Raw genomic sequence first — 57,671 nt, 5'->3', positions numbered from 1 at the left:
AGGTGCTGTATATTCAACGGGGATAGCATCTGACAATTCAAAGCAAAAAAGCGTCTGTCACGGTTGCTGAGACAGACGCTTTTTTCACATAGGCTGGGAGGGTTTATCGGAGATGAAGATTGCCTTGCATCATATTGCGTATAAAATCGGAATTCACCCGACCGAATTGGGACAAGCCGTGCGGGACGGGGAATTGACGGGGGAGCTGCCAGATAATAATCCGCAGTCGAAGGATGCGTGGGTCGATATTTTGTCCCTGCGTAATTATGTGGAGTGGCTGAGGGAAAAAGGGAAAATGGAGGAGTCGCGGTTTTTGAAGGCAGTGCGGCATATCGATAACGAGACGAGGAGGTTGAAGGGGAGAGCGTGAGGATGATCTGTTTTCCAGTCGCCTTTCCCTCACTTCGTTCAGCCGGTCTCCTTACAAACAGATCATCCTCACGCTCTCTATTCAGGGATGGGAAAAGGATAGGAAAGATAAAAGAAAAAAAGCCAACGGCTTTTGGGCGTCGGCTAGGGGGAGGAGCCTTGACATTACATCAAGGCTTCTTTTTCTTTTCAGCGAGCAATATGATAAACACAATCACCAGCGGATAGAGCGCTGACCATCCGAGGAACGGGTAGAGTGCTACGGTTACGACGAGGGAAACCCATGCGAAGGCTTTCCCAAGCTTGCTGTCCTTGAGTAATTTGATTCCGGCAAAGCAACCGCCGATGTAGGTGGCGAAGAAGGTTGCATTGGGGAGGGTGATTAGCTCAGCGAGACTTAGCACGCCGCTGTAGAGAACGGACAGGACGGCGATGAAGCAGAGCGTCAGGAAGAGCAGGCCGCCTGTGGGGGTGTTGTATTTGGGATGAAGCTTGCCGAACCAGCGTGGGGCATTGCCTTGCTTGGCGAGGGCATAGGCGGTGCGGGCGGCTGCGCCGACATAGGCGTTGGCGGTGGCGATACAGATGAACAGGGCGGTTCCGGCGACGATCCAGCCGCCGACAGGGCCTAAGGTGAGCTGGACCATGAGGCTTAGGGATGCTTCGGATTTGCCTGCGCCATAGCTATGGGTGGCGACGGTCATGAAGGCGACGCCGAAATAGAGCAGGGCAACGACCCCGGCGCTCCATAAGACACCACGGATCGCATTTTTGCGGGGGTCAACGAATTCTTCGGACAGATGGGTGACCGCCTCCCAGCCGATAAAGCACCAGAAGAGCAGACCAGCCGCCTGCAAGACAGAAACCCAACCGTGCGGGGCAAATGGGGTAAAGTTGGCGGCAGAGACATGTGGAACAGATGCACCGATCGATAAGAGCAAGATCGTGACGATCAGGGCGACGACGATGGTTTGGATATTACCCGCGATATGCATGCCGAATATGTTCATGATCAGTACGGTAAGTAAAATGACCGCTGCGGTGGCAAAGACCTGTGCATCGTTCCAGTTCAAAATAGCTTTGACGTAATTGGCTCCGGTGATCGCGAGGATCGGAGCACCGATTGGCGGGGAGAGCAGGAAGAACCAGCCGACCATGTTGGCAAGCCGATCGCCATAAGCGAGCCGGACAAAATGGGAGACTCCGCCTGCATCTGGAAAGCGTGCGGATAACAGCCCCATCGTGATCGCCATAGGGATGACGAGGATCGACATGGCGAGCCAGGCTAGGATAGAAGCAGGCCCTGCCATCTCAGCGGCGAGACCGGGGATCAAAAGAACCCCTGAACCGATCACGGCACCGATATATAGAGCGACAATCTGTGGGAGCGACAGGGTCTTTTGCAGGCCTGAGGCTGTTGTTTGTGGTTGTGACTGTGACATCGAACATTCCCTCTTTTCCGAATAGCGAATCTTGACATCAGTGTACCATCATTTTAGTATCGGTATTATCTATAGTTTTTGATGATAAGATTCGGTTTTTCCGATAGAAAAGGGGGCAGGCGGGTGGATACACGTTATTTACATACGTTGCGCGAGGTGGCGAAGTGGCAGAGCTTCACCAAGGCGGCGGAAGAGTTGGGTTATGCTCAATCAAGTGTGACGACCCAGATTCAGAATGTGGAGGAATGGTTCGGTGCTCCGCTGTTTGAGCGATGGGGGCGCAAGGTGAGGTTGACCCAGGCGGGCGAACTGGTGCTTCGGTATGCCGAGCAGGTGCTGATGCTGTTGGATGAGGCGAAGCTGTCGGTCAATGAAGAGGCCCAGCAGGCGGGAACGCTGACGATTGGGACGGTGGAGTCGCTTGCGGCGTTTTATTTGCCGCCGTTTTTGCAGAAGTATCGGCGGGAGCTGCCGAAGATGAAGCTGCTGCTGCATCCGGGGATATGCAGTGATTTGCGTCAGGGTGTGCGGGACGGGACGTATGACATCGCGGTGATTCTAGATTGGCCGCAGACGCATCCTGACATCGAATGTATGGATCTGGGAGAGGAAGAGATGGTGGTTGTGGCGGCACCTGATCATCGGCTGACACAGCTTGCGGTCGTATGTGCAGAGGATTTTGCCGGAGAGACATTGATTGTCACCGAGCAGGGCTGTAGCTACCGCAAAATGATGGAAGGCGTGCTGCGCGAAGCCGGGATCGTTCCCGAGACGTCGCTCGAGTTCGGCAGTCTCGAGGCGATCAAGCAATGTGCTGCCTATGGTCTGGGGATTGCACTCTTGCCTAAGATCGTGGTGAAGGAAGAGGTGCAGAGCGGGAAGCTTAGCATTGTGAACTTTTCTCATCAGGATATCCGGGTCTGCAAGCAGCTCCTCTATCATAAAAAGAAATGGATGCCGCAGGCGTTTCGCAGGTTGATCGAGTTGTTGCGAGAGGCGAAGGTGGAGACGGGTAATAATTAACTTTGAGCGAATGAGAACCTCCCTACTATAATAGAAATCATAGAATAGAAAGGAGGTCAGAGCATGACCGCATTTTCCCTCACTGCGCTGGTCATCGCCCTTTTGCTTGTAGGTACGACCTATTATCTGACACGCCGCAGCCGTTATAGCGAAGCGATTCTCTACAGTGTAACGGCAATCCTTTTCGCGGGGATCTGCTTCGGAATGATTCTGTCGACACAGATTCTTCCTCTATCATATATGCTCCTTTTGGCCTATCCGATTGTGATTCTGTTCTGTCTGATCAAAGCAGGCCTCGCATTCCGCCAAGTCCGGAAAAAACAGCCTCGCCGCGCTCAATCAGTCCAATCAGGCATATAATAAAAGGCATCAACCAAGAGCCGGTTCGTTTTCGCGGATTGGCTTTTGGTTCATACATAAAAAAATTCCTCTTTTCTATACAATGTGATCCATAAACAATCTATCGGAGAAAGCGACACAACGGCACAGAGTTATGTAAGATAATGCTTATATTGTAAATATTTAAGATAAACGTTATGAAAAAAGAATGATCTTACAAAAATTCGCGACTGTTCCTCCTGAGATCCTTGAAAATCCACATATCATTTTGCGGGAATTAGGGGAATGCTAGAAAATAAAGTTGTTTATTCTTGAACCGTTTTTGGTTGGGAAATGGTGAAAAATGGTGAGTTGAACACCAATTTGGTAAATCTCGACAAAATAATAGATGATGTGTTCACTTACCTATGTTAAGATTAAGTTGATTATACATATAAGGAGGATTCTTCTGTATGACGGTCGTTACAGATAGCATCGTAGCAGATATGTCCCTTGCACCTAACGGACATCTTAAAATTGATTGGGTTCGCGAACACATGCCGGTTCTGAACCGGATTCGTGAACGCTTCGAAAAAGAGAAACCATTCGCAGGACTGAAAGTTGCAATCTGCTTGCACTTGGAAGCAAAAACGGCTTACCTTGGAAAAGTGATCCAAGCTGGTGGCGCTGAAGTTACCATGACTGGTTCCAATCCACTCTCCACACAAGATGACGTGTGTGCGGCTCTGGTGGAAGATGGTATCCGCGTATTCGCGAAATACAATCCAAGCCCGGAAGAATATAAATCCCACCTGATCAAGACCCTTGAGACCCGCCCAGACCTCATCATCGATGACGGTGGCGACCTGATCACCATCCTTCACAGCGAGCGTCAAGATCTCATCTCTCAAGTACGCGGTGGCGCAGAAGAAACCACAACCGGTATCCTTCGCCTCAAAGCTCTTGAGAAAGAAGCGAAGCTCAACTTCCCAATGGTGGCAGTTAACGACGCATTCTGTAAATATCTCTTTGACAACCGCTATGGTACAGGTCAATCCGTATGGGATGGCATCGATCGTACAACCAACCTCGTAGTAGCTGGTAAAACCGTGGTTGTTGCTGGTTACGGCTGGTGCGGTAAAGGTGTGGCTCTGCGTGCAAAAGGTCTTGGTGCGAAAGTCATCGTAACCGAAATCGATGCAATCAAAGCAGTTGAAGCTTACATGGACGGCTTCGAAGTCATGTCTATGGAAGAAGCGGCAAAACACGGTGACTACTTCGTAACCGTAACCGGTAACCGCGACATCATCCGCAAAGAACACTACGAAGTGATGAAAGACGGCGCAATCCTCTCCAACGCTGGTCACTTCGATGTCGAGATCAACAAGGTTGACCTCAATGCAATGTCGAAATCTGTGCGTACCGTACGCAAAGACATCGAAGAGTTCGTACTCAACGATGGCCGCAAAGTATACCTTCTGGCTGAAGGCCGTCTCGTAAACCTGGCAGCAGGTGACGGTCACCCGGCAGAAATCATGGACATGACTTTTGCCCTGCAAGCGGTTGGTCTTGAGTATGTAAGCAAAAACTACGAGCAAATTGGTAAAAAAGTCCTGAACGTACCATACGAGCTGGATGCTATGGTTGCTCAATACAAACTCGAAGCGCTCGGTATCAAAATCGACACGCTGACTCCAGAACAAAAAGCATACCTCGAAAGCTGGGTCGAACACTAAGCGAATTTGCTGTTAAATCGGCTCGTAACATGAAGAAAAAATCCTGCTGACAATCAGCAGGGTTTTTTTTATAATGAATAGCAGATACCAAGTGGGAGAAAGTGGTTACCCGCGGACACACCCTGTTCTGCTTTTTGTGTGCTGCCGAATGCGAGTGGGACAAGCAGGGAAGGGTAAGCATACTGATTTTAACCTATAACCTCGGGAGTGACGACTTTTGTTTCACCATATTACGGTTTTGTTGAATGAAGCTGTTGACGGACTCAATATCCGTCCGGATGGAATTTATGTAGATTGTACCTTGGGCGGTGCGGGGCACAGTTCATTGATCGCCTCCAAGCTAGGCGAAGGCGGACGGTTGATCGCCATCGACCAGGACGACACCGCACTGGCGAATGCCAAAGAAAAGCTGGCTACCTATGGAGATAAAGTAACACTGGTAAAAAGCAACTTCCGCCATCTCAAATCGGTGATCGAGGATTTGGGTCTTACCGGGGTGGATGGAGTGTTGTTTGACCTTGGTGTGTCTTCGCCACAGTTGGACGAGGGAGAGCGCGGGTTTAGCTATCATGTTGATGCCAGATTGGACATGCGGATGGATCAGCAGGGAGACCTGAGTGCGTACGACGTCATCAACGAGTGGGAAGAAGCTGAGCTGTCGAAGATTTTCTGGGAGTATGGCGAAGAGAAATTTTCCCGGAAAATTGCCCGGCAAATCATCGTACATAGAGAAAACGCTCCGATCGAGACGACGGGGCAACTGGTAGAAATCATCAAAGAAGCAATCCCTGCTGCGGCCCGCCGTACAGGTGGACATCCGGCGAAGCGTACGTTTCAGGCGATCCGCATCGCAGTCAATGACGAGCTGAATGTATTTAAAGAGGCGGTCACAGATGCGATGGATATCTGTAATCCGGGTGGCCGTGTGAGTGTCATCACGTTCCATTCGTTAGAGGACCGTATCTGTAAAGTGGCGTTTGCCGATTATGCACAGGGCTGTATCTGTCCGCCGAGCTTCCCGATGTGTGCCTGCGGGAACAAGCCAAAAGTCAAAGTGATTACCCGCAAACCGATCCTGCCAAGCGAAGAAGAGCTTGAGCACAATAACCGCGCGCGTTCGGCCAAGCTGCGCATCGCAATGAAGCTGTAGACCACAACAATGGACAAGCAACCAAAGACCAATACAAGAAATGGGGGGAGTACCTTGAGCTATTATTCCCGAGGAAATTTAGCGGTGGATTTGAAGCAACAACCATTACCACCCGCACAACGAAAGAGAAAACGCGTCGTCAAGACGACACAGGGCGTACCAACAGGCGAAAAGCTGATGTACCTCGGACTGATTTTGCTGCTGGTAGCGATGGCCGGATTCGTCGGGCTGAGATACCTGCAGATTTCCCAGTACAACTACCAAATCCAAAGCTTGAATAAGCAGATCACCAAGATGCAGGGACAAAATGAGGCTCTTCAATTAAAAATTGACCAAATGAGCACCCGTGACCGGATCGTAGCGGAAGCAACCCGCCAAGGTATGCTCCCCTCAGAAAACGTAAAGGTGATTGGGAGCAGCAAAGATACCGTAAAAGCCGCATCGACCAGCAACTAATTCACATGTTACCTGTTGTTTTGAGGTAACATTTTTTTCTTTTTATCCGAATGTTAGGAGGGGAATACACATGGACACCAAAAAAAGGGTCAATTGGCGTATCCTGATGCTGAGTCTGCTCTTTATCTTATCTTTTATGGGATTAACGATGCGACTGTGGTGGCTGCAATCCGTAGATGCGGCCTTTATTATCGAGAAAGCGAAAAAGCAGTGGGAAGAGGACAAGACGATTAAGCAGAAGCGCGGCTCCATCCTCGATCGGAACGGGGAAGTGCTTGCTTTTGAAGGCAATGCTTATAAAGTAGAAGCGAAGCTCAAGCCTGATCTGGACAAGGACGGCAAGCCGATGGATGATGACTATATCAAAGACCCGTTCGGCACGGCCAGTCGTCTCGCTCCGATCCTGGGCGTCTCCCCGGAGCGTCTGTTTAAGCGACTCACCCCATCCAATCCAGGTATCAAATGGGTGGAGCTGGGCCGGGAAGCAAGCAAGATTACGGAAGAGCAGCGCAATAAGATCTTGGACATGCAGTATCCAAAGGATTTTCAGGGGATTCGCACGGAAGTGAATCAGATGCCGGGCATCCAGATGACCGAGACGACCCGCCGCTATTATCCGCATAACACCTTTGCACCACATGTGCTCGGGTATCTGCGCTATGACGGTGATGAGGCCAAGATGGGTGTTGAGATGAAATACGATAAAGAGCTGCGCGGTAAAGAAGGGGAGCTTTCTGTGATCACCGACGCGGCGGGCTATCAGCTGCCAGAGGGGCAGATGCAGTTCCAGCCGGCACAGGACGGGCAGAATGTCGTCTTGACCATCGACCGCCAGATTCAGGACTATGTAGAGCAGGCACTGGATAAGACAGAAGCCGCCTACAAGCCAAAAAAAATGACGGTCCTCGTAACCGACCCCAATACAGGTGAAGTGCTTGCAATGGGGAACCGTCCGCATTTTAACCCCAATCAGTATTGGAACATTGAGAACTTCACGAATCATGCGGTTAGCAGTATGTTTGAGCCGGGCTCGACTTTTAAGATTATTACGCTGGCTGCGGCAATCCAGGAAGGCGTATTTAATCAGAATGACTATTATGACTCTGGTTCGTATTCGAAGATCCCCGGAAAGCGCATCAATGACCATAACAACGGGCGTGGGTGGGGACGTATTACCTATCTGGAAGGCGTACAGCGTTCCAGTAACGTAGCCTTCGTCAAGATGGGGTACGAACGGTTGAAGCAGGAGAAGCTGCAAAAATATTTTAAGGAATTCGGTTTTGGTTCCTTAACCGGAATTGAACTGCCGAGTGAAGGCAAGGGGCAGATTGAGAACATCCTGAATCCTCGCTCCCCACGCGACATCGCGGTTACCACATTTGGACAAGGGGTGGCCGTGACCGCCATCCAGCAGGTGGCAGCCGTCGGGGCGATTGCCAATGGCGGGGAGATGCTCAAACCGCATATCATTAAAGAGCTACGCGATCCACACACAGGTGCCGTCAGCAAGCGAAGCAGCCGGGAAGTCGTACGCCGGGTTGTCAGTGAGAAGACAGCCAAAGAGGTGCGGGACATCTTAGAGACCGTTGTGACGGGTGAGCACGGGACGGGTAAAGCGTTTGAAGTGCCGGGCTATCATGTCGCAGGTAAGACGGGTACAGCACAGAAATACGATGATAATAATGGAAAGATTTTGGAAGGGCGCTATATCGTATCCTTCATTGGTTTTGCGCCAAAGGATAATCCGAAACTACTGGTTTATGTCGTCGTCGATGACCCGAGCACTGATTTGCCGTCCAGTGTCTTGGGTGGCAAGGTAGTCGCACCGATCTTTACATCGGTCATGGAGCAGAGTCTCAAATATCTGCAACAGACTCCAGACCCAAAACAGCTCAAGGACCCGAAGGCCAAGACAGAGGTAGTCGAAGCCGCACCAGTCAAAGAAATCACCATGCCGGAGCTGACAGGTGTCGCCGCATCGGTCGCCGCAGACCGGGCCAAAAAAGCAGGGCTGACGGTAGAGTTGGTCGGTACCGGCACGAAGATCAAACAGCAAGTGCCTGCCGCTTTTGAAAAGGTATCTCCAAGCACCAAGGTCTATCTGATCACCGACAAGCTTACCAATGTCAAGATGCCGGATTTCAAAGGCAAGTCATTGCGTGAGGTAATGGAGTTCGCCTCCCTGATCAATATGAAGGTGACGGCGGATGGCTATGGTTTTGTCTCGCAACAGAATATTGCACCGGGTACGAAGGTGACAGGCAAGGAAACGCTGAATGTTAAACTTGTCTCGCCAACTGGCCCGTAAAAGTTCTAACACTCCTCTTGGACGAATAGGGTATGAAAGACAAACCTTATACGTTAGGAGGAGTGTATTTTGCGGGTCTCCAATGTTACCGTCCGCAGAAGGATATTTCTCGCGCTTCTTGTCGGGATCTTACTCTACGGGGCATTGATCACACGGCTCGGTTATATACAACTGGTGATGGGTCAATGGCTGCAAGATGAAGCGAAGTCACTGTGGACCCGAAATGTCCCATTCGAGGCGAAGCGCGGCCTGATCAAAGACCGCAATGGAGAAGACTTGGTACAGAACCAGAGCGTACCGTCCGTCATGGCCATCCCTGCTCAAATCAAGGACAAAGAGGGAACAGCACGTAAGCTCGCACCCATACTCGGTCAAAAAGAGGAGGACATCCTCAAAGCGATCAGCAAACGCCAACTGATCAACCGGGTCCCTGGTGGACGTAAGCTCTCGCCGCAGAAAGCCCAGCAGATCCAAGCAATGGGATTACCGGGGATCAAAGTGGCGGAGGATTCCGAGCGGTTCTATCCAGAAGGCACGATGTTAGCACACGTCCTGGGCTTTACCGGGATCGACAACCAAGGTCTGCACGGCTTAGAGAAAATCTATGACAAGTTCCTCAAAGGTACGCCAGGCTATGTCTCGTTCCCAGCAGATGCCGGGGGGCGGATGATGCCAGGTCATGCCGAACAGTATGTCCCGCCTATCAATGGGATGGACATGTACCTGACCATTGACAAGCAGGTTCAGACGTTTATCGAACGGGAGCTGGATCAGGCCGTGGTCACGTATCAGCCTGATGATGTCATTGCGATTGCGATGGACCCAAAGACCGGGGAGATTCTCGGGATGGGCAGCCGTCCAAGCTTTGAGCCTAACAAGTACCGCGATTATTCAACAGAGGTAATCAACCGCAACCTGCCGATCTGGAAAACGTACGAGCCAGGTTCCACCTTCAAGATCGTCACACTGGCCGCAGCGCTCAATGAGGGTGTCGTCTCTTTGGACGAGGAATTCAATGATCCCGGCTATGTGATGGTCGCAGGTGCACGCCTGCGCTGCTGGAAGCGTCAGGGGCACGGTCAGGAGACGATGCTTGAAGTCGTAGAAAACTCCTGCAACCCAGGCTTCGTGGCGATGGGGCAGCGTCTGCAAAAAGAGCGTCTGTTCCAATACATCGACAAATTCGGGTTTGGTCAGAAGACAGGCATCGACCTGATCGGGGAATCCAAAGGTCTGTTGTTCAAATTAAACCGAGTCGGCCCGGTTGAACTGGGGACGACCTCATTCGGTCAAGGGGTATCGGTCACACCGATCCAGCAGATGGCGGCCGTCTCTGCTGCGATCAACGGCGGTAAGCTGATGAAGCCCTACATTGCCAAAGAATGGCGTGACTCTGTGACCCATGATATCATCGGACGTACCGAACCGAGCGTCGTCCGCCAAGTCATCACACCTGAGACCTCTGCCAAGGTACGCTATGCACTAGAGAGCGTCGTAGCCAAAGGGACAGGGGGCAATGCCTATCTCGAAGGCTACCGCGTCGGCGGCAAAACCGGTACAGCCCAAAAGGTAAAAAATGGTCGGTATATGGATGGGGAGTATATCGTATCCTTTATCGGATTTGCTCCTGCCGATGATCCGAAAATCCTTGTCTATGTCGCGGTTGACAATCCAAAAGCACAGGCATTCGGGGGTCTGATCGCCGCTCCAATCGTCAAAAACATCCTCGAATCCGCACTCCCCTATTTGAAGGTGGAGAAACGCAAGGATGGCATCGAGCGTGAATATAAGTATGGTGACAAAAAATATGTGGAAGTACCAAATCTGCTGGGACTGAGTATGAAAGAAGTAACCAGCTCCTACTACACAATGCCGTTGGATGTAGCAGGCAAAGGCACTCATGTCATCAAGCAGTCACCGACACCAGGCGAGAAAGTTGAAGAAGGTTCAAAAATTCGCGTCTATCTGGGTGACAAAACGGCTAATTAGCTATACAATATTTCTTCGGGAGAGGGAGCCATCGTTTGCCAACTTCCTCTCCCGTCAATACTAGTTGGAGAATGGGGTGCCATTGTCATGTTACTTAGGGATCTGCTCGCTCCACTGCTTACAGTCCGCACAAAAGGAAATGTAGAAGTGGAGATAACGGGTATAACGGCAGATTCACGCAAAGTGAAACCGGGGGATTTGTTTGTCTGTCTGCCGGGTTTTACTGTTGATGGCCATGATTATGCTGCAAAAGCAATCGAGCTGGGTGCAGCAGCGATTTTAGCCGAAAAAGAAATTGACGTTACCGGAACGGTCGTGATGGTTCCTGATACACGCCGGGCACAGGCCCTGCTTGCAGACCGCTTCTATCAGTCGCCGACCCAGGAGCTGCGTCTGATCGGGGTCACAGGTACGAACGGGAAGACGACGACGACTCATTTGATCGATAAAATTCTGCAGGACCGCGGCAAGCGCAACGGTCTGATCGGCACGATCCATATGCGTATTGGTGATGTGGTGGAAGAGTCCAAAAACACCACGCCGGATATTCTCGAACTCCAGCACGCCTTCCGTCGCATGCGTGATCTTGATACGGATTATGCCATTATGGAAATTTCTTCTCATGCGCTGGATATGGGGCGTGTCCGTGGTGTCAATGTACATACGGCCGTGTTTACCAATCTGACGCAGGATCACTTGGACTACCACGGCTCGATGGAAAATTACAAGCATGCCAAATCGCTGCTGTTTGCGCAATTGGGCAATCAATACAGTACCGACACAGATCGGATCAAGACAGCAGTGCTGAATGCAGATGACGAAGCTTCTGAGTTCTTTGCACGTGTCGCACCTGTCCGCATCGTGACCTACGGGATTGATCAGCCGGCAGATGTCCGCGCGACCAATATCCGCGTAACCGCTCATGGGACGTCCTGCACGATTGAGACGTTTGCAGGCACACTTGATTTTCATCTCCAGCTCATGGGCAAGTTCAACGTGTACAACTCGCTGGCTGCGATTGCAACCGCTCTCGCTGAGGGAGTCACCTTGGCTGAGTGCAAAGAAAGCCTGGAGCAGATCAAGGGTGTCAACGGACGCTTTGAGCCGGTGGCGGCTGGACAGGACTTTACCGTGATTGTGGATTATTCCCACACGCCGGACTCCTTGGAAAATGCGCTGTTGACTGTAAAAGAATTCGCCCAAGGCCGCGTCACCTGCGTCGTCGGATGCGGGGGAGACCGCGACCGTACCAAGCGCCCAATTATGGCACAAATTGCAACAAAATACGCCGATACCTCCGTCTTTACATCAGATAACCCACGCTCCGAGGAGCCAGACGCCATCCTTGCCGACATGATTGCCGGGCTGGGCGCTGTATCAGAAGAGCGTTACACAACCATCACAGATCGACGTGAAGCGATTACGCATGCCATCAACGATGCCAGCGCAGGGGACGTGATCCTCATCGCAGGCAAGGGGCATGAGACGTATCAGATCGTAAAAGGGCAAGTCCACTCCTTTGACGACAGAGAAGTGGCACGCGAAGCGATTCTGAAGCGACAATCATAAACGTAAACGTCGAGAAAGGGGGTTCGGGGCATGCCTTTTGATAATGTCCTCATCATTACTATCGTCGCCGCTTTTTTGATCGCCGTACTCATCGGACCACTGTTTATCCCAGTCCTACGACGATTGAAGTTCGGGCAGGCCATTCGCGAAGAGGGGCCGCAGTCGCACCAGAAAAAAGCGGGAACGCCTACGATGGGCGGTACGATCATTCTGCTTGCACTTATCTTTACCGTTCTCAAGTTCGCCAACGCGACCATGGAGGTCTACTTCCTTGTCTTGGTGACGTTTGGCTACGGCTTGATTGGATTTTTAGATGATTTCATTAAGATCAGCAAGAAGCGTAATCTGGGGCTTACCGCCAGACAAAAGTTTCTCGGTCAGATCATCCTGGCGATCGGTGCGTACTATCTGCTGATTCTGATGAAGCACGATACGACCCTGCATTTTCCAGGGACACACTGGAGCTTTGACCTTGGATGGATGTACTTCCCGTTCCTCGTGTTCTTACTCGTCGGTACGACCAATGCGGTCAATATCACAGACGGTCTCGACGGTCTGTTGGCGGGTACAGGCGCAATCGCTTTTGGCGCGTATGCAATCATCGCGTGGATGTCGAGCGACTTGGATACCGCGATCTTCAGTGCTGCGGTAGTCGGCTCCGTGCTGGGGTTCCTCGTGTTCAATGCCCATCCGGCCCGCGTCTTCATGGGAGACACCGGTTCGCTTGCCTTGGGCGGCGCTCTTGCCGGGATTGCGATTTTGACTAAGACCGAACTGCTTCTGGCCATCATCGGCGGCGTGTTCGTGATGGAGACGATCTCTGTCATCATGCAGGTGATTTCATTTAAGACCCGAGGCAAACGAATTTTCCGTATGAGTCCGATTCATCACCATTTTGAATTGACAGGCTGGTCAGAGTGGCGTGTAGTCGTGACCTTCTGGCTGACTGGTATGGTGTTTGCAGGACTCGGCGTATACCTAGAGGTGATGCGTTAATGAAAGCGTATGAGAATAAGCAAGTGGTCGTCTTAGGGTTAGCCAAGAGCGGTGTGGCGGTTGCAAAACTGTTACACCGCTTTGGTGCTATGATCATCGTCAATGACCAAAAACCGCGTGAGCAGGCGACAGGCGTCGAAGAATTAGAAGCATTGGGGATCCAAGTTATCACCGGATACCACCCGGACGATCTGATTCATCCCGGCGTCTCGCTCGTTGTCAAAAATCCGGGGATTCCGTACACGGCCAAGCCTGTAGCCCAAGCCATCGAACTGGGGATTCCGGTCATTACAGAGGTGGAGATCGCGTCACAGCTCTCCAAGGCCCCGCTGATCGGCATCACAGGCTCCAACGGCAAGACCACGACGACCACGCTTGTCGGCTTGATCTTAAAAGAAGCCCAAGTGGATTCGGTGGTCGGAGGCAACATCGGTACCGTGCTGTGCAGTCTCGCGGAAACGATGCGCGAAGACCAATATCTCGTAGCAGAGCTGTCCAGTTTTCAGCTGATGGGGACACAGACCTTCCGTCCGCATATCGGGGCACTGCTCAATCTGTATCAGGCCCATCTCGATTATCACGGCACGATGGATGAGTATCTGGCAGCCAAGCTGAAGCTGTTTGCGAATCAGACCGATCAGGATTATGCGGTGCTGCCATACGATCAGCAGGTGATCAGAGAAGCAACCCAGTCAATTTCAGCGCAAACCTATTTTTTCAGCATCAAACAGGAAGTGCCGCAGGGTACATATGTCCGTGACGGACGCATTGTGTATAAAGATAAGGCTGGCTCGGAATCAGATGTCATGGCTGTTCAAGACGTGGCACTGCCTGGAGAGTTCAATCTGGAGAACGCACTGGCTGCGATTACGATCACACGCCTCGCCGGGGCTGATTTTGCCTCCATGGCGCGTGTCCTGTCCAGCTTCACGGGCGTGGAGCACCGCTTGGAGTATGTGGCTACCATCGACGAAGTGAAGTATTACAACGACTCCAAGGCGACCAACCCAGAAGCTGCTACCAAGGCGATTACCGCGTTTACCACAGAGCCGGTTGTCTTAATCGCAGGGGGACTGGACCGTGGTATTGAGTTTCACGAGCTTGTCCCTGTGTTTGCGAAGCACGTCAAGGCGATCGTCACCTATGGCCAAACCAAGGAGATTTTATGCAAACGGGCAGAGGAAGCAGGAATTACCAACCGAGTGATGGTCGATACTGTGGATAATGCCGTTATCGAAGCATCCAAGCTGGCCCAGTCCGGCGATGTGGTGCTCTTAAGCCCTGCCTGCGCAAGCTGGGATATGTTCCCGTCGTTTGAAGTGCGGGGGAGCATGTTTAAGGACGGCGTGCATAAACTTAGAAACAAGCCTATATAAGTTCGTCCCACGCCGCATAAGCTGGGACGGAGAACGGAAAGGATGGCTTGATCATGAGTAAAGTACGTTCCGCCCCAGATTATGTGATCATCTTCGTTACCCTGCTGCTCTTGGGTATCGGGATCGTGATGGTGTACAGTGCCTCAGCGGTGTTTGCCCATCACAAGTTTGAGGATGCTTATTTTTTCACCAAACGTCAGTTGATCTTCGCAGTCCTTGGGGTCGCCTCGATGTATCTGATGATGAACATTGACTACTGGGTCTGGAAGCGCTGGGCCAAGGTCGGCTTCATCGGCAGTATAGGCCTGTTGATTCTGGTTCTGATCATCGGGAAAGAGGTCAACGGGTCCAAGAGCTGGCTCGGCTTCGGCTCATTCGGGATTCAGCCGGGGGAATTCGCCAAGTTTGGTGTGGCGGCGTTTCTCTCCATGTGGCTGTCGGACAACCAGAAGAAGATCGGTTCGTTCACCAAAGGCTTGGTGCCTGCTCTGGCAATCCCAGCCGTCTGCTTCGCATTGATCATGCTGCAGCCTGACCTGGGTACGGGGACAGTGTTGATGGGTACAGCGGTGCTGATGATCTTTGCCGCAGGGGCGAGGGTGAGTCACTTCGTAGCCCTCGGGATGGTGGGGGTAGCCGGATTCGTCGGACTGATCCTCTCGGCGCCGTACCGGATGGCGCGAATCACCGCGTTTATCGACCCGTGGGAAGATCCGCTCGGCAAAGGCTATCAGATCATCCAGTCGCTTTATGCGATCGGCCCCGGCGGCCTCTTGGGTCTGGGGCTGGGAGAGAGCCGGCAAAAGTTCTCGTACCTGCCTGAGCCATACAATGACTTCATCTTCTCCATCGTAGCAGAGGAGCTGGGCTTCATCGGAGGCACACTGGTCTTGCTCTTGTTCCTGCTGCTCCTGTGGCGCGGGATGCGGGTCGCCATCACCGCTCCGGATCTGTTCGGCAACCTGCTGGCACTCGGAATCATCGGGATGATCGGCATACAGGTGACGATCAATGTCGGGGTTGTGACAGGGATGTTCCCGGTTACAGGGATTACGCTTCCGTTCCTAAGCTACGGCGGTTCATCGCTGACGCTGATGCTGACCGGGGTAGGGATCCTGCTTAATATCTCGCGCTTTGCGAGGTAAAGTAAATCTTTTTTATCGGAAACCACATACGGATGAGGACCGTCTAAAGCCGTGGAGGGCTTTGGGCGGTTCTCGCGTTATCACATACCATTTAGAAAAAGCCGCAACGTTATCATCTTTCAAGTAGGCATCTGTCACGCCGCCTCAGGCACTCGCATAGACTGTGAGCAAACACGTGATAGAAAAAAGCCGAAGTTCGACCTAGCGTTTGTGTCAGGAGGTTCTCTTATGAAACACATTGCAGAAGAGTTATTACAAGCAGGTGTTGGCAAGGTTTGGGTTGACGAACCTCTCGCCCACCATACCACGTGGCGGATTGGAGGTCCTGCTGATCTGTTAATCCAGCCGATTGACAAGGAAAAACTGATATTGGCTGTCCAGACGATCCATCGTCACAAGATTCCCTGGAGTGTAATCGGGCGCGGTTCCAACCTTCTAGTGAGGGATGGAGGGATACGTGGAGCCGTGTTCAAAGTGGCTGAGGGCTTGAGTCACTGTCAATTTGAGGGCGAAGAGGTGTGTGTTGGTGCCGGGTATTCCATGATCCGCCTGACGGTGGAAGCTGGGAAAATGGGATTAACTGGTATGGAGTTTGCGGGAGGCATACCCGGATCTGTCGGGGGAGCCGTCTACATGAATGCTGGTGCACACGGTTCAGATCTTTCACGTATACTAAAAGAAGCCGAAATCCTCTTTGAAGATGGCGAAATCGCAACTATGAACGCGGAAGAACTAGAGTTTAGCTATCGCACGTCGCTTCTCCAAAAGCGCAAGGGTATTGTGCTTGAGGCCACCTTTAGGCTGGAGCGGGGTGATCGCAAACAGATCGCATCCGTGCTTGCAGCCAACAAGGATCGCCGGCGCAGAACACAACCCCTGCAAATGCCATGTGCCGGAAGTGTTTTCCGCAATCCCCCTGGTGATCATGCAGGGCGTTTGATAGAAGCGTGTGGTCTCAAGGGCCACTGTATAGGAGGGGCGCAAATCTCGGAAATGCATGCCAATTTTATCGTCAATCGCGGAGGAGCAACGGCAACCGACGTCCTCACCTTAATTGAGTTTGCGAGAAATACCGTCCGCGAAAGATTCGGTGTGGATCTGCATCCAGAGGTTTTGGTGATGGGCGAGGGGTAACACGGAGGTGAAAGTTTGGAAACTTTTACTATCGAAGGTGGAAAACCTCTGTCCGGAAGTCTGCGAGTCCACGGAGCTAAAAATGCGGCTCTTCCGATTCTTGCCGCCGCTGTATTGGCAGAAGGGCAGTTTCATATCTATGATGTTCCACACTTGAAAGATATCGAAGTGATGTTGAGGATCCTTACTGAGCTTGGTGCCACAACGAGTCACCATGAAGGAGCGGTTTCGCTCGATACTTCATCTATATCCATAACACATGTGCCTGATGACTTGATGGGCCAGATGCGCTCCTCGATTTTCCTGATGGGGCCGCTCTTAGCCCGGCTGGGAGAAGTGACGATCTCGCGCCCTGGCGGTTGTGCCATCGGGGAGAGACGGATCGATTTGCATCTCTCCGGTCTCTCGTCACTCGGAGCATCGATTCATGAATCGGAAGGCTACATCACCTTTAGGGCTGACCGATTGATTGGGAATAACATCTTCCTCACCTTCCCAAGTGTGGGGGCGACTGAAAATATTATGATGGCTGCGGTGCTGGCCAAAGGAACGACCAAAATCCTCAATGCTGCCCGCGAACCAGAGATTGTGGATTTACAGAACTTTTTGAATGCGATGGGAGCACGGATTCGCGGTGCGGGTTCGGATACGATTGAGATCGACGGTGTTGACCGTCTCCGTCCTGTCACCTATCGGGTCATCCCAGACCGCATCGTCACAGGTACCCATCTGTTGGCAGCAGGGCTTACCAATGGACATATCGAATTGACCAATACGATGCCAGAACACCTCACAGCGCTCATCCAATTGGTACAGAGCTGCGGTGTTGAAATCAATACGCACCATGATATAATGGAAATCAAAGCGCACAACCGCTCCAGAGCGATTGAACGCATCATCACCTCGCCGTATCCGGGCTTTCCGACGGATCTGCAGGCGCAGATGATGGTCTTCCTCTCCAAAGCAGAGGGAACCAGTGTGATCAAAGAAACGGTGTTCGAAGGACGTTTCAAGCATGTGAATGAATTGGCGAGGATGGGCGCTTCCATCTATGTCGACTTAGGCTCCGCCTTCATTCGCGGTGTCGATCATCTCCAAGGGACGACAGTGGAAGCTACCGATTTACGCGCAGGAGCTGCACTCGTGTTGGCGGGTCTCGCAGCAGAAGGCACGACCTACGTCGAACAGGTACACCATATCGACCGGGGATATGAACGAATCGAGCGACAACTGCAACAATTGGGAGCCAACATCTCCCGACTTGATCTATAATGTCACTGATGAGAAGCGGCATGCCCATATGCCGCTTTTCCTCACGTTTTCGACCGTTTTTCATGAACCTACCCTTACCAGTTACGGAGGATGACTATGAGTGTTGATGAGCGCATCCCACAGGTGAAGCAAGTCCAGCCGAAGAAGCGAGGAAATAAAAAGCTATTATCTCTTATCCTATTATTTTTCCTGACCGTACTCGGTATTGTCTTCTTCCGTTCCCCTTACAGCAAAGTAAGTGAGATTCAGATCTACGGCAATCAAATCTACAGCAAGGAAGAGATCCTGCAAGCGTCCGGGCTGTACGAGGGCATGCAATTTCTCAATATCTGGGACAACAGCATCCGCGAAAATCTGGCGGTACTGCCAGGAATCGAGCGTGCACAGGTTACGCGTGATTTTCCGGGAATCGTCCGTTTGGAGATCAAGGAGTACCAGCGTGTCGCCTATGTAGCCAAGTCTACCGGTGAGATGCAGCCGCTCTTAGAAGACGGCAAGCTCCTGACTCTTCCGAAAAATAGACAGATCGTAGTGGACAGGCCCATCATCCGTAACTGGAGCAGCAAGGAGCAGCTGAATCTGGCCACGCTGGCACACGCATTGGGCGAGCTGCCGCCGACCATGCTGTCTCAAATCTCAGATCTGTCGCTGAATCCAAGCGCCTTTGACAAGGAGCGCGTGATCCTCTATATGCGTGACGGCAACGAGGTAGAGAGCACCGTCCATCTGCTCAAGGACAAGCTGCCGTGGTATCCGTCGATCGCCAAGGAGATCCCCAAAGGGCAAAAAGGGGTGATCCACCTGTTCGAAAGCTCGTGGTTTAGCACCTATGAAGCAGAACGCGCGGAAAGAGCCTCTCAAGCCGCGCAGAATGCAGCAGAAGCCCAGCAGTTCGGACAGAGTACAGAGACCCGGAGCGACGTGGCAGAGTCAGACGGTCAAGGCACACCGCAAGGCACCGATCCCCCATCTGCCAACACGCAAGAAGCTGCCGACGGCCAAGAGGCGATCACCCCATCTGATGGACAAGCGCAGTCACAGAGCAGCAGTGAAACGCCTGCCACACCAGCAGCGTCGGAACAAAATGAACAGGGGAATTCGTCTGACACCTCCCCAGAAGCACAGACAGAGTCGACATCCAATGCCAACGCCCCGTCTTTCGAGTAAAAACGAGTCATGAAGGGTGAAAACACTCATGCGTATCCGCAAATTTCATTTGTATCTCACATTCGTCATGATCAGCACAGGTTTTCTCATTTCCAACTCAATCGAAATGACCCGCATCAAAAACATCGACCGACGCAGTGAAAACCAATGGCAGCAAGAAGCACAGCTTAACGAACGAATCATCGAAGAGCGGGAGAAAAACCGCAAATTAGAAGAACAGCTGATGAACGCACAACGCCAGACCGCCAAAGTGGAGGAAGCGATGGCCGACCATCAATCCGAGGCTGCAACGGTCTTAAGTGAACTCGAACAGGCCCGAATGCTCGCAGGTCTCGTACAGGTCGAAGGTCCCGGTGTGATCGTCACCATGCGAGACAACCCAAAACCGACGAGCACCAATGTTTCCGCCTATATTGTGCACGAAGGAGACATCTGGAAAGTGGTCAACGAGCTGCTCGCAGCCGGAGCCGAAGGGATCAGTGTCAACGGTCAGCGCCTGGTATCGGGCACGGTGATCCGCTGTGTCGGTCCGACCGTTATCGTCAACGGGGTCAAATCAGCGGCACCGTTTGAGATCACCGCAATCGGCGATCCAGCAGTACTTGAGGGCGCCCTGCATCTTCCCGGAGGCATTTTTGACTGGTTTGAAGGGTTCGTAGAAATCGATGTAACGAAGAAAGATCTCGTTTCATTACCTGCATTTGTGGGGGATAACAAGGGATGAAGAATCTGGTACGCAAGCGCAAAATTACGTTTATTCTAACACTGATAAGTGCTATCATAGGAATTATGCTCGCGACCCAATTGCAAAGCAACCTTACTCCAAAAGTCACAGAGTCACGTAGTATAACAGAACTACGTGGGACCCTATTGAAGGAGCTAGAAAAGAGTAAATCTATCCTAAGTGACATTTCTAAGTATGATCAATTAAACTATCAATATGAGACTGCTCTCAATGACCGTGAAAGTATCGCGGTTATGAAAGAAGAGCTGCAGCGTGCCAAGAAGTTGGCCGGACTGGTTCCGCTGGAAGATCGTGGAATCGTCCTGCGTATTGAAGACAACGACTCAGCGCCCACTCCTGTGGAATATCCGACAGAGAGAGGCAACCTTCCACCATCAGGAGAGTCTTCGGGCGTAGTTCTTGATGACGACCTGCGCTGGCTGGTCAATGAAATGCTTGCCAATGGGGCCAAAGCAATCTCGATTAATGGCAACAGGCTGATTTCTACCAGCTCCATCCGCAATGTCGGTGATGAGATCCAAGTTGATACCAAGACGATTCAACCGCCATATGAGATCAAGGCTCTGGGAGAACCAGAGACACTCATTTCCGGTTTAAAGTTAGAAGGTGTGGAGAACTTCTTCCTGCAGTCTGTCAATAAGCAGATTGTCATGGAGGAGAGGGAACACCTTGTGATTCCAGCGTTTACTGGCGAGAAAACGATCCGCTTCATGACTCCAGTAAAAGCCAAAGGAGATTCCTAGATATGTGGCTTCCTATTGTCGGATTGATTGTGGGGATCGCGGCCGGCTTTTTGCTTGATCTGCGCGTCCCTCAAGAATACACCAGTTATCTGTCCATCGCCTTGCTGGCTGGACTCGATACTATTTTTGGCGGAATCCGTTCCTATCTCGAAGGCATGTTTAACGTCCGTATCTTTATGTCCGGCTTTTTCTTCAACACCTTGTTCGCCGCCGGGCTTGCTTTTTTGGGTGCCTTCTTAGGTATTGATCTTTACATGGCGGCGATTGTCGCATTCGGGGTGCGACTTTTTAACAACCTTGCCGTTATTCGTCGAATTCTCTTGTCCAACTGGCTCAGTCAACGGGATTAGAAGTAATTTTAAAAAAATCATCGTCAGAAAAAAGGGAATGGTTATCCTGTGTGGAATAATTTATGCAGTAGTTCTAGCTTAGCCAAAGCAAAAGATGAACTAGGGGAGGTGTCACTGGTTTGGTAAATCAATCGAATGAACTGATCGTGAGTATCGACATCGGTACCTCCAAAGTCCGGGTTATGATTGGAGAGATCAACAATGGTCAGATCAACATCATCGGCGTGGGTCAAGCTCACTCTGAAGGCATCACTAAAGGTGCGATTGTTGATATCGACCAAACCGTGCATGCGATCCGAGAAGCTGTCGATCATGCAGAACGTATGGTAGGCGTTACCATTGATGATGTATATGTAGGAATAACCGGTAATCATATTGAACTGTTTGAAACCCAAGGCGTCGTAGCCGTATCCAGTGAAGACCGCGAAATCCGCGAAGAAGATATTCAGCGTGTGATGCAGGCGGCGCGCGTCGTGGCGATCCCCCCAGACCGTGAGATTATCGAGGTTGTCCCTAAAGAATTTATCGTGGACGGCGTAGGCAACATCAAAGACCCGCGCGGTATGATCGGTGTCCGCTTGGAGATGGAAGGCATCATTGTAACCGGCGCCAAGACGGTCATTCACAATATTGTACGTTGTATTGAACGGGCAGAGCTGAGAGTAGCTGGCCTGTTTCTCCAGCCGCTGGCGGCAAGCCAAGTAGCTCTTTCCAAAGACGACAAAAATCTGGGTGTCGTGCTGGTTGATATCGGTGCCGGCTCTACGACGATTGCCGTGTTCGAACAGGGACAGCTGGCAGCAAGCTCCACCATCGGTATCGGCGGCGATCATATCACCAACGATATCGCCATTGGACTTCGCACCAATACGGAGACAGCGGAGAAGATCAAGCGCAAGCACGGCTGTGCCTTGATCGACGAAGCCTCCGAAGATGAAAAGTTCAAAGTGACGCGCATCGGCAGTGAGGTGGAGAAGCAATTCACCCAGGTGGACCTCGCTACCATCATCGAACCGCGTGCTGCTGAGGTGTTTAACCTGGTAGAAGATGAGATTCTCCGGCTCGGGTTTCATTCCGATATCGCCGGGGGGTATGTCTTGACCGGGGGAACGGTATGCATGCCAGGGATGGTAGAGCTTGCCAAAGAGGAGCTGAATGCCCCTGTTCGTGTCGCTATTCCTGATTACATAGGCGTTCGCGACCCATCTTATACGACGGGGGTTGGATTGATCCAGTATGCATCCACCCAGCAACCGCAAGAACGCAAAGCCGGACGTCCAAGCCCGGCCAAATCTTCCAGCAAGCCTGTACAGCCACAGAAAAACAAAGAGAATGGCAATTTCATGGAAAAAGTAAAGAATTGGTTTAGCGAATTTATCTAAAACCATGAAAATAAGATCGAGGTTCAGAACGAATACGCCCCCCGTCGTCCAAACAACCACGGGAATGACAGAATGAATGTTTTGAATGAGGAGGACTTTTACGATGTTGGAATTTGATTTAGATATGGAATCTCTCGCCCAGATTAAGGTTATTGGATGTGGCGGCGGTGGTAGTAACGCGGTGAACCGAATGATTGCGGGCGGAGTTCGCGGTGTAGAGTTCATCACAGTGAATACCGACGCACAAGCGCTCCATCTCTCCAGTGCAAATATCAAGCTGCAAATCGGTGAAAAGCTGACCCGTGGTCTCGGCGCAGGTGCCAACCCAGATGTAGGGAAAAAAGCGGCAGAAGAAAGCCGTGAGCTGATCGAAAACGCGCTGCGTGGCTCTGACATGGTATTCGTTACCGCAGGGATGGGTGGCGGTACCGGTACAGGTGCAGCACCAGTCATCGCAGAAATCGCCAAAGAACTCGGCGCCCTCACAGTAGGTGTCGTGACGCGTCCATTCTCTTTTGAAGGCCGCAAGCGTGCGCTTCAAGCAGAACAAGGGATCGCAGCACTTAAAGAAAAAGTAGATACCCTGATCGTCATCCCGAACGACCGTCTCCTTGAGATCGTCGACAAAAACACACCGATGCTCGAAGCATTCCGCGAAGCGGACAACGTGCTTCGCCAGGGTGTACAAGGCATCTCCGACCTGATCGCCGTACCTGGTCTGATCAACTTGGACTTTGCTGACGTAAAAACGATCATGACCGAGCGCGGTTCTGCTCTGATGGGGATTGGTGTAGGCAGCGGTGAAAACCGTGCGGCAGAAGCAGCCCGCCGTGCGATCTCCTCTCCACTTCTGGAGACCTCCATCGACGGTGCACGCGGCGTCCTGATGAATATCACTGGCGGCTCCAACCTGAGTCTCTATGAAGTAAATGAAGCGGCTGATATTGTGTCCTCCGCTGCAGATATCGACGTTAATATGATCTTCGGTGCCGTGATTAACGAAGAGCTGAAAAACGAAATCGTCGTAACCGTAATTGCGACTGGTTTTGAAGACAACCAACGCCAGAATGCGGCAGCACGCCGTCAGGCACAACCACAGCCAGGCGTGGTACGTCCAGCCCAACAAGCGGCTCCTGCCAGCAGCGCGCCTCGTGCACGCGAAGTAGAGGAAGAGCCAACCGTTACGTACTCTTCCAACAGCGGCATGGGTAATCTGGACAATCTAGATATCCCAGCGTTCCTGCGTAACCGCCGCCGTAACAAGAAGTAGAATCGGAACCCAAGAAGATAGGAAGCAACCTTGTTTCTCTCAAAAAAGAGGAATGAGGTTGCTTTTTTCATGGAGAGATATTTTTTGTCAATTTCTTTGTTAATTTAATTAAGTAAGTTGACCAATGAAAAGAATAGGAGTAGAATAATCACAATATATATATCAGCCAGAATCATACATAAATACAATAAAATAGATTGGAGTGTTTGAAGATGAATAAAGGTTCGATTCTTTTGTCCGCCACATCGTTTTTGGTGATGAGCGCTCTTTCTCTTGGCTTCACGCCGGGGGCATCTGTTTACGCAGCAACGGGACAGGCTGTTCTTGCAGGTACGGAGGTGGCAGCAGATGAAGAGACAGGGGCACTCTCCATCGACCCGGCCAGCATCACGGTTGTGAACAATCAGACTGGTGGCGATGACATCATTTTTGCGGACGTACCCCCGCTTACCAAAATCAAGGTGTACGATGCACAAGTGGATGGTTCTGTGATGCTTGAAATCGGGACAGGCTCATATCCGGGCAGCTTGACGATTGCAGAGGTGATCGTCGATGGGATTCCAGAAGGTCTGACACATGTATATGTCACCAAGACGGATGCGGATGGGGTAGAGGGTGCCCCGGTTGCTGTTGAGGTGCCATCTTATGCGGTTCCATCTGTACCGCTCGATGCGAGCCAGTTGAGCATGATGGAGAATCTCAATTATGGTTACTGGCTGGAGGTAAGCAACGTGGCTGACCAGTCGATGATTAAAGTCTATGATTCCGCGGCCGGCGGCAACCTGCTTACCTATGGTCAGATGACCAACGCGTCGTCTACGACTCTTTTCGTTCCACCGCTTGAAGCAGGGACAGCCCATGTGTATGTGAGTGTCAGTACACCGGTTATGGGGGAGAGTGCCCGTATTGCTTTTGCTGTTCCAGCCTCCAACTAGTTCGGGATGTGAATGATTTTATGGCCCGCCCTCACTTCTCATTTCGTTATTTCATATAAATGTTATGACGATAAATTGGACAGAATGGGGGACGAATCGATGGAAAACGCTTTTGAACCGCAGAAACTGAAAGTCCAAGAAGTGAACCTGAATGAAGAGTGGCCGCTGGGAGCCGTGCAAGAGGATGAGGTCTCAGGTGAAGAAACAAACAATAAAGTGGAACAGCTGACCCGCACCGCTGCTGATTTTATGGTGCTCAACATCTTCCGCAAACACGGGGTCACAAAGGATAAGATCAACCGGATTACGAAGGAAGAAAAGCAGGAGCTTCAACAGATGATGCAAAACCTGCAGGATCAGGTGAAGAGCCTTTACGCGACTCCCGCTCCCAAACACGGCACCGTATCCGCAGAAGATACCGCCACCACTCCGGCGAAAAAACGGACAGCAAAATCCAAGTCAAGAATCAAGGCGAGTAGAAGAAGAAACAGTGCGAATAACAAGCGCAATCCAGGTAGATAATTGGCGATTCCGAAAAACTCGTAAAAATCAGCGAATGACGTAAGACATGTATCTATACAGCCCGTCTTCCCTCCTCATAGTCTGTAGTATAACGAAAGGGAGGGATTCACAATGGCAAAGAAAAAAGCGACAACTAAAAGCCAAAAATGGAGTGCTCTGGATCCACAAACTGCGCAAGCTTCCAGCTGCAACCGAGATAACTCAGACGACGAAAATGTAAGACTTGATGCGGAACAAACCGTTGAGACTACGCAGACTTCCAACGAGACGATTCTCGTTCGTGATTCCGTCGGCGTAACCATTCACACAACCGACACTCAGGCAGCTTTGGCGATTCAACTCGCAGTGCAAGCAGCAATCGCAGCGATCATCAGCATCACGATCGCCGATTCCGATGTGGCTGAAGAAGTGACTGCGGACCTGCTCGAGAGCTCTAGCATCACACAGAGCAACCGCCAAGACATCCGCGTAGAGAACTCTCGCGATGTTAATGTCACCACGACAGACACCGATCTCGCAGCCAACATCCAAGTGCTGCTGCAAGTACTCGCAGCGATTATCGCAAAAGTAGACATTCTCTAATAGATGGAAGAAGAACACGAGATGGATTTTCCTCTCGTGTTCTTTTCTATTTTTCAATGATCATTTCTCAACAAAAAAAGGGAAAAAATGCGGTCAAGTTTTGACAGAATTTACATACATATTGAGATATACTGTCTTTGCCAAAGGGGTGAAGGCAGAAGATGGTCGTGTATCTGGATATCATTCTACTCCTGAATTTTGCAATCGATGCCTTGTTGTTGTGGTTCACCGCCTATTTCCGAAAGCTCCACATCAAATGGTGGCGGCTTGCGGTGGCGTCTTTGTTTGGGTCCAGTTATTTGGCGTTTTTCTTTTTACCGTCATTTGCGGGGATGTACCAGACGTTTGTCAAACTGCTGTTTTCCCTGGTTATGCTGTGGATCGCATTTGGCTTTAGGCGATGGCTGAGTTTTTTGCAGGATCTGTGCATTTTTTATTTCGTCGCCTTTGTGTTTGGCGGTGGTGTATTCGGCCTTCAATACATGCTGTCGACGCAAAATGAGATCGTCAACGGAATCATCGTCACGCACAATGATGGTTTTGGGGTTGGCACCAAGCCGACCTTGATCATCCTCGCTGCAGGGTTTGCGTTCGTCTATGTGCTCTCCCGCAAAAGTTACCAAGCGATTCAAGAACCGCGCAAGATCGAAGCATTTCTGGTCGAGATGGTGGTCAAGGTGGCTGGCGAGAGTGTGCTTTGCCGAGGTTTGGTGGATACGGGCAACCAACTGCATGAGCCGATCACAAGGACTCCGGTGACGGTGATGGAAGCTCATCTGTTTGCCCATGTCATACCCCCGCCGATTCTTGCGATTGCCCGAGACGATGTGGACAAACTCAGCAAGCTGGAGAGTCTGATGGAGACCGCTCCTGCCGAATGGCAATCGCGTATTCGCCTGATCCCTTTTCGCAGCGTGTCACGGGGGATGGACTTCCTCGTCGCGTTTAAGCCTGATTCGGTCACTGTCATCCAAGACGGTTGCCGCTATCATAATGAGAAAGTTCTGATTGGGTTAAATCCAATCGCACTTAGCTCAGATGGACGTTATCAGGCCATTGTACACCCAGCGATGCTCCAAGCCGATGCGGTCGTGGAGCCAAACCAATCTTTTGAACAGGAGGGCTAGAGCATGTATGTAAAATTTCGCCTGTATGTCCAGTTGTTCTGGTATCGAATTCTGCTCTTAATCGGAGTAAAAGCCGATGAAATTTATTACATCGGTGGCAGTGAAGCATTGCCGCCACCACTCACACGCGAAGAGGAAGAAATCCTGCTGGCCCGACTGCCCTCTGGAGATGGAGCCGTGCGCAGCGTCCTGATCGAACGCAACCTGCGCCTCGTGGTGTATATCGCCCGCAAGTTTGAAAATACGGGCATCAACATCGAGGATCTGGTCAGTATCGGCACCATCGGGCTGATCAAAGCCGTCAACACGTTTGACCCAGAGAAAAACATCAAGTTGGCTACCTACGCATCGCGCTGTATCGAAAATGAAATCCTGATGTATCTGCGCCGCAATAATAAAATCCGCTCAGAGGTCTCCTTCGACGAACCGCTCAACATCGACTGGGACGGCAACGAGCTGCTGCTCTCCGACGTGCTTGGGACCGAAAATGATACGATCTACAAAAACATCGAAGACCAAGTAGACCGCAAGCTTTTGAAAAAAGCGCTTGATAAACTCTCTGAGCGCGAACGTACGATCATGGAGCTACGCTTCGGCTTATCCGGTGAGGAAGAAAAGACCCAGAAGGATGTCGCTGATCTTTTGGGTATCTCTCAATCGTACATCTCGCGTCTTGAAAAACGAATTATTAAACGACTTCGAAAAGAATTCAATAAAATGGTGTAACGCATAATTCTTCCTTCGGAGGGGATACTGTTCCTAAACCAGTACCAGAAAGTGGTTGACTTGGGATAGGAACTTTCTTTTTCTCTGAGGAGGGAATGGCGTGTCACGCAACAAGGTAGAGATCTGTGGAGTAGACACTTCAAAGCTTCCCGTATTAACGAACAAAGAAATGAGGGAGCTCTTCGAAAGATTGCAAAGCGGTGAACACGCCGCGCGTGAGAAGCTGGTCAATGGCAACCTGCGTCTCGTCCTGAGTGTGATCCAGCGCTTTAACAATCGAGGGGAGTACGTCGACGATCTATTCCAAGTAGGTTGTATCGGCTTGATGAAGGCCATCGACAATTTTGATCTGGGACAAAACGTTAAGTTCTCCACTTACGCTGTACCGATGATCATAGGCGAAATTCGCCGTTATCTGCGTGATAACAACCCCATCCGGGTATCGCGCTCGCTTCGGGATATCGCGTACAAAGCCCTGCAGGTACGCGACAACCTCACCAACAAGCATTCCCGCGAACCCACCATCACCGAGATCTCTGAAGAGCTGAATGTACCAAAAGAAGATGTGGTATTCGCCCTAGATGCGATTCAAGACCCGGTTTCCCTGTTCGAGCCGATCTATCAGGACGGCGGCGATCCAATCTATGTCATGGATCAGATCAGCGACGAAAAGAACAAGGATATCTTCTGGGTGGAGGAGATCGCACTGCGCGAAGGCATGCAGCGTCTCGGTGAGCGGGAAAAGATGATTTTGTCGATGCGTTTTTATGAGGGCAAGACCCAGATGGAAGTAGCGGAAGAGATTGGCATATCACAAGCCCAAGTGTCGCGTCTGGAAAAAGCGGCCATATCGCATATGCAAAAGCACGTGCAATCATAGGGTATATATCAGTTATCGATCCTCAAACAACGGTTTGGGGATTTTTTTTGTGCGGTCAAAATGGGATTGGTAAGGGATGAATTGTTGTAAGTGCCATAAGACAAGTGAACAGGAGAATCAATTTGCTGCGAATATAATGCCACTATGTCAAAGAAGGAGTTGATTCTCTATGCCAATAAGAAATGTTCGACTTACTCTCTGGACAGGTGCTAACTTTACCGGGAGAAGAAGACGTTTTAGACGCAGAGGTGTAGCCGTACGGAATGCCGTGGCCATTAACTTCAACAATGTTTTGACAAGTTTTACTCTTCGTGGCAATACTGATTTTGTTACCTTGGTATTGTTCTCAGGAACAAACTATCAAGGAAATGTCAGAGTATTCCGTGGTAGAACAAGTGTAAGCAATCTGGCCAATCTTGGTTTCAACAACGTGATGTCTTCTTTTATCTTGGTGACCAGAGTATTGAGTGACATCGAAATTGCCGCCATCCAATTAACGCGCCGTGCACCCGCAGGCGTTGTTGAAATTAACACGTAGTATAGAGGGAAGGGGACTTGAATGTCCTCTTCTTTTTTCGTGGGTTTTGTTATGTTGGTTCGTCTTTCATTCTTTATTCCTTTTCAGTTCGCTGACAGGCAAAGCTGTCTGGGGCAGACGAAGGCTTCCGAGCTGTAAGCCTCTTTTGCAACCTCACTCAGCGGAGGAAAAAACAAAAGTGCCAGCCTCTTCGAGTCTGCTAAAGGGCAAACCCCATCGCACGAATCCGCTTCTGTGAACCCTTTTTGCCCTGTCGTAACTTTTGTTTTTTCTGTAGCGGACAGTCCATGCTCCCCTTGCGGGTTGCAAAGAAGGCGAACGGATCGGAAGCCTTCGGCTCCCCCACTGTACAATTGCCTGTCAATTATCCCCCCACGTCCACATATACATAAAACGAGGAAAGTGGGTGATCAAACGCGTATGGTAAAAATCTCTGATTTCCAAACTAAAGAGGTCGTCAACATTCTGGACGGCAAACGCCTCGGCCTCATCTCAGACTTAGAAATCGATCTGCGCCACGGACGCGTCGAAGCGATCGTCGTCCCTGGGCAGGGCAAGTTCTTGGGATTGTTCGGCGGTGGAGCCAACGAATATGTGATTCCGTGGCGCAACATCGTAAAAATCGGGAAAGATGTTGTATTGGTTCGACTGGAAGAGGCACTTAAAATAGAGGCGAAACAGCAACAAGAAGGGGAATACAGATAAAACCTTGCGGCAAGGGGTAAAAACCCAGTAAGATGAAGGTATGCCCAAATGGAGAGGAGAATGAACCCATGGAAGCTTTTGCAATTCATCAGGATACCCATACGCTCCATCTCACAGAATGGGAACGACATAATCCACACCTTCTTGCTGGGTTTACTTTGCGCACAGGTGGAGAAAGCCAAGCGCCCTACACAGGCCAGAATATGGGTCTTCACGTAGGCGACATACCGCAGGCGGTGGTGTCGAACCGGCGTCAATTAAGCGAGCGTTTAGGATTCCCTTTTGATGCATTTACCTGTGGAGATCAGGTGCATGGCATCACTGTACAGCGTGTAACCGCTGATTCACGTGGGGCAGGCCGGGCCAGCCTTGATGATGTTGTTGCTTGTACAGATGGTTTACATACGAATGAGCCGGGAGTTCTGCTAGCTTCCTTTTATGCCGATTGTGTGCCGTTGTTTTTCTTAGACAAAGGGAGGAAAGCGGTGGGTGTAGCACATGCCGGCTGGAAAGGAACTGTGGGTCGAATTTCCGGGGAAATGATCGAAGCGTTTCATAAGGAATATAGTAGTAAGCCTGAAGACCTATTAATAGCGATTGGTCCATCGATTGGGGTCTGCTGCTATGAAGTGGATGACCGGATTATTGATGAAGTGCGCAAATCCACCGGTCACTGGGAACAGGCCGTAACAGCTAAGCAGAACGGCAAGTATATGCTCGATCTGCCACTGTTAAACCAGCTGATCTTCAGCGATTTTGGCATCAAGCCAGAACAGATCACCCGCACAGGCTATTGTACCGGGTGCAGAACCGACCTGTTTTTCTCCCATCGAAAAGAAGGCGGAAAAACGGGACGCATGGCCTCATTTATCGGATGGAGGGAGTAACAGACACATATGACGACATACCAAGAGATGATTCAATCCAAGCTGACAGACCTGAACCAAAAGATCGAAGCGGCCTGCGCGCGCAGTGGCCGTGATCCCCAAGAGGTCAAAATCGTTGCGGTGACGAAATATGTAGATGCAGATGCAGTCGGACAGATTCTCGATGCAGGTGTTACACACATCGGGGAAAACCGCGTCCAAGACGGTGTACCGAAGTATGAAGCGCATGGGGACAAGGGCGTTTGGCATTTTATCGGTCATCTGCAAACCAACAAGGTCAAGGATGTAGTCGGGCGGTTCACCTACATCCATTCGTTGGACAGACTTTCACTCGCAGAAGCGATCAACAAGCGGGCAGAAGCTCTTGACATCATCGTGCCCTGCTTCCTGCAGATTAATATCTCTGGGGAAGAGACAAAATTTGGTCTTGATCCTAATGACATATTGGCATTTGTGGAAGCATGCAGTAATATGAAACATATAAGGATAGCTGGATGTATGACCATGGCACCTGTCGTGGATGATCCAGAAGAGGCAAGGCCTGTTTTTCGCGGTCTTCGGGAATGGCAAAAGCGCTTACAGGCGTTGAATCTGCCGAATGTAACCGTCGAAGAGCTTTCCATGGGCATGTCCGGTGATTTTGAAGTGGCGATTGAAGAAGGTGCGACCTTTATCCGATTGGGTTCTATTTTGGTGAAACCATAGTAATCGTGTAAAAATACATCGAAAGGAGGAGAAATCATGGGAGTGATGAATCGGCTCATGAACTTCTTCGGGCTTGAGAGTGAAGAGTACGTGGAAGAAGTCATGGAAGACGAGCAGCATGAGGGCGAAGACGAAATGATTCAACCGAAAAAACAGCGTGCCAACAACGTGGTCAGCCTGCATGCGGCGCGCGAACGGGAGGGAATCCGCTTGATGCTGTTTGAACCGCGTCATTACAGTGACGCACAGGATATCGCGGATAATCTGCGCCACCGCCGTCCGGTTGTGGTGAATCTGCAGCGCGTGGAAAAGGATCAAGCCAAGCGCATCGTCGATTTTCTGAGCGGTACGGTGTATGCGCTCAATGGTGATATCCAAAAGGTGGGGGACCATATTTTTGTCTGCACCCCAGATCATGTTGACATCCAAGGAACGATTTCTAGTGTCATTGGTGAAGAATAATCGGGTGTGCCCCTAAAATCGAGGTGAAAGAATGATTGCAGCATCGATTTATACTGTTATCAGCTTTGCATTTACCATCTACCGTTATATGGTGATCGCTTACATACTGATGTCTTGGGTTCCACAAATGCGTGATACGCCGATCGGACAGCTTCTCGAACGTCTGGTGGAGCCGTTCTTAGCTCCATTCCGCCGGATTATTCCACCGCTTGGAATGATCGACCTGTCCCCGATTGTGGCTATTTTTGCGCTGTATTTTGCAGAGAGCGGCGTAGCTTACCTGCTGCGTATGTTACCGTTTTAATCCCTACCATAAAAGATTGTGTGTCGAGGACATAGCCGATGAGCATCTACAATCATTTTCGAAAAGAAGAGCTTCCTTTTGTCGAGCGGGCGCTGGAAATGCTGACGCAGGTAGAGCGGAAGCAGTCCATGCGCCTGACTGATTTTCTCGATCCGAGGCAGTATGAGATCATTCAGAGCCTGCATACACAAGTGTCCGATGTGGCGGTGCATTCGTTTGGCGGGTATGAGGGAGCGGAGCGCAAGCGTGTCCTGATTACCCCAAGCTACATCCAGCCGGAGTTGGCCGATTACCAACTGACACTGATCCAAATCAAAGGCAACCAACGTTTCGTCCAATTGGAGCATCGGGACGTGATGGGGGCTTTGTTGCATATCGGGCTCAAGCGGGAAAAATTCGGTGATATCCTGCTCCATGACGGGGAATGCCAGGCGATTGTGGCAAGTGAGATCGTCGGCTTCGTCAATATGCAGGTGACCCAGATTCACCGGATACCTGTCCAGATCAAGGAAGTGCCGTTTGACCAGATCCTGTCTGTGGAAAGACAGCTCAGAGAAAAAACGGTCACTGTCGCTTCCCCGCGTGTCGATGCAGTGGTGGGCGAAGTGTGCAACTTATCGCGTGCCAAAGCATTGGTGCCGATTCGGGCCGGACGTCTCAAGGTCAATTTCAAGGTGGTGGACGACCCGTCTTATCAGGTCAAGGAGGGAGACATGATCTCTCTGCAAGGCTTTGGCCGTTTTGAGGTGTTGGAGGTGACAGGGCCGACCCGCAGTGGACGATTGCGTATGATGGTTGGCGTCTATACTGGTTAAACTATGGAGGAGCAGACAGACGTTCTGTCAGGCCAGTTTGAACAATTGTCACACAAATCAGCAAAAATTTTGCAAAAAACGGCAGGAATCATCATATGCTCTGTCGAAATAAAGCATCAACGACAAACGATAACGGATGAAGTGGGGTGTTCATGTGCCATTAACGCCATTGGATATACATAATAAGGAGTTTAGCACGGCATTCCGCGGCTATAACGTGGATGAAGTGAACGAGTTTCTTGATCAGATCATCAAGGACTTTGAGATTTTGATCAAAGAAAAGAAAGAACTGGAAGACCGTCTGGGCATGCTCAATGAGCGTCTCGACCATTACAAGACCATGGAAGAGAACCTCAGTAAATCCATCCTGGTGGCACAAGAGACCGCCGAAGATGTGAAGAACAATGCACGCAAAGAAGCACAGCTGATCCTCAAGGAAGCAGAGAAGAATGCAGACCGCATCGTCAATGAGTCCTTGGCGAAGTCCCGCAAAGTGGCGATTGAGATCGAGGAGCTCAAAAAACGTGCTTCCGTTTACCGTATGCGTTTCCGTACGTTGCTCGAAGCACAGATGGAGATGCTGGAGAACGGTGACTGGCAAGACCTTGAAAAAGCGGATTCAGCGATTAGCTTAGAGAACCTGTAATTACACGTATGTTGAAGAGACGTTCTGACGCGGTAGTAATAACTGCCACGGAGGAGCGTCTTTTTTGTTGGGCGCGACCGGGCATACTACCATAACGATCAGACAAAAGTGTTCACCTGAATGCGTACACAAGGAGGGTGTTATTCATGGACGCAAGGAAACTCGCCCATTTCAAGGAACGCCTGCTGGACGACAGGGACGATATGTACAAACGACTTGCCAACAATGAATATGGCTTGAATGAATCCCTTTCTGAATCGATTGTGGAGTTCTCTACGTATGATAATCATCCCGCTGATATCGGGACGGAGACATTTGAACGTGAAAAGGACTTTTCACTGAGGGCACTTGACCGTGAGACGCTCAGAGAGATCGAGCAGGCGCTTGATCAGATCGAAAAGGGAACCTATGGACTCTGTACCGTCTGCGGCCAGCCGATTGATGAGGCTCGTCTGGAGGCACGCCCACAGTCCTTGACGTGTAAGGAGCACGCACCACAGCCGCAGATCAATATACAGCGCCCGGTGGAAGAGGATTTCCTGAAGCCGCCGTTTGGTCGTCGCTCGATGGATGAGCGTGATGACTATAACGGGTTTGATGCAGAGGATGCTTGGCAGATCGTGGAGGCATGGGGGACGTCTAGTACACCGTTTTCCTATGTGGATCAAGCCAAGCTCGACTACAAGGAGATGTACATCGAATCAGATGAGCCGGATGGTTATGTCGAGCCGGTAGAGCAGATCGCCTTTACCGACATCCATGGTTATCACGGGGCAGACAGTGTCGGATTCCTGCGCAGCGGGACGTATCAGGCCTACATCGACCGTGGCGAAGGCAAAGGCTACATGCTGGACTATGACGATTATCTGGATGAGCGGGTAGAGCGGGAAAGCCGCAACGATCTCATGTAGAGGGGCGGCTTCTAGGTGATCATTGAGCGTATCGAGACCTTTCCACTGCTGCATGAATGTTCCAGACCGTACGGGGACGCCAACGGTTATAAAAAGTACCGCAGCTGCTATCTGATTCGCATCACCACCAAGTCAGGCTATCAGGGGTATGGGGAGTGCATCGACTGGCTCCCCACACTGGAAAAAGGCTTCCAAGAGCGGATCATCCCCTATCTGATCGGCAAGCGAGCGACCGACCGAACCAACCTGACCAAGATCATCAAAAAGTGGCACATGCGCTCAGCCGCAGCGGTCAGTATGGCTCTGACCGAGATCATCGCCCAAAAAGCCGGACTGCACATCACGGACCTGTGGGGCGGAAAGATCCATGACACGGTTCCGGCGTATGCATCGTTTCAGTCGTACAGCGATGATCCGAATTGGCAGGAATATTCGATAGGGCTTGTGAAGAAAGCTATTCAAGAGGGCTTCTCCATGGCCAAGGTCAAAATCGGCGGCCGAACCATCAAGGAGGATCAGGCTCATATCAAGCGGATGCAGCAGGAGCTTCAGGGAGACGTGCAGCTGGCTCTTGATGCCAACCAGAGCTATGATGTGATGGCGGCGAGGTCGTGGGAGCGGCTTTTTCAAGGCTGGGACAACCTGCTGTGGTTAGAAGAGCCGATGCCGATGGAAAAGGTGGAGGAATACAAGCTTCTCCGCCAAGTGCTTTCTGTCCCGTTGGCAGGTGGAGAAAACATGAAGAATGCCACCGCCTTTTTACCCTTGGTGACACAGGGGGCGGTCGATATCCTGCAGCCTGATACGATGCACCAAGACGGGATCGACGGATACCGCTGCACCTTGCAGCTGGCCCGTACGAGTGGGCTGCGGGTGTCACCGCATGCTTTTGACGGAGGCTTGTCCCGGATTTATGCGTTATATGCCCAGGCTTGTCTGCCCGCGATGAGCAAGATGGATGGTGACAAAATAGAGCCTGTCGAGTGGGACTACATGGAGAACCCATTTACCATGCTGTTCCAGTTGAAGCCGCAGAAGGGTATGTACACCATACCATCAGGGACAGGGCTTGGTCTAAGTGTCGATGAGGATGTACTGAACACCTACCGTTGGGATGGTAGAACCTATATCTAGGAGACGAGGAGACGATATGGCACAGGCAAAAGCACAAGATACCAAAAACCTACTGGGTTTAGCCGGCGTACCACTCGTCATGGTACTCGGCAACTCCATGCTGATTCCCATTCTCCCGACTATGGAAACAGAGCTGGGTCTGACCTCGTTTCAGTCCAGTTTTATTATCACGGCATTCTCGATTGCCGCGGGTCTGGTCATCCCGCTCGCGGGTTATCTGTCTGACCGGTTTAACCGCAAAATCGTTGTCACCATTGCCCTGTCTTTGTATGGGTTAGGTGGTCTGCTAGCAGGTTTGTCCGCGCTCTGGTTCGATGATCCATACTTGATGATCATGGTGGGGCGTGTCCTGCAGGGGGTCGGAGCCGCTGGTACTTCGCCGATCGCGATGGCTCTGGTTGGGGACTTGTTCAACGGGGCGTCGGAGAGTAGGGCGCTCGGTCTGCTAGAGACATCGAATGGGATGGGGAAGGTGCTCAGCCCGATTCTCGGCTCCCTTTTTGCCCTAATCACCTGGTATACCGTATTTTTGGCCTTCCCGATCATCTGTGGGGCCGTGTTGCTGTTATTCTTGTTCATGGTCAAGGAAAAGAAGAAGAAAAAAGAACCGATGCCGGTCGGGCAATATATTCACTCGATCAAAACCGTTTTTGCGAAAAACGGGAAATGGCTCGTACCCGCATTTTTTATCGGGAGTATCTGTCTGTTCACCCTGTTCGGCGTGCTGTTCTACCTCTCTGACCTGTTGGAAGAGGAGTATGGCATCGACGGTGTCGCCAAGGGGGGCTTGCTTGCCATCCCACTGTTAGCGATGTCCATCACCGCTTACATCACAGGGGCGATCATCAAGAAAAAGCTGAAGCTGATGCGTTTCTTCATCATCATGGGGCTGCTTGCCTTGACCGCTTCGTATTTCGGTTCCAGTTTTGTCGAAAACAATGCGTACATCCTGATCGGCGTACTGGTCATCGGCTCCATCGGGACAGGGATGATCCTGCCGTGTCTCAACAGTATGATTATCGGTTCGGTCAAAAAGTCCGAGCGCGGGATGATCACCTCACTGTATAATGGTGTCCGTTTTATCGGGGTTGCCGTAGGGCCGCCGGTATTCACCTGGCTGATCAGCATCTCCGCCAACGTGATGTTCTACACCATCGCCGGCTTGACAGCACTGTTCGCGGTGATCGCCTTCTTCTTCATTACACCGCAGACTGTGGGTCAGCAGCAACAGCAAGCCGCTTCTCGGGAAGGGGAGGAAGAGATGTCTCACGAACATGCGAAAGCTACGGAAAAAGATGCAGACGAAAGCAACTTCATCAACCGTGAAGGCTTCGAGGACGTCGCCGTACTTTTGGGCGTCAAACGCGAAGAGCCAGATCAGAAGGTGCGTGAAGTGCGTGAGAAACAATTGGGCTTTGACCCGACCGATATGATGCATGCACTGCTGGATAAGGCGATGAAAGGGAAAGATAAGGACAAGGATAAGGCGAAGTGATGATGCCAAGCATGAAAACCGAAAAGAAGACCTTCGGAGATGGTTCCGAGGGTCTTTGTCCTTTCCGCACTTTTTCACTTGATTAGAATAAGTAACGCTTTGAATCCATAAATAGAATCTGTAGACCATTTGTACTACTTAGCTTGGTATTGAGAATTAGGTTGAGATGACTTGACATGAAACGTGCAGGGGGAGCTATTTTGTCTATGGGCAGACATCCAACTGTCTCGCGCGACAAGCAAACCCAATCAACATCTACATCAGACAGGGAAAGCAGATCACGTTCACCCAATCAGACCCACTCGATCTTCCAGAGAGCCAGAGCCCAGCCAAGGAGCTTGTCAGCAACAGACGTCATGCAGCTGCAAAGGACGCTTGGGAATCGTGCGGTACAACGGTTGTTGGACAAAAGGAAAGTGGGTGAAGAGGAAACCGTTAACCAAAGAACAGATGAGCAAAGTTCCATTGAGTCAAGCTCAAGTGCTGTTAAACCCATCGTAGATACTCACAGCGGGTCAGAGCCACCATCGATTGCATCAGAATCAAGCCAGCCGATCCCATTAGACACAGAGGAACATTCATTACTCGAACAGATGGAGAAGGAAGCGGAGGAGGAAGTAGAAGAAGCACCCAGCCAAAGATGGACTGCTCAAAGATCAGTTGCCCAGAGGAGGGCAGCCATTGACGAGAAAGCGTCCAGATATCTCGCCAACAAACAGACCATCCAACGGCAACGAGTGGTTCAGAGAAAACAGGTGATTCAGCGCCGGATGATCGAAGACGCTGACCCACCTGCCCGCAAAAATCAAAGTAGCACCAGAGCCAAATACATCCCCCGACCCAAACCAAAACGAACGGTAGCGAAAGGAACTCAAAAACCAAGAGATCCCCCAGCTCCACCAAAACCACAGGAACAACCAAAACAAGAGGAATCCGGCGGTTGGTTCGGCTGGATTCAATCCAAGGTAGAAGAAGGCAAGCAAGCACTCGTCAATACGGGTCAATCGGTGTGGGAATCCGGAGAAAAAGCCGTTGCAACTGGAATCAAGGCAGTAACCTCCACCGCAGAAGCAGCTATGGAATACGGTGGGAAAGCCCTTCAAGCTGGAAAATCACTCGCCATCAATGCAGGCAGAGCCGTTTTGGACACGGGACGTCAAGCGGTCAACGCCGCTTTTGAGAAGCTGGAAGCGGTCAAGGAAAAGGTCGTCCAATACGGCAAAAAAGCCTTGGATAAAGGCGTCAAATTTGTCCAAAAGGTCGTCAACGATACTAAGACGACGGTGACCCGGATTGCTGCGAAGGCTGTGGAAGTGGGCAAGAAGGCCGTCACCAAGGTAAAAGAAACAGCGATTCAAGCGGGAAATATGGCTGTGAAAGCTGCTGGCAAGGCGGTTGACTTTACCAAGAAAGCTGCTGTCCAAGTAGGGCAAGTCGCCGAGGATGCTGTCAAAGGTGCAGTCAAGGGAGCTTTTCTCCCAACTGACCTGATGATGCAAGGGGAGAAATTCTTACTTGATTATGTGGAAAACAGCAATGCGCCTGAGTGGGTAAAGAATACGGCTAGCACCACGCTTGGGATTAAGCATGGAATGTACTTGTTTGTCAAAGAAACGGCGTTAGATTTGGCACAGTTGGTTAACATACCGAAGGTCGTTTCGGATGTGATCAGCCTCTACCAGGATATCAAGAGCGGCAAAACGACGCTTGGTGAACTTGCAGGATCGGTTTTACAGTCGATTATTGAGCCGTTCGTCCATGTGGCTACGAACAGCGTGCGGGTTCTCAAAGGGGAAGTGTCTTATGAGGAAGCCGTCGCGTTTGGGAAGAACCTCGCCGAGGCCGCGTCTTATTTTATTGGAAGCGGTGCGGGATTAGGGGTTAAGGCTGCTAGGGCTGGGGCGAAGATATTAACTACTGCTGCAAAGGCACAGAAGAGAATACCGGAGCGTACTAACAGGAAGCGGATGGAAGACCTTGAGCCTGTTAGAGGTAATGTGATTGATCTGGACGAATTTAGAAGGAAGAAAGTAGATCGGAAGAGACATAATCCTGATGAAACTGATAAAGAAAGTTCAATGGAAGAGGGCCGTCAGGAATTTGTGCTTGCCGAAGCTGTTGGGCAACAGTTGTATCCAGAGCTTATTTCTAAAGGAACGCCTGATGGAATCCAAATCAGGGCTCTACAGGGTGGAAGGGATTCCGGAAACTCTAATGGGCGGCCTGTAGTAGGTCATAGTAATGGTAATGATCGGGGAGCAGGAAGTGAAAGTGGGAGGTTACAGGGTAATTCTGTAAAAGATTCGAGAATTAAGGAAAGGAAAAAAACATCTGGTAGAGATCTTTTGGTAAAACCAGAGGAGACGGATGAAGATAGTAAAAAATCAACAGACTTTGAAAAGCATGTGAGATCAGCAAAGGATATTAGTAATAGAGCTAAAGAAGGGAAAATTAAATATGCTAGCAACTACCATGGTAGACTTGGAAAGGAAAAAGAGTTAGAAATATTATCCAATCCTGATGCGGTTTACGTAGCAGGTAATAACTCGCAGAACTTTATATTTAGGAAGGGAGGGAATGTGGTAATAGTTGAAAGCAAGGGCAGTTCAAAAGGAAATACAATAACCAGTTATGGGCCAGATGGGGCAAGGGGAGAAAGTGGTTCTGCGATTTTTGGTGGGAAAGCCACTGAACCAGGAATGCCCGTTGCACATGACTCAATTTTAAATGGAACTATTCCAACTCCTAGTGGAGTTAACATGCCACCTGCAAAACAAATATTACCATAAAAATATGAAAATAAAGTATTGTGAAAAGCAGTTTTTCAAAAATACACAAGTAAGGTGGTACTTGTCCAGTCAAATTGTATGGATTGGAAAGGAGAAAAATTACAATGAAATAGAGGAATTAAAAAATATTAGTTATGGAAGTTTTAATTGGTTGTGGTCCGATGCAGATACTATATTATTTAATCGGGATGGCCTGGAATTTATAGGAGCAGTAATAAAGTTAAACGAACCAATAACAGTAAAAATGGATAAGATAGATAGAGGATTAATAGAAGATAAATTTGGTAATATCAAAATAAGTGAGGCCAAAAATTTCGATTGTAAATTGTCCGATTTTACCGAGTACTATGTTGAAGATGATACAATATTATCATATTCAAAAAAATGGAATAGAATAAACCCGTCTACTGAAATAAAGGTGACTGAAGACTTTTCCTTTGTGTTACAGAATGAAGAGATGATGGGTTTCGTTATTTATAAGGCTAGTAAACATCTACTACCCGATGGGATTGACTTAGTTGAAGAAAATAACAATATCAAAGAAGACTTACGTATAAAGTTAGGTGGTTTTTTTGAAATTATCGAGAGAATGGATGATGAATTAACTCAATATGAAGAATCAGAATTAAAGGGTTCACTAAAGGAAATTTACGAAGAAACATTGCCTTATAGCGAACCGGCCTATATTACATTAAGAGACACCATTTCAAATGTATTAGACTATATGTGATCTCGACAAAAAGCCCTGCATCCTTTTCCCAAAGGACACAGGGCCTCTTACCGTTCCCCCAACAATCCCCGCTCCTCCAAATACCGCAGAGTCAACGGATACACCTCATCATACAAAAACGGACTAAACTCCGTATTATTCCGAACCTCATCAGGCGAAGGAATCTGTTCCAACAACACCAATCCCCCAACCGTACCGCCGATCATTTCCCGCTCCTGCTTTTCTACATGAGCCAGAAAAATATCCTTCACAATCAGATTGCCATGATTCTCAGCACCATCCGGCGTCTTCACCATCTCCACCGTGTACTGTCCAATCTTTTCAATCGAACTCAGCGTACACCCGGTCTCTTCATACGTCTCCCGCACCGCCGCAGCCATGCTGGTCTCGCCCGGCTCCACCTTGCCTCCGGGAAGCTCGATTCCGCGCTTCGTATGTAAGGTAAACAACAGCTTTCCATCCCAAAAAGCAAACACCAGCACATGCTTGGCGACCCGTTCCGTGTAGATGGCAGGATCGAAGGTAAGCGTCATGGGATTGCCCAGATTGTCGTAAAAAGTATGCATGGTAACGCTTAGCCTCCTTTACTTGTTAAGTTGCAATGAAATATGTTTGACCGCCTTCATCGCTTGACCGGAAGCAAGCGACAGACTGGCATAGACGCTGCCATTGGTCAGGTCCCCTATGGCATAAATCCAGCCGCAGCTGGTAGCCTGGTACTCATCGGACTGGATAAAACCCTCGCCGTACTGCTTGAGCTGCTCCATCACGTCGCTGTTGCCCCGGATGCCGATGCGCGGCATGACCCTGTCGACGGGGAGGAAGAGAGGCATCTGCTGGCCTTTTATCTCTAGAAAGACACCCGTCTGGGTAGCCTGGGGATCTGGGAGAAGCGATGAAACACCAGAGTGAGAACTTGGTGCATTGGCAGACAGAGCAGCGTGATCATTAGAGGGAGCAGCCTGGTCATCAGACAGTGCAGTCTCACCGGCACACTGCTCAGAAGCAGACTCCAGCAATTGCACAGCCGTACGCAGTTGATCCTCTTCGATATATCCCGTCACCTCTGTCTCATACAGCACGGTGACATTTGGCACAGTATCCAGCCGTTCCACCCACTCAGGACGGGCACGCAGCTTGTCACCACGCACAGCCAGCCAGATGTGCTCGGCATAGGGGGAGATATTGTAGGCACTTTCGACAGCACGGTCACCACCGCCTACGACCAGCACCCGCCGGCCTGCGAGCAATTCGCCCTGTGATGTGGTGGAGAACCAAGGAGCCAGCACAAAAGAGGCGCCTTCCAGCACGGTCAGCGTATTGGCACGCACCCCAGTGGCCGCGATGAGATAGTCAGCCTGATATAGCGTTTTGTCTGTCTGTACCAGATGGCTCACAGGATCAATTGAGATCAGCCGCTCCGAGAGGCGGATATCGAGCTCACCCAGCACCTGATGCTGATTCAGTTCGTCGAGCAGCTCCAGCCCGTTGGCGTAGAGGTGGGGAGGGAAGTCCCAGATGGTATTTTTGATGGTTTTTAGTTGACCGCCGATGTGTGGTTCTTGTTCGATCAGGATCGCTTGGAGGCCAAGCCGTCTGCACCAGATTGCGGCGGAAATCCCGGCGATCCCGGCGCCTGCGATCAGCACCTGTACGTGTTCCACACCGATTCCTCATTTCGTTCAAGGATTTCGTTCCATACTTTCACTTGTACTAGTGTATTCCATATAGATGAAGGAATTCCTTCCACGTGTATTTGCTTCGTGTACATCTAGCGTGCACAAGAGCGATTAGAAGGCCCAAAAAGCCCACAAAAAAGAGAGCCCTCTACTCGTACAGGCTCTCTGGATCATGACGCTATCTCTAAGTCTGTCTGTAAAATCTGAATCGTTGGCTTCGCCGCGCGGTACAATTCCTCCCGATACGCTTCATATGCTTTTTTCAGCGTGTTTGGGTCACTGCCGGTCGCAAGCATCCCTTGTTCGGACAGCTGGGTGATTAGCTTCTCGATGCTGAGCTGCTGCTGGTACATTTTCGGCGCATAGGTGTTCCAGTAGGTCTCGGTATCAAGACCGGTCGCATCGATCACCTTGTCCTGAATGCGCTTCGTCTCATCATCGGACTTCTCGATCAGGGCACGCATTTCCTTTGCATACTGCTGGGCCTCTGCAAAATCGACGACGACGCCGGATTCTTCTGCCTTTTCGTACAGGAGCAGGTCGCATATATATTCTTTGAGCACATATTCATCTGTGACGGTGGCAGAGGATTTGGTCAATTTTTGGTTCGCGATTAGGTATTCCTTGAAGGTCTGGAACTCTTTTTGCGTTACCGTTTCGCTCCCGATCTGGAGGATGACGGGGTTTTCCTGTTGTTCGGGGAGATTGAGACCAGCTTTGACATCACGGATGATCTCGGTTTTTTGTTCCGTGGCAAACGATGGAAAAGCTATCGCGACGGCAATCGCGGCCAGACCGATCAAGATGAGGAGTCGTTTCATCGTTTTCCCTCCTTTTCCGAGTCATTTCCTTAGGTTAAATTTTAACATAAAGTGAAAGCTTTATATACAGGTAAATCATGCAGAAACGAGCACAAATACGCCAAAAAGAAACAGCGGCATGGGCTGTTTCTTAGGCAGAAGAAGAGCTTTTTTTGCGGTTTTGCATCCGTCCAAAAAACAGCACACCCGCTACGAGTAACACAGTAATCCCCCATTTGAGCGCAGGGTACTCTGCCAGAACATCGTGGAATGCCGGTTCTTCCGTGATCATCTGCGAAGCTGTCCACGCCAGCACCGCTGCCCCGATGTAGATGATGATCGGGTAGCGCTCCATGAAGCGCAGGATCACCGTACTGCCCCAGACCATGATCGGGACGCTGACCATCAAGCCCAGAATGACCAAGATAAAGGAGCCATGCGACGCCCCGGCAATTGCCAGCACGTTATCCAAGCCCATCACCACGTCAGCAATCACGATGGTACGGATGGCCTGCCAGACGTTGGTGCTAGGCTCGACGTTTTCCTCTTTTTCTTCCTGGGTGAGCAGGGAATAGGCAATCCAGATGAGCAAGAGGCCGCCCGCCACCATGAGAAACGGAATCTCCAACAGCCACACGACAAAAACAGTCAAGGTAGCCCGGACGATGATTGCTGCAATCGTCCCCCAGAGGATGACCCGCTTTTGGATATCCTTGGACAGATTACGCGCAGTCATCCCGATGACGATGGCGTTGTCACCGGCGAGAACCAAGTCGATCACGACGATGCTAAGCAAGCCCATCCAAAAATCGGAACTGAGTAAGTCCACGAAAATCACCTCTTAGGGGTAGAATGCCCGAAAGTGGTGGGAAGCATTAGGAAAGGTTTTTAGATGGATGTTTTTATTTCTTTTGTCCCTTTTTTGTCCCTGTCATGGTAGTATAATGGTTTGTGTCCTTCTTTCTGTCTGTCCGTTATTTTACCGAAAGACCAAAGGAGTCAAACCGAGATGAAAGTAATCATTGCCGAAAAACCGGATCAGGCCTCCAAGCTGGCCGCTCCGTTCAAACATAAAAAAACACAGGGGTATCTCGAGATTGCCCCTAATGAATTTTTCCCACGCGGCGCTTATGTCACATGGGCTGTTGGGCATGTCTGCGAGCTGCTTCCACCGGAGGAATATAATCCTGCTTGGAAACGCTGGTCCCGCGCCACGCTCCCGATGATCCCCGATAAATTCCGCTACCGCGTGATGAAGTCCAAGTACAAGCAGTTCAACATCGTTAAACAACTGCTGCACCGTCCTGACGTCGACGAGATCATCATCGCAGGTGACGCCGGGCGCGAAGGGGAACTGATTGTCCGCACGATCATCTCTACAGCAGGAGCGCGCAAACCAATGAAGCGCCTGTGGATTTCCTCTCTCACCGAGAAAGCCGTCCGCGACGGTTTTGCCAACCTGCTAACAGAGGAAGACACCCGCCCGCTTTACTTCGAGGCTTATAGCCGCGCCTGTGCCGACTGGCTCGTCGGGATGAACGCCTCCCGCATCTATACCATTTTAATGAAGGAAAAGGGTGTGTCCGACGTCTTCTCCGCAGGCCGTGTCCAGACCCCAACGCTGGCACTGGTGGTCAAGCGGGAAAAGGAAATCGCCAACTTCAAATCCGAGCCGTTCTGGGAGGTCTTTGCGACTTTTCAGATGGGCAAGAAAAAATACGATGGCAAATGGATCAGCAAGGAAGGCGAGACCCGTGTCAACGACCCGCAGATGGCGGAAAAAATCGCTGCCTTTTGCCAGGACAAGCCTGCCGAGGTCAAGGAGCTGACCAAAGAACGCAAGGAATTCCTGCCGCCGTACCTGTTCAACCTGTCGTCTTTGCAGGCAACGGCCAACAAGCTGTACAAGTTTTCCCCGAAAAAGACGCTCGACATCGCCCAGAAGCTCTATCTCAAAGGCGTAATCTCCTACCCGCGAAGTGACTCCGCGTTCGTCACGCCGGGCGAGGCGCAGACCTTTCCTGAGATTCTGCAAAAGCTGGGACGCCAGACGGATTACCAGGGGCTTTTTCCCGCGCCGATCCAGTCCCTGATGGGCAACAAGCGGTTTGTCAATGAAAAGAAGGTCACCGACCACTATGCCATCATCCCGACTGAGCAGGTGCCACAGGTGAGCAAGCTTCCCGACGAGGAGCGAAAAATCTACGACCTGATCGCCCGCCGCCTGATCGCCGCTCATTACGAAGCCGCGATCTACGACTACACCACCGTAGTGACCATCGTGGACGGCCGCGCCGAGTTCATCACCAAGGGCCGCGAGCAGATCCAGGAGGGGTGGCGCAAGGTCATCTTCGGCGACGAGGACGCCAAGAGCAGCGGCAAAGGCAAAAAAGGCAGCAAAGCAGACAAAGAGGACGGGGACAATCAAGATGATTTCGACGACACGCTCCTCCCACCGCTCGAACAAGGCGAGACAGGTACCTGCAAAAAAGCCAATGCCAAAGAAAGCAAAACCCAGCCACCCAAGCGCTACACCGAGGGTCAGCTGATCACCCTGATGAAAACCGCCGGCAAACACTTAGGCGACCAAGAGCTGGAAAAAGTCCTCATGCGTGTCGAAGGTCTCGGCACCGAGGCGACTCGCGCCGGGATCATCACGATGCTCAAGGACCGCAACTACATCTCTGTCACCAAAAACCAAGTCTTCGCCACCCCAAAAGGCATGGTGCTCATCGAAGCGATCGGGGATAAGATCCTCGCGTCACCGGAGATGACCGCCAAGTGGGAGCAGCGTCTTTCCCAGATCGGCCAAGGCGAAGCTTCTCCGCAAGAGTTCATGGAGCAGGTGAAAAAGCTGTCCCAGAAGATCATCGAGGATGCCGTAGAGCAGTCGCGGACATGGACGTTTGAGGGGATTGATCTGGATGCGCTGCCGAAGAGAGGGGAGCGCGGTGGAAAAGGTGGAGCTGGTTCGCGGGGGCCTCGTGAATCAGCAGGTACAGGAGCTGGAACTGGAGGAACGCGAGGAAAAGGCGGTACGCGGAATTCGCGTGGTGCTTCTGGTGGGGAGTCGGAGGGGTACGGATCGTATGGGTATCCTTCTGATTCTTCCGGCTATGTGGCCGCTGGTGTAGAGAGATCATCAGGTGGGGGAGGGGCAGCAACTGCGACCGCCTCGGCTGGTTCTAAGACCAGTGCCAAAACAAATGCAAGTGCCAAGTCAGACTCCAAATCTACGATGGGCAACTCCATCGGTCCGTGTAAGCTGTGCGACGGGGAGATTATCGACAAAGGCGACTTTTACGGCTGCTCACACTATACCAAAAATCAGTGTAAGCTAACGATTGGCAAGAAAATCCTCGGCAAAGCCGTCTCCGCCACGAATGCGAAGCGGATTCTTACTAAAGGGAAGAGTAATTTGATCAAAGGGTTTAAGAAGGGTGAGAAGACGTTTGATGCTTATCTGGTGTGGGATGAGCAGGGGAAGAGTGTGAGGTTTGAGTTTGAGGGGAAGTAATATAAAGGTAGGGGACTTACAAAATAAGTAAGTCCTTTATTAATTTATAAATCTTCATACGTATTTGAGTGGAATTATTATTGTCGACTAATTCGCTTTTTGAGAATGCTTCTATAGTTGCTATTGCATCATGATGGGAGAAAAAGTATGATTATTTCGGGTGCATCAATATGGAATTAGCATAAAATACTGGATATATTTTCGGCATGGTTGATCAGCAGAATTAGCTAAAGCACGAGAGGATGAAATAGGATTGTCTCAACGAATAGATACTATTCTAATTAGCCACGCGCATAAAGACGAAACATATGTACATGAACTTGTTAATTTAATAAAGGTTACAGGAGTTGAAAGAGCAGGGGTTAAGATCGTTTGTAGTTCTTATCCAGGATTTAGTATCCCTCCAGATGTTAATATTTATGATTATTTAAAGGGAGAATTAAATGGAAATGTATGGGTAATTTATGTTCTTTCCCATAATTATTATAAAAGTGCAGCTTGTCTTAATGAGATGGGGGCAACATGGGTACAAAATAAAAAGTATTCGACATTTATAACACCGAACTTTTCTTTCCATGAAATTAAGGGAGCTGTTGACCCTAGCCGGAATTCTTATCGATTGGATGATAAAAGCAAATTAAATGATTTCAAAAGATCAATATTGCAAGAGTTTAATTTAGATTTAAACGATAACATTTGGGAAAGTGTACGTGATTCTAGCTTAGAAGAAATTTCTGGATACGCTAAAATAGAGCGAGAAGCCGATCGCTCTGTAAGGATTAATTTTGAGTCGGTCAAAAATATGGGGAGTGGTAAAATTAAGGTTGCTTTAAGAGCGATAAATGAAACTACTGCTCAAATTGAGTTTACATATATCGAAATTCAACTGAATGATGTTGATGGAAACGAATTGGTTTTAAAAGATGAACCATCAAATTTATGGGTATTTCATGAAGAAAATAAGCTTATTTTTATTGAGTTCCAATGTGGAGGATCTGAATATTCAGCAGCTAGACACGACAAAGCTAACGTGACATTTCGATCTCAAAAGGCTCTGCCGTGGTAAAATTTTTTATAAATAGGGGGTTTTACAATGAAGGTTAATTTGACTCCTGCGCAAGAGAAGCTTAAAAAAATAATTCAGGATAATTTGCTTATTGCAAAGAACTGGCAAAATCAAGAAAGAGGCGAAGTTGAGTTAGCATTTAATAAAATGAAAATAGCAGCACATGAACTACACATGCAATTAACACCTAAACCTAAACATCACGAATATATGATTAAAAACAGAAGGATGCAGCCAGAAGATCCTGAATTCTACAATCATATTCATCCAGTAGAAGACTTATTAGAATACCTAGAGGACACTTCCGCAAATGATGATCCAATTGATCAGACTATTGGCGATGAATTTGAATTTAGGATTTACTCAAATCGTTGGGGACATCATGACCTATACAGATTGACTCGAACAGAGAACGGATGGTATATTAATCACTTGAGTTACCGTGGTGAAGATGGACTATATGATAACAAAGTATTATATGCTTCATTAAGGCATGACAGTATCTCTTTTCCAACTAATGTAGATAGTTATCTAGCTTCAATATGGGAGATAGCCAAAATTGAGGGTCTTACCCATAATGAAGTACAAGAAATGCTAAATAGAGTTGCTGATTGGATTTCCCAAACAGAGATGAATGCCCCTAGAGATTTATTAATATAAAATTTTGGATGAACTAGTATTTTATGTATAATATATTCATCATGAGGTCATCAGATTAAACTGATTGACCTCATTTTTTGTGCGTTATTCTAAAAATTTTGCATTAGTTAAACGTTTATTATGCACACGCAGAGACTATTTAATAAGGGAGTTTTTGTCATTTTGAACGCCCGTAAATTATTAGTAAGCTGGAAAGGAGTCAAAACAGAGAGCAATTATTTTGTGGGAATTCTTAACAAAATAGCAACAGGGTACGAATCTTTCTATAACAAGCAAACCATTGAACAGGCTCGGGAAGAAAGGGTTTAGTGCCTTTGTAAGATTAAGTGATATTCCAAAAGTATATTAATCGACCAAGATGTTTTCTGTCTTTGAAAGGAGACTTCCAAATCTAAACAGAGCAGTTTTTAAGAACATGATGGAGAAGCACTGTTTAAAGCCGGAAGATGACCTGACATGGAACTATCTCCGATTATCCAAGGGAAGATTGGCGACTGATTCTCTTTCATTTTTAGAACCTGTTTATATTATGGGTCAAACATTACTCTTTTCTACAGAAGTGGCAGGGCGGTCACATCCCCAACAGAATAATCGATATCTTTTTGCAGGAGATCGCTTTGAGTTTTACATGGACCAACAGAATGAATATGATCCTCACGCTGTTAACCTTACTTGATCCACTCAATCAAAACAAACTGGTCGGGTAAATTTAAAAACCGTTTAATCAGGTCTTTTTTCGACTTTTGAAAAAGAGATCGAACTGGATGCCTCAGTGAGTGAAACAGATCCTAAATATGGAAGACCTATTGTTATTGTTATTTCTAGAAATATTGATCCGAAAGTATTTAAAGATGAAGAAGCTTCTTGCGCTCCTTTTATGAATTCAGAGGATCATCCATAATGACGAACTAAAACACTTGAAGTTTTGAAGGGTTTTTTCTTTATAATAATCGCTCCTCATCCTTACGCCGCCCCCTGGCAGCCCGCTCCACATACAACTCATTCTCCATCCCCACCACCCGCGCCGTCCACGACACCACACAGAACCACAAAAACCCCGCATAAAACGCCACATTCCCATATCCCAGCCAATAGCTCACACCGCAAACCACTGGCAACACCGCCAAAAGCACAACAACAACCCTTTTCAAACCCACCCCTCCTGACCTTTACAATACCTACACTTCTCCTGCTGAAATCTATGCCGAACCTTGCTACAATGGAACAATGGAAACTTTCTCAACAAACAAAACTCACTGTATCAGCAGAACTCACAGAAATAATCGAATTAGCCAAGCGATTGGGCAAAGTCCATTTACTCCCGAATCTCATCCGTTTCCACATCTATATACGTAAGCATTCTCAACCTCATCTCCCACCCCAATCCCAGACCCAACACCCAAAAAGGAGCGACCCACCCCATGCCCATCAAGAACCTCACCACCGTCACCCGCCACCTCATCCTCTGCAACGGCGGGACCTGCAGCAAAAAGGGCGCAGAAGCCGTCACCCAAGCGATCCGCGATGAGATCGCCCGTGTCGGCGCAGACGACTTCATCCACTCGACCAAAACCCTCTGCAACGGCCGCTGCGTGGATTCCTGTGTCGTCGCCGTCTACCCTGAAGGCATCTGGTACAGGGATGTCAGAGTGGAGGACGCCCCAAAGATCGTCCGACAACATTTGCTCGCAGGCGAACCGGTCGAAGAGCTGGTTTCTTTTCATTATGACGGGAATACGTTCCAAACCAGTGAACAGAAAAAAACGAACGAGTCTCCAAAAAGGTAAGCAACCGTCAAAAAAATTCACGCAAGAATTAAGAGAGTTACAAGCAAAAATATAGTCAACCAATCATAAAGCAAGCTTACAAGAAAGCGTTACCAACCCAACTCTACCAACAAAATCAGCCAAATCACCAAGCCACGCGGCGACATCGAAACCCGTCAGAAAACAAGCACTCCAATCCAAATCCGATCATCCACTGGTCATCCTCCGAACAACTCCTCAGCATCCAACCAAAGCTAAATCCTATAACCACAACGTCCTGTCATCCCTTTGATGGCAGGATATTTTTTTGTCCCATGTTCATGCACATTTTGTGATATCTCGACACAATCACCGACGGTCACGAAAATAACACATGTTGGTCGACAAAAGAAGAAAATCTATGCGCCTACGAATCGACAGCCTTTCCTGACGGCTTTCGGTATACTAATCCACGTAGACACGGAGAAAGGAGCGCACCCAAATGATTGAACGTATCATGGAACTTCGCTCACAATCACTAACAGTTCAAGAAATCGCGGACGCATGTGGTCTGACGCTCGGACAAGTGAAATACCAATTGCGTAGACATAAAATACAGGAAGAACAGACAGCCATCGAGATGGAGCTGGCTTTAGCCAGAGCACAAGCCGCAGCCGCGTTGGAAGGCGCAAAAGGACAATCAGAGATGGATGATCCAGATGCAGAGGCCTGCGCTGTGGATGGAGTGATCGAGACTGAGGTAGTGGAAGACGCTCCTGCCACCCTCCATACAGATGAAGTCACCAAACCTGTTCAAGAATTAATGACAGATGCTTTTGAATCTTCTGATGAAATCTCGCAAGCATTTACGCTTCCGTTTTTCTCAGAAGCTACCCAATCCCAGCTCCTGCAATCCTCCCGCCCAACCGGCTGGCAGCTTTCGGACTTCTACGGAGACAGTGTCTGCAAGGCGATGCCACAAGGCCCGACGGTTCTCTACGCATACTGGGAGATTACTTGGGCGCGGATGCGGATGGTCGCCTCCTATCTGCAGGCCGACTACCGCTACATCCAAAAAGGCTTACGCATCTATGACGTAACCGACCTGTACTTCGACGGGGCCAATGCCCATTGGCACAAGGATGTCATCGTGCACAGTGACGCCCGCTCGTGGTTTGTGCCACAGATGCAGCCGGGACGTACGTACATAGTTGATTTTGGGCTGTTCCATGAAGGCAAGTTTTGCCCGATTTTGCGTTCGCAGCCTGTCGCGACACCACGCAATACGCCTGCGGGCTGGGGAGAACCACTGGTGTCGCCTGCCTCAAATCCGAGTCAACCGGCTTGGTTTGAAAACTTCTCATCCTATACGGTGTATTCCAAATGAGTGAGGTGTCGACAGTGGAAAAAGGCTATCTCGCGCTCGTGCTGCATGCCCATCTGCCATACGTGCGTCACGGGGACCGCGATGATTATCTGGAGGAGCGCTGGGTCTATGAAGCGATGCTGGAGACCTACGTACCCCTTTTGCTTGTTTTTGAAAAATTAACAGCGGAGCAGGTGCCATTCCGCCTGACCTTGGCGATGTCACCACCGCTTTTATCTATGCTTGCTGACCCGCTGATCCAGGTGCGCTTTAAGAACCATCTGGCTACTCTGATGGAGCTGGCGGTAAAAGAGTGCAAGCGCACGACCGACCGTCCCAAAGAGTACCGCGTCGCCAAGATGTATCTGGAGCGTTTCCGCGAGATTGCGGCGTTCTGCGGGAAGTACCAATTCAATCTGATCCCGGCGTTCCGCCAGCTGCAGGAGGCGGGGGCGCTTGAATTGATTACCTGCTCGGCGACCCATGCGTTTTTGCCTTTTGTCGAGACAGAGGAAGCGATCCGGGCGCAGATCATGACTGGTGTAGAGACACATGAGCGGATTCTTGGTGTCAAGCCGCGCGGGATCTGGCTGCCAGAGTGTGCTTATACACCAGGGATAGACCGGATGCTCAAAGAAGCGGGGATTCAGTTCTTTTTCGTGGATACGCATGGCATTGAGCATGCGACACCGAAGCCGCGCCGCGGAGTGTATGCACCGCTCTTTACCGAGCATGGCGTAGCGGCTTTTGCCCGGGATATCGAGTCATCCAAGCAGGTCTGGAGCGCACAGGAAGGCTATCCGGGGGATGCGGATTACCGCGAGTATTACCGGGATATCGGTTATGATCTGGACTGGGAGTATATCAAAGGATATGTACATCCGGAAGGTTTTCGGATCAATACAGGCTTGAAGTATCACCGTATCACCGGCAAGGATCAGCCAAAAGACGTCTACAACCCAGACTGGGCGCGCGAAAAGGCGGCTGCTCACGCGGGCAACTTCATGTATAACCGCGAACGTCAGGTGGAGCATCTGTCTGCCCATATGGACCGCAAGCCGATTGTGGTTGCCCCCTATGATGCAGAGCTGTTCGGCCACTGGTGGTACGAAGGCCCGATGTTCATCGATTACCTGTGCCGCAAAATCGCCTATGATACCCAGATTCTGCGCATGGTGACGCCGTCTGATTATCTGGCGGAATACCCAGACTTCAACGACTATGGCCGTCTGCCTACCTGCTCATGGGGTCGTAACGGCTATGGAGAAGTATGGCTCAATGAGACAAATGAATGGATATACCGTCATCTGCATCGGGCTGAGCGTCTGATGGTGGAGGCTGTCATGACAAGCGATGCGTCAGGTCAAGTACTGACTCCACTGCAAGAGCGCGCCCTGCAGCAGATGGCCCGCGAGCTGATGCTGGCACAGAGCAGTGACTGGGCCTTCATCATGGACAACCAGTCGATGGTGGAATACGCCGTTAAGCGGACCCATGACCACCTAGTGCGCTTTTACCAGATCCAAGAACAATTCAACCAAGGTAAACTCGACGACGCCCAATTAACCGCGATGGAACAGGCTTTTCCTGTTTTTCCTGATATCAATCCAAGGTACTATTTACCCAAACACGGGCATAAAGTAGACGTGTCGAAGACCTATATTGCCGCCACATCTGTTCGACAAGAGCCGGTAGCCCGCGTACTGATGCTCAGCTGGGAGTTCCCGCCGATGACGGTAGGGGGACTGTCGAAAGCTGTCTATGATCTCTCCCGTCACCTCGTGCTGCAAAATGTCGAGGTGCATGTGCTGACCTGTGCCGCTTGGGACGCACCAGAGCGGGAAGTGATGGAGGGGATTCATGTACGCCGTCTGCCGACCTACCAGCCGAACGGGCGAAGCGACTTTTTTGATTGGGTGTTCCAGTTAAATCTCGCGATGGTAGATGAGCTTGCGCGCTATGCGGAGGAAGGCATCCATTTTGATCTGATTCATGCGCATGACTGGCTGGTTTCGTTTGCCGCGATTGAGGCCAAACAGCGTTACCAGTATCCGTTGCTCTCGACCATTCACGCGATGGAGCATGGGCGCAACCAAGGATTGCATACGCCGCTGCAACACCGGATTCATCATTACGAATGGAAGCTGACGTATGAATCCTGGCGTGTGATTGCCTGCAGCGATTATATGAAGGATGAGATGATCCGCCATTTTCAACTGCCTGCTGACAAGATCGATGTCATTCCGAATGGGATCGAAGTGCCACCTGCACCGACCGAGTCCGAGTTACAGGCGATCCACGAGATCCGACCGCGATTTGCCAACCCGAATGAAAAAATCATTTTCTACGTCGGGCGCATGGTCCGGGAAAAAGGTCTGGATCTGATCATGGAAGCAGCCCCGGCGATTCTGGCGAAGCATCCGGAGGCCAAATTTATCTTCGGTGGAAAGGGCCCGATGCTGGATCAACTGAAACACCAAGCTTGGGAAGTTGGACTTGGGGAGAAGGCACTGTTTCTCGGATTCGTCGATGACGCTACCCGTGATTCCCTGATGCGACTGGCTGATTTGGCGATTTTCCCAAGTCTGTATGAGCCGTTTGGCATCGTCGCACTCGAAGCGATGTCACATGGGACACCGTTATTGGTCGCTGATACTGGTGGACTGGGCAGCATTGTCCGTCATGGAGAAAACGGGGTCAAGATGTATCCGGGCGATGTCCAATCGCTCATCACGCAAGTCAACTGGGTGCTTGAACATACAAAAGAGGCAAGGGAGATGGCGGACCAAGCACTTGCCGAGGTACAAGTCCGTTATAACTGGCACAGAATCGCCAAGGATACACTAGTACTCTACCAAGAGATGCTGCCGGCGCTCTCTGTTCGTTAAAAATCAAGGGGGGAACCAACATAATGAAGGCTGTCATCATGGCGGGCGGTAAAGGTACACGACTGCGACCACTCACATCCCATACACCAAAACCGATGGTACCGCTGTTAAATCGTCCTTGTATGGAATATATTGTGGAGTTGCTGAAAAAGCATGGAATCACGGAGATCGCCGTGACGATCCAGTACCTCCCGGAAGTGATTAAAAGCTACTTCGGTGACGGTTCCCGCTTCGGTGTTCATATTGAATACTTCGAAGAAAATGTACCACTCGGGACGGCGGGCAGTGTGAAGAACTGCGAGGAGTTCCTCGATGAGCGCTTCATCGTCATCTCCGGCGACGCCTTAACCGATTTTGACCTGACCAAGGCGATTCAATTCCATGAGCAAAAGGAAGCACTGGCGACACTGGTGTTGACACAAGTGGAGAATCCGCTGGAATTCGGCGTGGTAATGACCGATGCGGCTGGCTCCATCACCCGTTTCCTAGAGAAGCCATCCTGGTCCGAGGTCTTCAGCGACACGGTCAATACCGGTATCTATATCTTGGAGCCGGAGATTTTTGGCTACATGAAACCGGGAGTGGAGCTGGATTTCTCCAAAGACCTGTTTCCGTTCTTTTTGCAAAACAACAAACCGATGTACGGCTATGCCGCCGAAGGCTACTGGTCTGATATCGGCTCGATGGAGGTCTACCGCCAAGCACAGTTTGACATGCTCGACGGGATGGTCAACGTGGAGATCAAGGCGCAGGAGGTTGCGCCCCGGATCTTCATGGAGCAGGGGGTACGCATCGATTCATCAGTACGGATCGAAGGCCCTGCCTACATCGGGGAGAAGAGCCATCTGCAATCCGGTGTAGCGGTCGGCGCGTACTCGATCATCGGCAACAGTGCGACGATCTGCACAGGTACGAAGCTCTCCCAAGCGATCATGTGGGAGAATGCCTACCTGGCGAAAAAAGTAGAGATGAACGGCTCCACCCTCTGCCGCAATGTGACAGTCGGGGAGAGCGCGATCATCGGGGAGGGGGCGGTGATTGGTGACCATGCCCGTCTCGCCCGCAAATCCCACATCAAGAGCAATGTCAAAATCTACGCACACAAGGCCGTGGAGGAGAATGCGACCGTCACGACCAGCCTGATCTATGGCAGCAGTGTAGCGAAAAATATGTTTGGCTATCAAGGCATCAAAGGGGTCGCTAATGTGGATATCACGCCGGAATTCGTCACCCGTCTGGCTTCCGCGTATGCGTACCTGCTCAAGCCGGGAGCGAGAATCGCGCTGTCTGCGTGCGGTCATCCGTTTGCCCAGCTGCTCAAGCACAGCATGATGACCAGCCTGTGCTCGTCTGGGGTGGACACGGTTGACTTCGGGGTCTCGATCGCTCCGATCACCCGTTATGGTGTACGCAGCTTCGGCTGTGCAGGCGGGATTCATCTGCACATGCCTGAGCAGACCGATGAGAAGATGATCGTCATCGAGTTCTTCGATCACAATGGTCTGCCGATCACCCGTGATTATGAGCGCAAGATTGAGAATGCCTACTCACAGGAAACCTATGTCCGCTCGATCACCGACAATCTCGGCAGTCTGCATGTGGAGCACAATGTTCAACAAGCGTATCTGCAAGCATTGCTCTCTCTCGTCGATCTCAACGAGCTGCGCCGCCACCGTTTTAACGTGCTGGTGGATTGCGAACAGCGCTTCCTGCCGACGTTCTTGGCTCCGTTGTTTGCCGCGATGGGGGTTAATGTCCAGTTCCGTGGCATTGCGGACGGCATTGTCCGTGTAGGTGCAGATGCGGCAATCAAGATCGAGAAAAACGGCGAACGCTTCCACCTGTACACAGAGACCGGTGAGCGCCTGACAGCAGAGAAGATGTTATCCATGCAACTGCTCACCTGCTTTGATCACTCTGTCGAGCATAAGGTGGGCTTGCCGGTAAGTGCACCTGCCGAGCTGGAGACGCTCGCCCGTGTGCTTGATATCGAAGTGGTGCGCACCAAGGTGACGCCGCGCGCGATGATGGAGGTAGCGCCAGATGAGCGGTTCCACCCGTTGTTTGACGCGATTCACAGCTTCGTGATGGCTCTTGCCTACATGGCGAAACAGGATAGGACTTTAAGCGATATCGTCGCAAGCCTGCCGTCCTTCTTCATGGAGCGCAAGTCCGTCTTTTGCCCATGGGCATCGAAGGGGAAGGTCATGCGTAAGATGATGGAAGAGATGAAGGGCAAACACCTGGAGCTCGTCGATGGCATCAAGGTCTATGATCCCGACGGCTGGGTCCTCATCCTGCCTGATTCAGAAGAGTCGCATGTATCAGTCATCTCGCAAGGCTCCTGTCAGCAAAGCGCATCTACCCTCGCATCCGCTTTTGCCCGCCGAATCTCTGAATTCCAACAGGCGCAATAAAACGTAAAAGGGATGTGAGAGCATGCCAAGACCTCTGGTGATCGGGAACGGAAAACTGTTGATCAACTTTGACGACAAGCTGCACATGCGCGATCTCTACTACCCGTATGTGGGCCAACTCAATCACGTAGGCGGCCACTACTCCAAGATAGGGGTCTGGGTTCAAGGTCAGTTCAGCTGGCTCGACGAAGATGGCTGGCAACGAAGCCTCACATACATGGACGAATCGCTCGTCACCGATGTGCGTGCGATCCACAACCGGCTGGGGCTGACCCTCTCCATCGCAGACGGCGTCCATCAGCGTGATCCGATCTGCATCAAACGCGTCACAGTCAAAAACGACCGTCATGAAGCGCGGGAAGTCCGGCTTTTCTTTAACCACGATCTGAGTCTGTCAGAAACAGAAGTAGGGGATACGGCTGTCTACGATCCCCTGCTTCATACTGTCTATCACTACAAAAGAAACACCTACATCATGGTCAACGGGATGACGCCGGAGGGCGGAATTCATCAGTACAGTGTCGGAGTCAAGCGCTTCAATCACGCAGAGGGAACATGGCGGGATGCCGAGGATGGAGTGCTGGAGGGTAACCCGATTGCCCAAGGCTCGGTCGATTCGACGATCTCGTTCCGTCTGTTTCTGGAGCCGCTCAGCGAACAGACCCTGTATTATTGGCTCTGTGTCGGCGACTCATACAAA

55 protein-coding genes and 1 pseudogene (2 of these 56 cut by a window edge) are annotated in these 57,671 nt (G+C 50.4%); 50 read left to right on the top strand and 6 right to left on the bottom strand.

Annotated elements, in window-relative coordinates; translation table 11 throughout:
* Together bshC and FGI41_RS09920 are read left to right on the top strand one after the other, a co-directional pair.
* Nucleotides 1-26: the 3' portion of a bacillithiol biosynthesis cysteine-adding enzyme BshC gene (gene bshC, locus FGI41_RS09925; RefSeq protein ID WP_139489967.1), read on the top strand. 1,621 nt of this gene lie to the left of the window's left edge; 26 of the gene's 1,647 nt are visible here — the last part of the coding sequence; the start codon falls outside the window, past its left edge; it ends in the stop codon at nucleotides 24-26.
* 86 nt (nucleotides 27-112) lie between these two features.
* Complete coding sequence (locus tag FGI41_RS09920) at nucleotides 113-370, top strand: hypothetical protein (protein WP_139489966.1); 258 nt, start codon at nucleotides 113-115, stop codon at nucleotides 368-370.
* A gap of 169 nt (nucleotides 371-539) precedes the next feature.
* Here the strand turns inward: FGI41_RS09920 and FGI41_RS09915 are convergent, their stop codons facing one another.
* Complete coding sequence (locus FGI41_RS09915) at nucleotides 540-1,811, bottom strand: APC family permease (RefSeq protein WP_139489965.1); 1,272 nt, start codon at nucleotides 1,809-1,811, stop codon at nucleotides 540-542.
* A gap of 123 nt (nucleotides 1,812-1,934) precedes the next feature.
* On the opposite strand from FGI41_RS09915, the gene FGI41_RS09910 reads away from it, so the two are divergent.
* From FGI41_RS09910 to FGI41_RS09725, 38 genes are all read left to right on the top strand, one after another.
* Entirely contained in the window at nucleotides 1,935-2,834 is a 900-nt protein-coding gene (locus FGI41_RS09910) for a LysR family transcriptional regulator (RefSeq protein ID WP_139489964.1), read from the top strand.
* A 63-nt stretch (nucleotides 2,835-2,897) separates the two neighbouring features.
* On the top strand, nucleotides 2,898-3,194 hold the full coding sequence (locus tag FGI41_RS09905) for a hypothetical protein (protein WP_139489963.1): 297 nt from the start codon (nucleotides 2,898-2,900) through the stop codon (nucleotides 3,192-3,194).
* 431 nt (nucleotides 3,195-3,625) lie between these two features.
* On the top strand, nucleotides 3,626-4,888 hold the full coding sequence (locus FGI41_RS09900; RefSeq protein ID WP_139489962.1) for an adenosylhomocysteinase: 1,263 nt from the start codon (nucleotides 3,626-3,628) through the stop codon (nucleotides 4,886-4,888).
* 217 nt (nucleotides 4,889-5,105) lie between these two features.
* A complete protein-coding gene (gene rsmH, locus FGI41_RS09895) occupies nucleotides 5,106-6,038 on the top strand; it encodes a 16S rRNA (cytosine(1402)-N(4))-methyltransferase RsmH (RefSeq protein WP_139489961.1) in 933 nt (310 codons plus the stop codon).
* Between the two features lie 84 nt (nucleotides 6,039-6,122).
* Nucleotides 6,123-6,494: a cell division protein FtsL gene (locus tag FGI41_RS09890; RefSeq protein ID WP_255298412.1), complete on the top strand. Its 372-nt coding sequence runs from the start codon at nucleotides 6,123-6,125 to the stop codon at nucleotides 6,492-6,494.
* Between the two features lie 70 nt (nucleotides 6,495-6,564).
* The gene (locus FGI41_RS09885) at nucleotides 6,565-8,802 is read left to right on the top strand and encodes a penicillin-binding protein (protein WP_139489959.1); all 2,238 of its coding nucleotides are present in this window, start codon (nucleotides 6,565-6,567) and stop codon (nucleotides 8,800-8,802) included.
* Nucleotides 8,803-8,871: 69 nt separating this feature from the next.
* Complete coding sequence (locus tag FGI41_RS09880; protein ID WP_139489958.1) at nucleotides 8,872-10,791, top strand: stage V sporulation protein D; 1,920 nt, start codon at nucleotides 8,872-8,874, stop codon at nucleotides 10,789-10,791.
* 87 nt (nucleotides 10,792-10,878) lie between these two features.
* A complete protein-coding gene (locus FGI41_RS09875) occupies nucleotides 10,879-12,360 on the top strand; it encodes a UDP-N-acetylmuramoyl-L-alanyl-D-glutamate--2,6-diaminopimelate ligase (protein ID WP_139489957.1) in 1,482 nt (493 codons plus the stop codon).
* Nucleotides 12,361-12,390: 30 nt separating this feature from the next.
* Nucleotides 12,391-13,356: a phospho-N-acetylmuramoyl-pentapeptide-transferase gene (mraY, locus tag FGI41_RS09870; RefSeq protein WP_139489956.1), complete on the top strand. Its 966-nt coding sequence runs from the start codon at nucleotides 12,391-12,393 to the stop codon at nucleotides 13,354-13,356.
* Entirely contained in the window at nucleotides 13,356-14,732 is a 1,377-nt protein-coding gene (gene murD, locus FGI41_RS09865) for a UDP-N-acetylmuramoyl-L-alanine--D-glutamate ligase (RefSeq protein WP_139489955.1), read from the top strand. The genes mraY and murD overlap by 1 nt, the downstream gene beginning before the upstream one ends.
* 53 nt (nucleotides 14,733-14,785) lie before the next feature.
* Nucleotides 14,786-15,877 (top strand): stage V sporulation protein E, encoded by a 1,092-nt coding sequence (gene spoVE / locus FGI41_RS09860; RefSeq protein WP_139489954.1) that lies wholly within the window; start codon nucleotides 14,786-14,788, stop codon nucleotides 15,875-15,877.
* Nucleotides 15,878-16,105: 228 nt separating this feature from the next.
* On the top strand, nucleotides 16,106-17,011 hold the full coding sequence (murB, locus tag FGI41_RS09855; RefSeq protein ID WP_139489953.1) for a UDP-N-acetylmuramate dehydrogenase: 906 nt from the start codon (nucleotides 16,106-16,108) through the stop codon (nucleotides 17,009-17,011).
* A 15-nt stretch (nucleotides 17,012-17,026) separates the two neighbouring features.
* Entirely contained in the window at nucleotides 17,027-18,283 is a 1,257-nt protein-coding gene (murA, locus tag FGI41_RS09850) for a UDP-N-acetylglucosamine 1-carboxyvinyltransferase (protein WP_139489952.1), read from the top strand.
* Nucleotides 18,284-18,379: 96 nt separating this feature from the next.
* Complete coding sequence (locus tag FGI41_RS09845) at nucleotides 18,380-19,450, top strand: cell division protein FtsQ/DivIB (protein WP_139489951.1); 1,071 nt, start codon at nucleotides 18,380-18,382, stop codon at nucleotides 19,448-19,450.
* Nucleotides 19,451-19,478: 28 nt separating this feature from the next.
* Nucleotides 19,479-20,174: a DUF881 domain-containing protein gene (locus tag FGI41_RS09840; RefSeq protein WP_139489950.1), complete on the top strand. Its 696-nt coding sequence runs from the start codon at nucleotides 19,479-19,481 to the stop codon at nucleotides 20,172-20,174.
* Nucleotides 20,175-20,320: 146 nt separating this feature from the next.
* Nucleotides 20,321-20,938: a DUF881 domain-containing protein gene (locus FGI41_RS09835; RefSeq protein WP_255298410.1), complete on the top strand. Its 618-nt coding sequence runs from the start codon at nucleotides 20,321-20,323 to the stop codon at nucleotides 20,936-20,938.
* A gap of 2 nt (nucleotides 20,939-20,940) precedes the next feature.
* A complete protein-coding gene (locus FGI41_RS09830) occupies nucleotides 20,941-21,288 on the top strand; it encodes a small basic family protein (RefSeq protein WP_139489948.1) in 348 nt (115 codons plus the stop codon).
* 119 nt (nucleotides 21,289-21,407) lie between these two features.
* Nucleotides 21,408-22,670, top strand: coding sequence for a cell division protein FtsA (ftsA, locus tag FGI41_RS09825; RefSeq protein ID WP_139489947.1), 1,263 nt, complete (start codon nucleotides 21,408-21,410; stop codon nucleotides 22,668-22,670).
* Between the two features lie 103 nt (nucleotides 22,671-22,773).
* The gene (gene ftsZ / locus FGI41_RS09820) at nucleotides 22,774-23,940 is read left to right on the top strand and encodes a cell division protein FtsZ (RefSeq protein WP_139489946.1); all 1,167 of its coding nucleotides are present in this window, start codon (nucleotides 22,774-22,776) and stop codon (nucleotides 23,938-23,940) included.
* A 212-nt stretch (nucleotides 23,941-24,152) separates the two neighbouring features.
* On the top strand, nucleotides 24,153-24,875 hold the full coding sequence (locus FGI41_RS09815) for a hypothetical protein (RefSeq protein ID WP_139489945.1): 723 nt from the start codon (nucleotides 24,153-24,155) through the stop codon (nucleotides 24,873-24,875).
* 99 nt (nucleotides 24,876-24,974) lie between these two features.
* Complete coding sequence (locus FGI41_RS09810) at nucleotides 24,975-25,397, top strand: hypothetical protein (RefSeq protein ID WP_139489944.1); 423 nt, start codon at nucleotides 24,975-24,977, stop codon at nucleotides 25,395-25,397.
* A 111-nt stretch (nucleotides 25,398-25,508) separates the two neighbouring features.
* Nucleotides 25,509-25,979, top strand: coding sequence for a spore coat protein (locus tag FGI41_RS09805; RefSeq protein WP_139489943.1), 471 nt, complete (start codon nucleotides 25,509-25,511; stop codon nucleotides 25,977-25,979).
* Nucleotides 25,980-26,140: 161 nt separating this feature from the next.
* Complete coding sequence (gene spoIIGA, locus FGI41_RS09800) at nucleotides 26,141-27,106, top strand: sigma-E processing peptidase SpoIIGA (protein ID WP_139489942.1); 966 nt, start codon at nucleotides 26,141-26,143, stop codon at nucleotides 27,104-27,106.
* A 3-nt stretch (nucleotides 27,107-27,109) separates the two neighbouring features.
* Nucleotides 27,110-27,832, top strand: a complete 723-nt coding sequence (gene sigE / locus FGI41_RS09795) for an RNA polymerase sporulation sigma factor SigE (protein ID WP_139489941.1) — start codon at nucleotides 27,110-27,112, stop codon at nucleotides 27,830-27,832.
* 100 nt (nucleotides 27,833-27,932) lie between these two features.
* On the top strand, nucleotides 27,933-28,712 hold the full coding sequence (gene sigG / locus FGI41_RS09790) for an RNA polymerase sporulation sigma factor SigG (protein WP_139489940.1): 780 nt from the start codon (nucleotides 27,933-27,935) through the stop codon (nucleotides 28,710-28,712).
* 169 nt (nucleotides 28,713-28,881) lie between these two features.
* A complete protein-coding gene (locus FGI41_RS09785; RefSeq protein ID WP_139489939.1) occupies nucleotides 28,882-29,250 on the top strand; it encodes a hypothetical protein in 369 nt (122 codons plus the stop codon).
* Between the two features lie 420 nt (nucleotides 29,251-29,670).
* Nucleotides 29,671-29,955, top strand: a complete 285-nt coding sequence (locus tag FGI41_RS09780; protein ID WP_139489938.1) for a PRC-barrel domain-containing protein — start codon at nucleotides 29,671-29,673, stop codon at nucleotides 29,953-29,955.
* 68 nt (nucleotides 29,956-30,023) lie between these two features.
* Nucleotides 30,024-30,842: a peptidoglycan editing factor PgeF gene (gene pgeF / locus FGI41_RS09775; protein WP_139489937.1), complete on the top strand. Its 819-nt coding sequence runs from the start codon at nucleotides 30,024-30,026 to the stop codon at nucleotides 30,840-30,842.
* Nucleotides 30,843-30,851: 9 nt separating this feature from the next.
* On the top strand, nucleotides 30,852-31,547 hold the full coding sequence (locus tag FGI41_RS09770; RefSeq protein WP_139489936.1) for a YggS family pyridoxal phosphate-dependent enzyme: 696 nt from the start codon (nucleotides 30,852-30,854) through the stop codon (nucleotides 31,545-31,547).
* A 36-nt stretch (nucleotides 31,548-31,583) separates the two neighbouring features.
* Nucleotides 31,584-32,009 carry a cell division protein SepF gene (locus FGI41_RS09765; protein ID WP_139489935.1) on the top strand — a complete coding sequence of 142 codons (426 nt, stop codon included), beginning with the start codon at nucleotides 31,584-31,586 and terminating at the stop codon, nucleotides 32,007-32,009.
* A gap of 31 nt (nucleotides 32,010-32,040) precedes the next feature.
* Nucleotides 32,041-32,313 carry a YggT family protein gene (locus FGI41_RS09760; protein ID WP_139489934.1) on the top strand — a complete coding sequence of 91 codons (273 nt, stop codon included), beginning with the start codon at nucleotides 32,041-32,043 and terminating at the stop codon, nucleotides 32,311-32,313.
* Between the two features lie 38 nt (nucleotides 32,314-32,351).
* Nucleotides 32,352-33,128, top strand: coding sequence for a YlmH family RNA-binding protein (locus tag FGI41_RS09755; RefSeq protein WP_139489933.1), 777 nt, complete (start codon nucleotides 32,352-32,354; stop codon nucleotides 33,126-33,128).
* Nucleotides 33,129-33,282: 154 nt separating this feature from the next.
* Nucleotides 33,283-33,774: a DivIVA domain-containing protein gene (locus FGI41_RS09750; protein ID WP_139489932.1), complete on the top strand. Its 492-nt coding sequence runs from the start codon at nucleotides 33,283-33,285 to the stop codon at nucleotides 33,772-33,774.
* Between the two features lie 146 nt (nucleotides 33,775-33,920).
* Nucleotides 33,921-34,685: a TraR/DksA C4-type zinc finger protein gene (locus FGI41_RS09745; RefSeq protein WP_139489931.1), complete on the top strand. Its 765-nt coding sequence runs from the start codon at nucleotides 33,921-33,923 to the stop codon at nucleotides 34,683-34,685.
* 15 nt (nucleotides 34,686-34,700) lie between these two features.
* Nucleotides 34,701-35,819 carry a mandelate racemase/muconate lactonizing enzyme family protein gene (locus FGI41_RS09740; RefSeq protein ID WP_139489930.1) on the top strand — a complete coding sequence of 373 codons (1,119 nt, stop codon included), beginning with the start codon at nucleotides 34,701-34,703 and terminating at the stop codon, nucleotides 35,817-35,819.
* Between the two features lie 16 nt (nucleotides 35,820-35,835).
* A complete protein-coding gene (locus FGI41_RS09735; RefSeq protein ID WP_139489929.1) occupies nucleotides 35,836-37,314 on the top strand; it encodes an MFS transporter in 1,479 nt (492 codons plus the stop codon).
* 338 nt (nucleotides 37,315-37,652) lie between these two features.
* Nucleotides 37,653-40,103, top strand: coding sequence for a hypothetical protein (locus tag FGI41_RS09730; RefSeq protein ID WP_139489928.1), 2,451 nt, complete (start codon nucleotides 37,653-37,655; stop codon nucleotides 40,101-40,103).
* Between the two features lie 61 nt (nucleotides 40,104-40,164).
* Complete coding sequence (locus FGI41_RS09725) at nucleotides 40,165-40,833, top strand: hypothetical protein (protein WP_139489926.1); 669 nt, start codon at nucleotides 40,165-40,167, stop codon at nucleotides 40,831-40,833.
* 47 nt (nucleotides 40,834-40,880) lie between these two features.
* On the opposite strand, the gene FGI41_RS09720 is transcribed toward FGI41_RS09725, so the two are convergent.
* The 4 genes from FGI41_RS09720 to FGI41_RS09705 form a co-directional block, all read right to left on the bottom strand.
* The gene (locus FGI41_RS09720) at nucleotides 40,881-41,399 is read right to left on the bottom strand and encodes an NUDIX domain-containing protein (protein WP_139489923.1); all 519 of its coding nucleotides are present in this window, start codon (nucleotides 41,397-41,399) and stop codon (nucleotides 40,881-40,883) included.
* A gap of 18 nt (nucleotides 41,400-41,417) precedes the next feature.
* A complete protein-coding gene (locus FGI41_RS09715) occupies nucleotides 41,418-42,497 on the bottom strand; it encodes an NAD(P)/FAD-dependent oxidoreductase (RefSeq protein WP_139489922.1) in 1,080 nt (359 codons plus the stop codon).
* A 185-nt stretch (nucleotides 42,498-42,682) separates the two neighbouring features.
* On the bottom strand, nucleotides 42,683-43,333 hold the full coding sequence (locus FGI41_RS09710; RefSeq protein WP_139489920.1) for a hypothetical protein: 651 nt from the start codon (nucleotides 43,331-43,333) through the stop codon (nucleotides 42,683-42,685).
* A gap of 130 nt (nucleotides 43,334-43,463) precedes the next feature.
* Nucleotides 43,464-44,141: a TerC family protein gene (locus tag FGI41_RS09705; protein WP_139489919.1), complete on the bottom strand. Its 678-nt coding sequence runs from the start codon at nucleotides 44,139-44,141 to the stop codon at nucleotides 43,464-43,466.
* 180 nt (nucleotides 44,142-44,321) lie between these two features.
* Here FGI41_RS09705 and FGI41_RS09700 point away from each other — a divergent pair.
* From FGI41_RS09700 to FGI41_RS25420, 5 genes and pseudogenes are all read left to right on the top strand, one after another.
* A pseudogene (locus FGI41_RS09700) lies at nucleotides 44,322-46,262 on the top strand (DNA topoisomerase III); the annotation flags it as partial.
* Between the two features lie 288 nt (nucleotides 46,263-46,550).
* A complete protein-coding gene (locus tag FGI41_RS25780; protein WP_438358019.1) occupies nucleotides 46,551-46,829 on the top strand; it encodes a topoisomerase C-terminal repeat-containing protein in 279 nt (92 codons plus the stop codon).
* 253 nt (nucleotides 46,830-47,082) lie between these two features.
* On the top strand, nucleotides 47,083-47,895 hold the full coding sequence (locus FGI41_RS09695; protein WP_176560201.1) for a toll/interleukin-1 receptor domain-containing protein: 813 nt from the start codon (nucleotides 47,083-47,085) through the stop codon (nucleotides 47,893-47,895).
* A gap of 27 nt (nucleotides 47,896-47,922) precedes the next feature.
* Nucleotides 47,923-48,555 carry a hypothetical protein gene (locus tag FGI41_RS09690; protein ID WP_139489915.1) on the top strand — a complete coding sequence of 211 codons (633 nt, stop codon included), beginning with the start codon at nucleotides 47,923-47,925 and terminating at the stop codon, nucleotides 48,553-48,555.
* A 772-nt stretch (nucleotides 48,556-49,327) separates the two neighbouring features.
* A complete protein-coding gene (locus FGI41_RS25420; RefSeq protein ID WP_255298409.1) occupies nucleotides 49,328-49,456 on the top strand; it encodes a hypothetical protein in 129 nt (42 codons plus the stop codon).
* Nucleotides 49,457-49,496: 40 nt separating this feature from the next.
* On the opposite strand, the gene FGI41_RS09685 is transcribed toward FGI41_RS25420, so the two are convergent.
* Nucleotides 49,497-49,706, bottom strand: a complete 210-nt coding sequence (locus tag FGI41_RS09685; protein WP_139489913.1) for a hypothetical protein — start codon at nucleotides 49,704-49,706, stop codon at nucleotides 49,497-49,499.
* 270 nt (nucleotides 49,707-49,976) lie between these two features.
* Between FGI41_RS09685 and FGI41_RS09680 the strand changes: the two genes are divergently transcribed.
* From FGI41_RS09680 to FGI41_RS09660, 5 genes are all read left to right on the top strand, one after another.
* Nucleotides 49,977-50,342, top strand: coding sequence for a (2Fe-2S) ferredoxin domain-containing protein (locus FGI41_RS09680; RefSeq protein ID WP_139489911.1), 366 nt, complete (start codon nucleotides 49,977-49,979; stop codon nucleotides 50,340-50,342).
* Between the two features lie 460 nt (nucleotides 50,343-50,802).
* On the top strand, nucleotides 50,803-51,687 hold the full coding sequence (locus tag FGI41_RS25415) for a DUF4912 domain-containing protein (protein WP_255298408.1): 885 nt from the start codon (nucleotides 50,803-50,805) through the stop codon (nucleotides 51,685-51,687).
* Nucleotides 51,684-54,554 carry a 1,4-alpha-glucan branching protein domain-containing protein gene (locus FGI41_RS09670; protein WP_255298407.1) on the top strand — a complete coding sequence of 957 codons (2,871 nt, stop codon included), beginning with the start codon at nucleotides 51,684-51,686 and terminating at the stop codon, nucleotides 54,552-54,554. Before FGI41_RS25415 ends, FGI41_RS09670 begins: the two co-directional genes overlap by 4 nt.
* Before the next feature lie 23 nt (nucleotides 54,555-54,577).
* On the top strand, nucleotides 54,578-56,971 hold the full coding sequence (locus FGI41_RS09665; protein WP_139489909.1) for a sugar phosphate nucleotidyltransferase: 2,394 nt from the start codon (nucleotides 54,578-54,580) through the stop codon (nucleotides 56,969-56,971).
* Between the two features lie 22 nt (nucleotides 56,972-56,993).
* A protein-coding gene (locus tag FGI41_RS09660) for a glycoside hydrolase family 15 protein (RefSeq protein ID WP_139489908.1) crosses the window boundary here: on the top strand, nucleotides 56,994-57,671 show its 5' portion. 1,293 nt of this gene lie beyond the right edge of the window; the window shows 678 of its 1,971 coding nt (coding positions 1-678); the start codon lies at nucleotides 56,994-56,996; the stop codon falls past the right edge of the window.

Source organism: Brevibacillus dissolubilis, assembly GCF_006170445.1.
In the GTDB taxonomy this organism is placed as follows: Bacteria; Bacillota; Bacilli; order Brevibacillales; family Brevibacillaceae; genus Brevibacillus_B; species Brevibacillus_B dissolubilis.
The sequence above is the reverse complement of the archived record's forward strand: the minus strand, read 5'-3'. Positions and strand labels throughout refer to the sequence as shown.

Coding starts and splice junctions, on each gene's coding strand:
- FGI41_RS09755 (WP_139489933.1), top strand. CDS start 32,352: ATGAGCATCTACAATCATTTTCGAAAAGAAGAGCTTCCTTTTGTCGAG.
- FGI41_RS09875 (WP_139489957.1), top strand. CDS start 10,879: ATGTTACTTAGGGATCTGCTCGCTCCACTGCTTACAGTCCGCACAAAA.
- FGI41_RS25780 (WP_438358019.1), top strand. CDS start 46,551: ATGGGCAACTCCATCGGTCCGTGTAAGCTGTGCGACGGGGAGATTATC.
- FGI41_RS09810 (WP_139489944.1), top strand. CDS start 24,975: ATGGAAAACGCTTTTGAACCGCAGAAACTGAAAGTCCAAGAAGTGAAC.
- FGI41_RS09665 (WP_139489909.1), top strand. CDS start 54,578: ATGAAGGCTGTCATCATGGCGGGCGGTAAAGGTACACGACTGCGACCA.
- FGI41_RS09905 (WP_139489963.1), top strand. CDS start 2,898: ATGACCGCATTTTCCCTCACTGCGCTGGTCATCGCCCTTTTGCTTGTA.
- FGI41_RS09920 (WP_139489966.1), top strand. CDS start 113: ATGAAGATTGCCTTGCATCATATTGCGTATAAAATCGGAATTCACCCG.
- FGI41_RS09830 (WP_139489948.1), top strand. CDS start 20,941: ATGTGGCTTCCTATTGTCGGATTGATTGTGGGGATCGCGGCCGGCTTT.
- murD (WP_139489955.1), top strand. CDS start 13,356: ATGAAAGCGTATGAGAATAAGCAAGTGGTCGTCTTAGGGTTAGCCAAG.
- FGI41_RS09690 (WP_139489915.1), top strand. CDS start 47,923: ATGAAGGTTAATTTGACTCCTGCGCAAGAGAAGCTTAAAAAAATAATT.
- FGI41_RS09670 (WP_255298407.1), top strand. CDS start 51,684: ATGAGTGAGGTGTCGACAGTGGAAAAAGGCTATCTCGCGCTCGTGCTG.
- FGI41_RS09760 (WP_139489934.1), top strand. CDS start 32,041: ATGATTGCAGCATCGATTTATACTGTTATCAGCTTTGCATTTACCATC.
- FGI41_RS25415 (WP_255298408.1), top strand. CDS start 50,803: ATGATTGAACGTATCATGGAACTTCGCTCACAATCACTAACAGTTCAA.
- FGI41_RS09745 (WP_139489931.1), top strand. CDS start 33,921: ATGGACGCAAGGAAACTCGCCCATTTCAAGGAACGCCTGCTGGACGAC.
- ftsZ (WP_139489946.1), top strand. CDS start 22,774: ATGTTGGAATTTGATTTAGATATGGAATCTCTCGCCCAGATTAAGGTT.
- pgeF (WP_139489937.1), top strand. CDS start 30,024: ATGGAAGCTTTTGCAATTCATCAGGATACCCATACGCTCCATCTCACA.
- FGI41_RS09680 (WP_139489911.1), top strand. CDS start 49,977: ATGCCCATCAAGAACCTCACCACCGTCACCCGCCACCTCATCCTCTGC.
- murB (WP_139489953.1), top strand. CDS start 16,106: ATGAAACACATTGCAGAAGAGTTATTACAAGCAGGTGTTGGCAAGGTT.
- FGI41_RS09710 (WP_139489920.1), bottom strand. CDS start 43,333: ATGAAACGACTCCTCATCTTGATCGGTCTGGCCGCGATTGCCGTCGCG.
- FGI41_RS09845 (WP_139489951.1), top strand. CDS start 18,380: ATGAGTGTTGATGAGCGCATCCCACAGGTGAAGCAAGTCCAGCCGAAG.
- FGI41_RS09900 (WP_139489962.1), top strand. CDS start 3,626: ATGACGGTCGTTACAGATAGCATCGTAGCAGATATGTCCCTTGCACCT.
- spoVE (WP_139489954.1), top strand. CDS start 14,786: ATGAGTAAAGTACGTTCCGCCCCAGATTATGTGATCATCTTCGTTACC.
- FGI41_RS09720 (WP_139489923.1), bottom strand. CDS start 41,399: ATGCATACTTTTTACGACAATCTGGGCAATCCCATGACGCTTACCTTC.
- sigE (WP_139489941.1), top strand. CDS start 27,110: ATGTATGTAAAATTTCGCCTGTATGTCCAGTTGTTCTGGTATCGAATT.
- FGI41_RS09765 (WP_139489935.1), top strand. CDS start 31,584: ATGGGAGTGATGAATCGGCTCATGAACTTCTTCGGGCTTGAGAGTGAA.
- FGI41_RS09805 (WP_139489943.1), top strand. CDS start 25,509: ATGGCAAAGAAAAAAGCGACAACTAAAAGCCAAAAATGGAGTGCTCTG.
- FGI41_RS09915 (WP_139489965.1), bottom strand. CDS start 1,811: ATGTCACAGTCACAACCACAAACAACAGCCTCAGGCCTGCAAAAGACC.
- spoIIGA (WP_139489942.1), top strand. CDS start 26,141: ATGGTCGTGTATCTGGATATCATTCTACTCCTGAATTTTGCAATCGAT.
- FGI41_RS09770 (WP_139489936.1), top strand. CDS start 30,852: ATGACGACATACCAAGAGATGATTCAATCCAAGCTGACAGACCTGAAC.
- FGI41_RS09815 (WP_139489945.1), top strand. CDS start 24,153: ATGAATAAAGGTTCGATTCTTTTGTCCGCCACATCGTTTTTGGTGATG.
- FGI41_RS09780 (WP_139489938.1), top strand. CDS start 29,671: ATGGTAAAAATCTCTGATTTCCAAACTAAAGAGGTCGTCAACATTCTG.
- FGI41_RS09735 (WP_139489929.1), top strand. CDS start 35,836: ATGGCACAGGCAAAAGCACAAGATACCAAAAACCTACTGGGTTTAGCC.
- FGI41_RS09785 (WP_139489939.1), top strand. CDS start 28,882: ATGCCAATAAGAAATGTTCGACTTACTCTCTGGACAGGTGCTAACTTT.
- FGI41_RS09840 (WP_139489950.1), top strand. CDS start 19,479: ATGCGTATCCGCAAATTTCATTTGTATCTCACATTCGTCATGATCAGC.
- mraY (WP_139489956.1), top strand. CDS start 12,391: ATGCCTTTTGATAATGTCCTCATCATTACTATCGTCGCCGCTTTTTTG.
- FGI41_RS09885 (WP_139489959.1), top strand. CDS start 6,565: ATGGACACCAAAAAAAGGGTCAATTGGCGTATCCTGATGCTGAGTCTG.